The organism is Blautia sp. CGZ-1-C1 (assembly GCF_056504575.1).
On record NZ_JBWLUT010000119.1, the window covers coordinates 1 to 57,286 of the forward strand.

Annotated in this window: 50 protein-coding genes, 2 pseudogenes and 1 riboswitch; of the genes and pseudogenes, 6 read left to right on the forward strand and 46 right to left on the reverse strand. The window is 41.2% G+C overall.

Going from position 1 to position 57,286, the window contains the following annotated elements; genetic code table 11:
* Positions 1–404: 404 nt before the first annotated feature.
* The 11 genes from AC058W_RS11300 to AC058W_RS11350 form a co-directional block, all read right to left on the reverse strand.
* The gene (locus AC058W_RS11300; protein ID WP_118516540.1) at positions 405–1,019 is read right to left on the reverse strand and encodes a hypothetical protein; all 615 of its coding nucleotides are present in this window, start codon (positions 1,017–1,019) and stop codon (positions 405–407) included.
* Between the two features lie 356 nt (positions 1,020–1,375).
* On the reverse strand, positions 1,376–2,623 hold the full coding sequence (locus tag AC058W_RS11305; RefSeq protein ID WP_117674462.1) for a DNA polymerase Y family protein: 1,248 nt from the start codon (positions 2,621–2,623) through the stop codon (positions 1,376–1,378).
* A gap of 284 nt (positions 2,624–2,907) precedes the next feature.
* A complete protein-coding gene (rhaB, locus tag AC058W_RS11310; protein WP_117674461.1) occupies positions 2,908–4,311 on the reverse strand; it encodes a rhamnulokinase in 1,404 nt (467 codons plus the stop codon).
* A gap of 306 nt (positions 4,312–4,617) precedes the next feature.
* Positions 4,618–5,733 carry a substrate-binding domain-containing protein gene (locus tag AC058W_RS11315; RefSeq protein ID WP_117674460.1) on the reverse strand — a complete coding sequence of 372 codons (1,116 nt, stop codon included), beginning with the start codon at positions 5,731–5,733 and terminating at the stop codon, positions 4,618–4,620.
* A gap of 186 nt (positions 5,734–5,919) precedes the next feature.
* Positions 5,920–6,900, reverse strand: a complete 981-nt coding sequence (locus AC058W_RS11320; protein WP_117674459.1) for an ABC transporter permease — start codon at positions 6,898–6,900, stop codon at positions 5,920–5,922.
* A gap of 11 nt (positions 6,901–6,911) precedes the next feature.
* The gene (locus AC058W_RS11325) at positions 6,912–8,423 is read right to left on the reverse strand and encodes a sugar ABC transporter ATP-binding protein (RefSeq protein WP_117674458.1); all 1,512 of its coding nucleotides are present in this window, start codon (positions 8,421–8,423) and stop codon (positions 6,912–6,914) included.
* Between the two features lie 20 nt (positions 8,424–8,443).
* Positions 8,444–9,421 (reverse strand): ABC transporter permease, encoded by a 978-nt coding sequence (locus AC058W_RS11330; RefSeq protein ID WP_117674457.1) that lies wholly within the window; start codon positions 9,419–9,421, stop codon positions 8,444–8,446.
* A 185-nt stretch (positions 9,422–9,606) separates the two neighbouring features.
* Positions 9,607–10,584 (reverse strand): substrate-binding domain-containing protein, encoded by a 978-nt coding sequence (locus tag AC058W_RS11335; protein WP_117674456.1) that lies wholly within the window; start codon positions 10,582–10,584, stop codon positions 9,607–9,609.
* Positions 10,571–11,950, reverse strand: coding sequence for a sensor histidine kinase (locus AC058W_RS11340; RefSeq protein WP_479390096.1), 1,380 nt, complete (start codon positions 11,948–11,950; stop codon positions 10,571–10,573). The genes AC058W_RS11335 and AC058W_RS11340 overlap by 14 nt, the downstream gene beginning before the upstream one ends.
* Positions 11,931–12,398: a hypothetical protein gene (locus AC058W_RS11345; protein ID WP_479390097.1), complete on the reverse strand. Its 468-nt coding sequence runs from the start codon at positions 12,396–12,398 to the stop codon at positions 11,931–11,933. Before AC058W_RS11345 ends, AC058W_RS11340 begins: the two co-directional genes overlap by 20 nt.
* A complete protein-coding gene (locus AC058W_RS11350; protein ID WP_117674454.1) occupies positions 12,395–14,014 on the reverse strand; it encodes a response regulator in 1,620 nt (539 codons plus the stop codon). Before AC058W_RS11350 ends, AC058W_RS11345 begins: the two co-directional genes overlap by 4 nt.
* Positions 14,015–14,335: 321 nt before the next feature.
* Between AC058W_RS11350 and AC058W_RS11355 the strand changes: the two genes are divergently transcribed.
* On the forward strand, positions 14,336–14,779 hold the full coding sequence (locus AC058W_RS11355; RefSeq protein WP_117674453.1) for an RbsD/FucU family protein: 444 nt from the start codon (positions 14,336–14,338) through the stop codon (positions 14,777–14,779).
* A 263-nt stretch (positions 14,780–15,042) separates the two neighbouring features.
* Here the strand turns inward: AC058W_RS11355 and AC058W_RS11360 are convergent.
* Positions 15,043–16,840, reverse strand: a pseudogene (locus AC058W_RS11360) (L-fucose isomerase).
* A 330-nt stretch (positions 16,841–17,170) separates the two neighbouring features.
* Between AC058W_RS11360 and AC058W_RS11365 the strand changes: the two are divergent.
* Positions 17,171–18,019, forward strand: a complete 849-nt coding sequence (locus AC058W_RS11365; RefSeq protein ID WP_117674451.1) for an AraC family transcriptional regulator — start codon at positions 17,171–17,173, stop codon at positions 18,017–18,019.
* Between the two features lie 107 nt (positions 18,020–18,126).
* On the opposite strand, the gene AC058W_RS11370 is transcribed toward AC058W_RS11365, so the two are convergent.
* From AC058W_RS11370 to AC058W_RS11445, 16 genes are all read right to left on the reverse strand, one after another.
* Positions 18,127–19,215: a cob(I)yrinic acid a,c-diamide adenosyltransferase gene (locus tag AC058W_RS11370; protein WP_117674450.1), complete on the reverse strand. Its 1,089-nt coding sequence runs from the start codon at positions 19,213–19,215 to the stop codon at positions 18,127–18,129.
* A gap of 96 nt (positions 19,216–19,311) precedes the next feature.
* Positions 19,312–20,463 (reverse strand): 1-propanol dehydrogenase PduQ, encoded by a 1,152-nt coding sequence (locus AC058W_RS11375; RefSeq protein ID WP_117674449.1) that lies wholly within the window; start codon positions 20,461–20,463, stop codon positions 19,312–19,314.
* 24 nt (positions 20,464–20,487) lie between these two features.
* Positions 20,488–21,252: a DeoR/GlpR family DNA-binding transcription regulator gene (locus AC058W_RS11380; protein WP_117674488.1), complete on the reverse strand. Its 765-nt coding sequence runs from the start codon at positions 21,250–21,252 to the stop codon at positions 20,488–20,490.
* Between the two features lie 82 nt (positions 21,253–21,334).
* Positions 21,335–21,883: a BMC domain-containing protein gene (locus tag AC058W_RS11385; protein ID WP_117674448.1), complete on the reverse strand. Its 549-nt coding sequence runs from the start codon at positions 21,881–21,883 to the stop codon at positions 21,335–21,337.
* A gap of 16 nt (positions 21,884–21,899) precedes the next feature.
* Complete coding sequence (locus AC058W_RS11390; protein ID WP_117674447.1) at positions 21,900–23,228, reverse strand: 4Fe-4S dicluster domain-containing protein; 1,329 nt, start codon at positions 23,226–23,228, stop codon at positions 21,900–21,902.
* Between the two features lie 4 nt (positions 23,229–23,232).
* Positions 23,233–23,499, reverse strand: a complete 267-nt coding sequence (locus AC058W_RS11395) for a EutN/CcmL family microcompartment protein (protein WP_026648404.1) — start codon at positions 23,497–23,499, stop codon at positions 23,233–23,235.
* 137 nt (positions 23,500–23,636) lie between these two features.
* Complete coding sequence (gene pduL / locus AC058W_RS11400) at positions 23,637–24,248, reverse strand: phosphate propanoyltransferase (protein WP_445291951.1); 612 nt, start codon at positions 24,246–24,248, stop codon at positions 23,637–23,639.
* 69 nt (positions 24,249–24,317) lie between these two features.
* Positions 24,318–24,596 carry a BMC domain-containing protein gene (locus tag AC058W_RS11405; RefSeq protein WP_005427721.1) on the reverse strand — a complete coding sequence of 93 codons (279 nt, stop codon included), beginning with the start codon at positions 24,594–24,596 and terminating at the stop codon, positions 24,318–24,320.
* A gap of 212 nt (positions 24,597–24,808) precedes the next feature.
* Positions 24,809–25,117, reverse strand: coding sequence for a BMC domain-containing protein (locus tag AC058W_RS11410; RefSeq protein WP_117674445.1), 309 nt, complete (start codon positions 25,115–25,117; stop codon positions 24,809–24,811).
* A 31-nt stretch (positions 25,118–25,148) separates the two neighbouring features.
* Positions 25,149–25,424 (reverse strand): BMC domain-containing protein, encoded by a 276-nt coding sequence (locus tag AC058W_RS11415; RefSeq protein ID WP_008705581.1) that lies wholly within the window; start codon positions 25,422–25,424, stop codon positions 25,149–25,151.
* A gap of 71 nt (positions 25,425–25,495) precedes the next feature.
* Positions 25,496–25,810 carry a BMC domain-containing protein gene (locus AC058W_RS11420; RefSeq protein ID WP_117674444.1) on the reverse strand — a complete coding sequence of 105 codons (315 nt, stop codon included), beginning with the start codon at positions 25,808–25,810 and terminating at the stop codon, positions 25,496–25,498.
* Positions 25,811–25,837: 27 nt separating this feature from the next.
* Positions 25,838–27,055 (reverse strand): zinc-binding dehydrogenase, encoded by a 1,218-nt coding sequence (locus AC058W_RS11425; RefSeq protein WP_117674443.1) that lies wholly within the window; start codon positions 27,053–27,055, stop codon positions 25,838–25,840.
* A 71-nt stretch (positions 27,056–27,126) separates the two neighbouring features.
* Complete coding sequence (locus tag AC058W_RS11430; protein ID WP_008705584.1) at positions 27,127–28,515, reverse strand: aldehyde dehydrogenase family protein; 1,389 nt, start codon at positions 28,513–28,515, stop codon at positions 27,127–27,129.
* 29 nt (positions 28,516–28,544) lie between these two features.
* Positions 28,545–29,408 carry a class II aldolase/adducin family protein gene (locus AC058W_RS11435; RefSeq protein WP_117674442.1) on the reverse strand — a complete coding sequence of 288 codons (864 nt, stop codon included), beginning with the start codon at positions 29,406–29,408 and terminating at the stop codon, positions 28,545–28,547.
* Between the two features lie 191 nt (positions 29,409–29,599).
* Entirely contained in the window at positions 29,600–30,391 is a 792-nt protein-coding gene (locus AC058W_RS11440; RefSeq protein ID WP_118136409.1) for a glycyl-radical enzyme activating protein, read from the reverse strand.
* Between the two features lie 43 nt (positions 30,392–30,434).
* A complete protein-coding gene (locus tag AC058W_RS11445) occupies positions 30,435–32,960 on the reverse strand; it encodes a glycyl radical protein (RefSeq protein ID WP_117844602.1) in 2,526 nt (841 codons plus the stop codon).
* Between the two features lie 335 nt (positions 32,961–33,295).
* Here AC058W_RS11445 and AC058W_RS11450 point away from each other — a divergent pair, with 335 nt between their 5' ends.
* From AC058W_RS11450 to AC058W_RS11465, 4 genes are all read left to right on the forward strand, one after another.
* Positions 33,296–34,009 carry a phosphatase gene (locus AC058W_RS11450; RefSeq protein WP_118136411.1) on the forward strand — a complete coding sequence of 238 codons (714 nt, stop codon included), beginning with the start codon at positions 33,296–33,298 and terminating at the stop codon, positions 34,007–34,009.
* Between the two features lie 230 nt (positions 34,010–34,239).
* A complete protein-coding gene (locus tag AC058W_RS11455; protein ID WP_118136413.1) occupies positions 34,240–35,232 on the forward strand; it encodes a dihydroxyacetone kinase subunit DhaK in 993 nt (330 codons plus the stop codon).
* Between the two features lie 22 nt (positions 35,233–35,254).
* Entirely contained in the window at positions 35,255–35,899 is a 645-nt protein-coding gene (locus tag AC058W_RS11460; RefSeq protein WP_118136415.1) for a dihydroxyacetone kinase family protein, read from the forward strand.
* 112 nt (positions 35,900–36,011) lie between these two features.
* Positions 36,012–36,764: a DeoR/GlpR family DNA-binding transcription regulator gene (locus AC058W_RS11465; protein WP_118136416.1), complete on the forward strand. Its 753-nt coding sequence runs from the start codon at positions 36,012–36,014 to the stop codon at positions 36,762–36,764.
* 128 nt (positions 36,765–36,892) lie between these two features.
* On the opposite strand, the gene mtnA is transcribed toward AC058W_RS11465, so the two are convergent.
* The 18 genes and pseudogenes from mtnA to AC058W_RS11555 all read right to left on the reverse strand — a co-directional run.
* The gene (mtnA, locus tag AC058W_RS11470; protein WP_118136418.1) at positions 36,893–38,014 is read right to left on the reverse strand and encodes an S-methyl-5-thioribose-1-phosphate isomerase; all 1,122 of its coding nucleotides are present in this window, start codon (positions 38,012–38,014) and stop codon (positions 36,893–36,895) included.
* Between the two features lie 22 nt (positions 38,015–38,036).
* Complete coding sequence (gene mtnK, locus AC058W_RS11475; protein WP_118136420.1) at positions 38,037–39,251, reverse strand: S-methyl-5-thioribose kinase; 1,215 nt, start codon at positions 39,249–39,251, stop codon at positions 38,037–38,039.
* Between the two features lie 78 nt (positions 39,252–39,329).
* The gene (locus tag AC058W_RS11480) at positions 39,330–40,340 is read right to left on the reverse strand and encodes an ABC transporter permease (protein ID WP_118136422.1); all 1,011 of its coding nucleotides are present in this window, start codon (positions 40,338–40,340) and stop codon (positions 39,330–39,332) included.
* A 47-nt stretch (positions 40,341–40,387) separates the two neighbouring features.
* Positions 40,388–41,914 (reverse strand): sugar ABC transporter ATP-binding protein, encoded by a 1,527-nt coding sequence (locus AC058W_RS11485; RefSeq protein WP_118136424.1) that lies wholly within the window; start codon positions 41,912–41,914, stop codon positions 40,388–40,390.
* Between the two features lie 133 nt (positions 41,915–42,047).
* Positions 42,048–43,205: a substrate-binding domain-containing protein gene (locus AC058W_RS11490; protein ID WP_118136426.1), complete on the reverse strand. Its 1,158-nt coding sequence runs from the start codon at positions 43,203–43,205 to the stop codon at positions 42,048–42,050.
* 432 nt (positions 43,206–43,637) lie between these two features.
* A complete protein-coding gene (locus AC058W_RS11495; RefSeq protein WP_118136428.1) occupies positions 43,638–43,823 on the reverse strand; it encodes a hypothetical protein in 186 nt (61 codons plus the stop codon).
* 98 nt (positions 43,824–43,921) lie between these two features.
* On the reverse strand, positions 43,922–44,305 hold the full coding sequence (locus AC058W_RS11500) for a hypothetical protein (protein WP_118136430.1): 384 nt from the start codon (positions 44,303–44,305) through the stop codon (positions 43,922–43,924).
* A 302-nt stretch (positions 44,306–44,607) separates the two neighbouring features.
* Positions 44,608–45,654, reverse strand: coding sequence for a hypothetical protein (locus tag AC058W_RS11505; RefSeq protein WP_117674436.1), 1,047 nt, complete (start codon positions 45,652–45,654; stop codon positions 44,608–44,610).
* Positions 45,655–45,676: 22 nt separating this feature from the next.
* Positions 45,677–47,974 carry a C1 family peptidase gene (locus tag AC058W_RS11510; RefSeq protein WP_479390098.1) on the reverse strand — a complete coding sequence of 766 codons (2,298 nt, stop codon included), beginning with the start codon at positions 47,972–47,974 and terminating at the stop codon, positions 45,677–45,679.
* 626 nt (positions 47,975–48,600) lie between these two features.
* The gene (locus AC058W_RS11515; RefSeq protein ID WP_118246993.1) at positions 48,601–48,924 is read right to left on the reverse strand and encodes a cysteine-rich small domain-containing protein; all 324 of its coding nucleotides are present in this window, start codon (positions 48,922–48,924) and stop codon (positions 48,601–48,603) included.
* Positions 48,925–49,254: 330 nt separating this feature from the next.
* A riboswitch (cobalamin riboswitch) is annotated at positions 49,255–49,448 on the reverse strand.
* A 139-nt stretch (positions 49,449–49,587) separates the two neighbouring features.
* The gene (locus AC058W_RS11520; protein ID WP_117674434.1) at positions 49,588–50,094 is read right to left on the reverse strand and encodes a EutP/PduV family microcompartment system protein; all 507 of its coding nucleotides are present in this window, start codon (positions 50,092–50,094) and stop codon (positions 49,588–49,590) included.
* Between the two features lie 42 nt (positions 50,095–50,136).
* Complete coding sequence (locus tag AC058W_RS11525) at positions 50,137–50,565, reverse strand: BMC domain-containing protein (RefSeq protein WP_117674433.1); 429 nt, start codon at positions 50,563–50,565, stop codon at positions 50,137–50,139.
* 11 nt (positions 50,566–50,576) lie between these two features.
* The gene (locus tag AC058W_RS11530) at positions 50,577–50,942 is read right to left on the reverse strand and encodes a BMC domain-containing protein (protein ID WP_117844608.1); all 366 of its coding nucleotides are present in this window, start codon (positions 50,940–50,942) and stop codon (positions 50,577–50,579) included.
* Between the two features lie 408 nt (positions 50,943–51,350).
* Complete coding sequence (locus tag AC058W_RS11535) at positions 51,351–52,778, reverse strand: C40 family peptidase (protein WP_479390099.1); 1,428 nt, start codon at positions 52,776–52,778, stop codon at positions 51,351–51,353.
* 455 nt (positions 52,779–53,233) lie between these two features.
* Complete coding sequence (locus AC058W_RS11540; protein WP_118590462.1) at positions 53,234–54,706, reverse strand: N-acetylmuramoyl-L-alanine amidase family protein; 1,473 nt, start codon at positions 54,704–54,706, stop codon at positions 53,234–53,236.
* Between the two features lie 411 nt (positions 54,707–55,117).
* Positions 55,118–56,104 carry a diaminopimelate dehydrogenase gene (locus AC058W_RS11545; RefSeq protein ID WP_117844614.1) on the reverse strand — a complete coding sequence of 329 codons (987 nt, stop codon included), beginning with the start codon at positions 56,102–56,104 and terminating at the stop codon, positions 55,118–55,120.
* A gap of 162 nt (positions 56,105–56,266) precedes the next feature.
* Positions 56,267–56,915: pseudogene (locus AC058W_RS11550) on the reverse strand (J domain-containing protein).
* The coding region (locus AC058W_RS11555; RefSeq protein WP_479390100.1) for a DUF5685 family protein at positions 56,908–57,286 on the reverse strand (379 nt) is incomplete at its 5' end. The gene AC058W_RS11555 and the pseudogene AC058W_RS11550, both read right to left, overlap by 8 nt.

The following is a 57,286-nucleotide window of genomic DNA, read 5'->3' on the forward strand; positions in this document are numbered from 1 at the left end:
TTTCACTCCTGAAAATTCTTTAAAAGTTATATGTGAATGTTTGTTTTTTCTTTGATTACAGGTCAGAGTATATCTGATATCTCCAATTAAGTATGTTGTAAAAACAACAAATTTATATTTTCTATAAAAAAAGTCTCAGAAACTTTATTTTCCTCAGGGAATTCCCCCGAAACTTCAATAAAAGTCCTGAGATTTATATTTTTAGAAGAGATCTTTCAGTTTCTGCACGAAGCTCTTATTCTCTTCCACTGTTTCTTCCTCATCATCGTCATCATCTATAGAGATTGCTTCTGTTTTCATAGCAAACTGTACAAGTCCGATATCAGTATTTTCATCAGACGCAAAGGATATCGGTGTGAAGTCTTTGCCTGCGATCTTATCTGTTGCATCATCAATTGCATCGTCTATCTATGTATTGATATCTTTTGTTTTATCTGTGAATAAAGAAGCTGTCTGTCAGATCCTACGTTTGCCTGCGTTGCCCCATCCGCCTGAATATTACTGCATTTTTTTGTATCCAGAGTTACTGTTCCCTGAATCAGATAGTTATCAAAGAATTCATCATCAGAATCCTTATTATCTTTTACAAACAGACTAATCTTAAGCTTCCCGTCTTTTCCGGCTAATTCATCCGCAGATATCTTCTGTCCATCCAGTTCATAGGTAATTTCAATATTCCATGGTATCTTTGTTCCGTTCAGATTGTCCTGATAATAGAGCTTTCCTGCTGGTGCTTCTACCTGAACTTTATCCCCTGAAAGTGTGATCGTGTCATCACTTGACAGATTTTTTACCGATGCATAATTTCCATAATCTGTGATCTCTGTTTTTTCTGTCAAATTATATTCATTTACAACATAAACGCCGGATACGCTTCCGTCCATATTCAGATTTACGTATACATTTTCATCTTTCCGGTTATCGACCGCCATAACAGATGCAGTGCCGGCATTTGCCACCATTGCTGCACAAAGAAATGCCGCGCCTGTCTTTTTAATGATTTTTTTATTCTGATTCATATAGTCAATCGGATATTCGCAATCCGCTTTCGCTACTTGCTCATAACCAAATAACTGCTTCGCAGTTTATCAGAAGGGGCTTGTACCCCTTCTGATACAAGCAAGTCCCCACCCACTGCTTATTGCTCTTCGCAATTGAAGCAGGGGACTTACTTGATTTGGTTAAATCGCTCCCTTTCTCTCAGAATTCTCTAAGTATGGTCTTTCTGCTTTCAGACAGAAATTTTGCCGCAGAAGTTATGGCTCAGGCTATCCAGAATGCCATCCATACCTCTCAGATTCCAGATGAAGAATTTCTTAAATTTGTATAGCAATCCGCTATAAAAGCGCAGAGATGATACTTTTTCTCTGCGCTTTTATTCTTCCTGTCTGTCTTCATTTTTCATCTGTGCCCTGGCTTTCCTGCCAATCCGGGCATTGCTGTTCATAATACTGGCGCGGGTAATCTTGTCGTTGCCGAATTTCATACGGATTTCATCCATAGCTACATCCAGCTTTCTGCGGCGTTCCTTACTTTCTGTATCTTCGAACAGAGACATCTGCTCATAAGAACCGTCTGTAAGACCGGTCAGTGCCACACCTATGAGACGCAGTGGCTGTCCCCTCCAGAACTCTGCGAAAAGTCTGGTAGCATTTTCATAGATTTCATCTGTGAGATCTGTGGCATTTTCCAGCTTTGTCTGATGAGAACGGTTTCTGAAATCCAGAGTACGGAAAGTAACGGAAATACATCTGCATTTTTTCCCTTTTCTGCGCATTCTGGTTGCCAGAACGTCACACTGCTCCAGCAGAATCGGTAGCACCTGCTCTGTAGAAGTAATATCATCATTAAAAGTCGTCTCCACACTGAAGCCCTTCGCCTCATCAGGTACTGCTTTTACGGTCGAATCATCAATACCTCTGGCATACTTCCAGAGCTGATGTCCCGGCTTTTCTCCAAGCCATAGCTGCACATTTGCTTCCCGTTCCTTTGCCAGATCTCCGATAGTACGGATTCCCTGATTCAGAAGCTTCTGCTCGGAAGCTTTTCCCAGAAACAGCAGGTTACGAACAGGAAGCGGCCACATTTTCTCCGGGATTTCATCCGGGAACAGCGTGTGTACTCTATCCGGCTTCTGGAAATCCGAGGCCATCTTTGCCAGCAGCTTGTTGGTAGAAATCCCCACATTTACTGTAAATCCCAGTTCTCTGTGAATTTTATCCTTCAGCTCATGAGCAGCAGCCACAGGATCAGGATAAATCAGCGAAGTACCCGTCATATCCAGAAACACTTCATCAATAGAGAACGATTCCATCACAGGTGCAAAAGAAGCACAGATTGCTTTAAATGCCCGGGAACATTTATCGTATAATTCAAAATCACTGGGAACGATCACCAGATTTGGACATTTCCGAAGAGCCATGGCTACGGGCTCGCCGGTTTGGATCCCGTATTTTTTGGCAGGAATGGATTTTGCAACCACAATACCTGTCCGTTTCTTTGGATCTCCTCCCACACAGGAGGGAATCTCCCTAAGATCCGGCAACCCCTGGCTCACCCTTCTGGCTGATTCCCAGGAAAGAAATGCGCTGTTTACATCAATATGAAAAATTAATCGTTCCATATACTTCTCACCGTTCTTATTATTTTAATCCTCTATAGCAATTCACTATGCTGAGATTATATCACAAATTTTCTTTTCTTTCATTATCCTTTAAAATATTCATAAATTTCCATACTATCATGACGTTACTGTTCACTCCGTTCACAGCAACAATGTATATCCCTTTTTCTTACTTATAGCAGTCCTCGTAAATAATATTATTTTTTTAACAAAAAAGAATCCTGAAAATCCCAGGATTCTTTTTCTACTGCAGTTCTTTTTTAATAATATATCTGAAGCAGTTTCTATTCTTTGTAGACTTTTACACCGAAGGACTCATGAATGATAGTACGAGCCTCTTCGATTGTTTTAAACTCTTCTGCTTTCAGCATCTGTGCTGTGATATTTCCGATTGCAGTAGCCTCTCCCGGGCCTGCATGGATTTCTTTCTTTGTTGCCTTTGCAGTCAGCTCATTGAGATATCCTGCGTTGGAGCCGCCGCCTACGATATGGATACGGCTGTATGTTCTGCCGGTCATCTCTTCCAGCTCTTTTGCTGTCTTTGCATAGCATTCTGCAAGACTTGTGTAGATAACTGTTGCGATCTCTCCCAGAGTTTCCGGAACCTTCTGTCCTGTTCTGCGACAGTAATCCTTAACTTCTTCTGTCATATTGTCAGGAGAAAGGAAGCACTCATCATTTGCCTCTACTCTTGACGGGAAATCCTTTGCTTCCTCTGCCATTGCACAGATCTCTGCAAAGCTGTATGCATCATTTACTTCATGACGTACAGACTGAATCATCCAGAGTCCCATGATATTCTTCAGATAACGGAAACGGCCTGCATAACCGCCTTCATTTGTGAAGTTCATCTCACAGCTCTTCTCAGAACAGTCTGCTTCTTTTCTCTCAATACCCATCAGTGACCATGTTCCGGAACTGATGTAGATAAAGTCATCATCATTTGCAGGAACTGCCAGTACAGCGGATCCTGTATCATGTGTTGCAGGTGCAACTACTTCCAGATCAAATCCCACTTCTTCTCTGATCTTATCTGAAAGATGTCCGATACTTGTGCCAGGCATGATCAGCTTCTGGAACATTTTTCTCGGGTAACCGAGCATATCGATCAATTCATAATCCCAGTCCTTGGTGATCGGGCTTACAAGCTGTCCTGTTGTAGCTTCTGTATACTCACAGGTTTTCTGTCCTGTAAGAAGGAAATGGAAGTAATCCGGCACATGAAGAAGTGTCTCTGCCTGCTCCAGATATTCCGGATGTTTCTTTTTCACTGCCATCAGCTGATAGATTGTATTATAATCAGCTTTCTGGATACCTGTTCTTGCATAGAGATCTTTCAGGGAAATAGCCTTATAAACTTCTTCGTCCATTCCCTCTGTACGGTGATCACGATATCCCACTGTATTTCCAAGAACTTTGTCATCTTTGTCAAGCAGTACGAAATCCACACCCCAGGTGTCTACACCCATGCTTACAGGAAGTTTGCCGATCTCTTTACATTTCTTCAGACCATTTACAACCTCTTTAAAAAGGCGGTCAAATTCCCAGCAGAGTTCTCCGTCTTTCTTTACCATTCCATTTTCAAAACGATAGATCTCTTCCAGAACCATTTTTCCGTTTTCCATATGTCCAAGAATATGACGTCCGCTGGATGCTCCGATATCTACTGCTAAATAATAAGCTGCCATTTTAAATCCTCCTCAATATATGAATTGCGCTCTTCATATCTGATGACTTTATTTTACCCTGACCTGTTCTCCAGGGTAAGAACCTTGTTTGTCAAAAAAAGTGTCCTTATTTGCATCATCTTGTCTGAGCTGTTATTGTGTTTACGTTTTTTATTAATTTCACTCTGCTATCAGAGTTTTGAACAACAACGCCGCACTTGCCATACGGCAGTGCGGCGTCTGTATTTCGCTACCGGTCGCATTGTTCCCGGTAACTTTTTTTACTTAATTCTAAGGATTCATTTCCTCTCGATATATACTTATCGATTAGTCATAAAGGTTAGGAGCGATCTCTTCGCTGTCCATATTTGTGGAATCATACCAGTATCCATCTGTAGGAACATCTTCAAGTTCCTGTCCGTTAGCTGCTGCTGTCAGAGCATAAACTGCATAGTATCCCATCATCAGAGGAGACTGTGTAACAGCACCAAGGAATGTTCCATCCTGTACAGCTGCTTTAATGATAGAACCAGCGTCGAAACCAACACCGATAACATCGCCTGCTGCTGCGTCAGAACCAAGAACGTTCAGGTTAGCGTTAGCTGCAAGAACACCTTCTGCTGCTGTCTGGTTAGAACCGAAGATAGCGATGCAGTTTTCCTGAGAAAGGATTGCCTGAGCCTCTGTTGAGCAAAGCTCTACAGTTGTCTGTGCCGGAACAGCTACCTGGATAACAACGTCTGCGTCTGCTTCTTCTGCATCAGCGCCTTTAGCTGCGTTTACATAGAACTCGTTACCTTTAACTGCAACTGTTTTTCCGTCAGCCTGAAGCAGTTCGATCATTTTGTCGATGAATCCGCCACCACGCTGCTGGATGTTCTGAGCTGTAGCATCCTGGTTAACTTCACCGATGATAACCTGGCCGTCTGCGTTAGCTACAACATCTTTGATCGCATTGTACATATTTTCAGCTGCAACAGAACCAGCCTGTGCGTTGTCTGTACAAACTTCACATACTACAGATCCTTCCGGAGCGTCAGCGATACCTGTATCAAATGTTACTACCGGGATTCCTTTGTCAATGCATTCCTGAAGTGCATCAAGAACAGAAGATGTATCACATGCAGCAAGACCTAAACCAGCTGGATTTGCAGCGATTGCTGTATTGATCATGTTAACCTGGTCAGCGATATCAGATTCACTGTTTGGTCCCTGTGCTTTGTATGTAACACCAAGTTCTTCAGCAGCTTTCTTCATACCTTCCTGAGCTGCATCCCAGTATGTAGACTGGAAAGATTTAACCATCATTGGGAAATCATAAGCTTCGTTAGCTTTCAGGTCTTTGAACTGTTCTGGCATATCAGCTGCCATAACGCTTGATGCTGACATTCCTGCTACCATTGCTGCACACATAACTAATGCGATCACTTTTTTTGCTTTCATTTTAAAAATTCCTCCTTTTAAATATACATTGTAATATAGTTTTTATGATGATACTCCAGGAGCTTCCCTCTCGTTCCGCCTTCCCCAAAATACACATATGACAATACTGTCGCTGAACTATTTCCGGGAAGCCCTCTGTTGTTTCATATCCCTGCTGCTTTGCATCTTATTAAACTAAGACACTTTTTATTTTGCTGCTGCTTTCTTTTCTTTCATGATATCGATCAGTACTGCGATGATAAGAACCGCACCTGTAATGATCTGCTGCCAGTTTGCCTGCAGTCCAACATATGGAAGACCTGTTTTCAGAAGCATGATAACGAAGATACCTGCTAATGTACCGATTACTGATCCATAACCACCTGTTGCTGCAACACCACCTACGAATACACCACCGATGGCATCCATTTCAAGGCCGGCACCGGTACCAGGCTGTACAGTTGGTGTAACTGCTGCATATGCAATAGCTGCAAGACCTGTGAAAAGTCCGCATACTACATATACCATAACATGATAGAATTTAACATTGATTCCAGAAAGAGCTGCTGCTTCTTTGTTGGAACCGATCGCGATCGTATAACGACCGAATTTTGTATGATTCAGAACATATTCCATTAACAGAACCAGAATGATCATCCATAAGAAACCGATAGGATAACGAGAAGCACTTCTTCCTGTTCCGACTGTAATCTTAAAGATTGAATGGAACCATCCACCATCCTGTGTAAGTCCCGGCCAAGGTGTGGCACTACATAAGGATCCTGCACCTCGGGTAATCATACATGTACAAAGTGTTGCAAGGAATGGCGGCAGATTCATAATACCGATCAGCACACCATTTGCTGCTCCTACAATGATTCCAAGTACAATACAAAGTAACATTGCAAGTGCAACCGGAAGATTATTATTTCTTACCAGAGATCCTGCGATCAATGCGTAACATACCATACCAGTTCCGATTGACAGGTCTACACCTCCTGTAATAAGAGGGAATGTAACACCGATTGCCATCAGAAGATCATAGTATGAGAAATCCAGCATACTGAGGATTGTGGTATACTGTCTGAACTCCCTACTCTTAAAGGAGAAAACTGCAAACAGTACAATAATAACCAGTAATACAATAAATCTCTGATCACTTAAAATACTTTTTTTCTTCTTAGTCATGACTTTCCTCCTTAATCGATATTCCGTGTTGCCTTGTTCATAATGTGTTCCTGAGTAGCTTCGGAAATATCAATATTTCCTGTAATCTTACCTTCGCACATAACGATAATACGGTCACTCATACGGAGAACTTCTGTCATTTCAGAAGAAATCATGATAATAGATTTGCCTTCTGCTGCCAGTCTGTTCATTAACTTGTAAATTTCATTCTTGGCACCAACGTCGATACCTCTGGTCGGCTCATCAAAGATCAGAATCTCACTGTCTCTGGTCAGCCATTTTGCGATAACGACCTTCTGCTGGTTACCACCGGAAAGATTGACTACCAGCTGCTCACAGTTTGGAGTCTTGGTTGCCAGTTCTTTGACATATCTTTCTGAAACTTCTTTTTCTTTTGACTTATTGATGAAGATACCACTGGTAAATTCTTCCATGGTTGCCAGTGTAGTATTCTCTGTTACAGATTTCTGTACAACACAGCCATATCTTCTTCTGTCCTCTGACAGATAACCGATACCATATTTAACAGCATCCTGCGGGGTATTGATAGTTACTTCATGAAGCTTTCCATCTTTTCCCATAATGGAGATCTTACCGCTCTGTTTCGGATCTGCACCAAAGAGTGCTCTTGCTGTCTCAGTACGTCCGGCACCCATCAGTCCTGAGAATCCAAGGATCTCACCTTTGCGAAGTTCAAAGCTTACATTCTGAACCATCTTACCTGCATTCAGGTTCTCTACCTTAAGAACAACCGGTGCATCCGGTGCAACCATACTGTGTTCCTTAGGATCTTCATAAATGACACGTCCAACCATCATGTTGATGATGTCTTCTTTTGTACTGTCTGCTGTGATCAGTGTTCCTACATAACCACCATCTCGCATGACTGTTACTCTGTCAGTGATCGTCTTGATCTCATCCATACGATGAGAGATATAAACGATTCCAAGACCTTTCTTACGAAGATCACGGATGATCTCGAATAAGTCTGCAATCTCTTTTTCTGTCAGCGCTGCTGACGGCTCATCAAAGATAATAACCTCTGCTTTGTGGGAAATAGCCTTAGCAATCTCACACATCTGCTGTTTTCCAACTGTAAGGTTGTTCATCTTTTCTTTTGGATTAATTTCAATGTTAAGTTCCTTGAAAAGCTTCTTGGAATCTTCGACCATCTTCTTATCATCGATAGTGAAACCTTTCTTTGGCTCACGTCCGATAAAGATATTCTGCGCAACGGTAAGGTCACCTACCATGTTCAGCTCCTGGTGTACGATTACTACACCTGCATCCTGCGCTTCTTTTGTATTATGGAATTCAGTTTCCTGTCCTTTATAAGTAATGGATCCTGAATCCTTCTGATAAATACCGGTAAGAACTTTCATCAATGTGGACTTTCCGGCACCGTTTTCTCCCATAAGAGCATGTACTTCGCCGCGTTTCACTTCGAAATTAACGTGATCCAGAGCATGAACTCCAGGAAAGGACTTATCAATGTCCTTCATAGTTAAAATAACTTCACCCATTGTTACATCCTCCCTTCTGATCAGTTCTTTCTGCGTCTTGCAGAAACGTCGACATAAACTGCTACAATAACGATAAGTCCTGTGATGATCATCTGCTGACCTTTACCAAGACCAAATGCCATGATACCCTGCTGAAGAAGAGAAATGATAAATACACCGATTACTGTACCGCCGATGGAAGCAAGTCCACCAACCATGGATGTACCACCCATTACACAGCCTGCAATTGCTTCGTTGTTGTACTGATCGCCGTATCCAGGCTGAACAGTTGTGTAAGCACCAACAAAGAAAATTGCTCCGATTCCTACAAGAATACCGCAGATCACATATGCGAGCATTCTCCATTTTTTTGTATTAACACCGCTAAGTCTTACTGCTTCGCTGTTGGAACCAAGACAAAGGATATAACGTCCCGGTTTTGTATTATAAAGAATAATTCCACAGATCACTGCTACTGCCAGGAAAATCACAAGTCCTACAGGGAATCCCTTATAGGAGACAAGATTTCTGAACCATCCGTTTACAGGGTCACTGCCCAGTGGCCAGCTGACGGACTGTGTCTTTGTGAATACAGATGCAATACCTTTTGCAATGTTCATAGATGCCATGGAAATGATGAATGGCGGAACTGACATGTAAGATACCATCCAACCATTAAACATACCAAATGCAAATCCGATCAGTACACAGATCACCATTGCTGCTGCACAAGGTACATGATAGGAAGTCATGCAGTAACCTGAGATCAGGGCACAGCAGAACATTACAGGTCCGATGGAGAAATCAATTCCTCCGGTGGCAATTACGAATGTTACTCCAAGTGACAAAAAGCCCAGGAAGTATACATAGTTCAAAGTAGATTTGATACTGTCACCTACAGGGAACTTACTTCCCAGAACTACTTTGAAGACTACGAACATGAGAACCAGAATACATGCTAACAGGATTCTGTTCAGGCCAAGCTTCTTCACGATTGGATTTTGTTTCAACTTTTCCAAGTCTTTCACCCTCCTTACGTTTCTTTGTATTTCTCTTTTCTTTCTATATCTTACCTTACCTGTCGAATAATTGTAATGAAATATCTTCCAAAAAAAGGTTAAATATTTCCAGTCCTGTGTCCGGAAATATTTAACCTTTTTGTTTCTTTTATTCTTAATATTACGCAGCCATCTCAATGCGTCAGTCAGCCAAACGGAAAGATCAGTCTCTCAATATCACTGTCATACATATTCTCAGGTGTGACCAGTTCACATCCTGAATCAATATTCTTTTCCACTGCGTCCCCATTAAGCATATGTATGGTTTCTTCCACTCCTATATAACCCATTCGAAATGCTTTCTGCACAATGATTCCCTTATAAACTCCCATTTCCATAAGATTTATCGCTTCCTGGGAACAGTCCACACCGACTACATCAATTCTATCCTTCACTCCTGCGTCGCTGACAGCTCTTCCCACGCCGACTGCAGAATATTCGTTCATTCCTGCGATCATCTCCAGATCAGGGTATTTTTCCATCAGTTTCTGTGCCAGTTCATAGGATTTCTCATAAAGCGAATTACAGTAAACAGTTTCCACTATATTTTCAGCATAGTCACCAAGACCTTCCCGAAATCCCTGTTCTCTCTCAACAGCTGTAGAAACACCCTTTACATGACTTACAATAGCAATCTTTGAGTCCTTATCAAGCAATGTCCTGGCATATTCTCCCATCATCCTTCCTGCATTCACATTATCTGTGGCAACAGTCAGATCCTGCAGATCTTCTTTTGTATAAGAATCAATATAAGTAATGCGTATCCCCTTATCCTTAGCTTCTTTCAGAAGTTCATCAGATGCATTCATACTGGACGGGGAAAAAAGAATCGCATCCGGCTTCTTCTCTATTGCTGCTCTCAGAAGCCTGTTCTGCTCCTCCACATTCTCTTCTTTATCAGGCGCCATGATCTCAAGTTCTGATTCATATTCCTCTGCTGCCATCCTGCATCCTGATATTACTGAGGTCCAGAAATCATTTGTATCATCTCTGATCTTAGGAATATAAATAAGAGAACATTTTCTAGTCTGGGTGGCCTCAGGTTTCAAAAGTCCAATAAAAATCACCACTGATGCCGCTATAAGGATAACAGCCATTATAAAAACTTTTTTATGACCTTTCATGGGATCCCTCCTGCATTCCGGGAATTACAACAGAAGCTGTGGTTCCCTTTCCTTTCTCGCTGTGATAGATAATACCGTAATCTTTTCCATAATATAAAACCAGACGCTGCTGCACATTGTAAACACCTACTCCGTTGGAACGGTAATTGACCTTATGCTTATCATAAATATGTTTCAGAGTCTCCTCATCCATGCCCACACCATCATCTATGATATCAATTACCACATTCTCACCTTTCATATATCCATGAACTTTAAGAAGTCCTTTACTGTCCTTATACTTCAGTCCATGATAGATCGCATTCTCCACGATCGGCTGCAATACAAGACGAATGATCGGAACATGGGCAATACACGGTTCCACCTCTATCTCAAACTCCAGCTTATCCTTATAACGCATTTTCTGGATGGTAAGATAACTTCTCACATATTCAACTTCCTTCCCGATCGTAACGAGCTCATCCTCATTACTGATGCTCTGCCTGAGCAGTCTTGCAAGAGAAGCTGTCATAACTACCACTTCTTCATTCTTCTTTCCCTCAGCCATCCATATAATAGAATCCAGTGTATTATACAGAAAATGTGGATTAATCTGAGACTGAAGTGCTTTCAATTCTATTTTTCGTTTCTGTTCCTGCTCCTGTATATTCTGTTCCATCAGCTCACGGATCCTGTGGGTCATCACATTAAATGACCGGGTAAGACTTCCTATTTCATTGTCTGTGAGTACTTCAATATCCTCAATATCAAAATTCCCTTTCTGAACACTTTTCATGGAATCACGAAGCTTCTGGATCGGCATTGTAATATTACGGGCGATCACACTTGAGATCAGAAGTGCTACAATGATCAGCCCCAATGCCACCAGTACATAGATACTTCTTGTCTGTCTGCTGTTTCTGAGAAGTTCAGACATATTCATACATCCTACGATCGTCCATCCTGTGATTTCAGAATGAGACAGTGCATAAATTTTTTCATCATCTCCCTTTCCCACAGTTACAATATCTGATTCTGCATTCATAACAAGAGAAATATTCTCTGTCTGCAATTCATTATAAAGCTGCTGTTGTCTGGGATGATAAACAATATTTCCATCCTGATCAAGAATAAAAACATAACCCTTATCGCCCATACTGCTCTGTGCACAAAGCTCACTGATGGCACTGTAGTTCAGATCCAGAAAAACAACTCCGTCATCTGCTGTTGTTCCTGTATAATTGCGGATTCCTCTGCTGAGTGTGATCACCCATGGTCTTTCACCCTTTATCACATTCTGCACATGAGAAGATGTGAGATTATACTGATCGTATTTTCCCACTGCGTCTGCATACCATGCCTGTGTATTAAGAATCCAAATATGCATTTCTCACAGATACTCCATTGTCAAATAAAGACGGACTGTTCTTATCCGCCCGGACAATTCCGATATTTCTGATATCATCCCTTCCTTTCAGGATGGTCTTAAACTGCTCCACCAGGCGCTGCCTGTAAGCACTGTAATTCTCGTCCTCTGTGGAACCATGTACATTCTCTCTGTACAGATATTTATAGGCATCTCCGCTTCCTGCGATCACAGATGCAATATTATCCATATAACTGATATATGAATCTATATTCTGATTCAGCTGTTTAATGATCGTTTGTGTATACATAACAGAATTCTCATAAATTGAGGAATTCGTATATCGAAGAGATACCAGTGTCACAACCAGAACTGCACTTAATACCAAGATTGAAACTGCACAGAAGATCGAGCTCTGGATACTTTTAAATTTTGAAGGAATCCTTCCGGTCATTCCACTCCCCTTCATCGACGTTTCTCCCTTGCATATTCGGTAGGCGTTTTTCCTGTCATCTTTTTAAAGGAGATCCCAAAATAATGGGGATCCGAAAATCCCACTTTCTCAGCAATCTCATAATTCTTCATTGTTGTATTTTCCAGCAGCTCCTTAGCTTTCTCCATCCTGGTCCTGGTAAGTGCCTCAATAAATGTCTCCCCTGTCATCTCCTTAAAAATAGTGCTGAAATAACTGGTACTGATATTAAGATAAGAACAGATGCTGTTCAGGCTGAGGTTTGTATCCATATAATTATTCTGGATATAATCCATTGCAAGCATTCCCTGTCTCTGTCCACTGGAACTGTTAAGATCCTGAAGGGATTCAAATACATTTCCGGCATATTGCCTTACAAGTGCAGCTGCATTATCAAAAGTTTTTGCCTGGGAAACATCTTTCAGAAGTTTCTCTCTCTGAGCAATGACTTCCTCAGGATCATCACTCAAAGACTGACAGGTATTTCCAATGGCACGAATCACCTGTTGAAGATAAATACAGGCATAACTTTTCTCTACCAGCGCACCCTTTATCTCATTCTCTATCTCCTCCAGAATTTCTGTTACCTCCTGTCTGTTTCCTGCCTTCATCTCATCCGTCAGAATTTCCAGTTCTCTTACAATATTGATACTGTTGTCAGTTTTCTTCTCTTCCATATCAAAAAGAAGACTACCGCCCAGAAGATATCGATAACGGAGAGCTTTCTCAGCAAGTTTATAGGAATAAATCATATCCTGAGGAGATCTGACCCAGCTTCCGATCCCTATAGATGTCTCGATCCCTATTACTTCTTTTACTTTCTGTTGAATTTCCTGACAGATATTATGTATTTTTGCACCAAATTCTCTTGACTTGTTGCCTGTAAATATAATACAGACACGATTGCTGCCTTCCTGATACGCAACACCAGCCTTCTCTTTTGTTAAAATTTCATTGCTTACATTAAAAAGTACAAATGCCATCAATGCACTTTCCTGTTGTTTATTCATATCAACCTGATATAATTCTGAATAAGTATCCATATCAAAAACAGCCACTCTGTAACTGGAACAGTCAAAACAAATTCCCAGCTTCTTCAGTTCCTGAAGGCTTACCTGTACGTCTCTTGTACAGTTCACAAGAGTTTCCAGTGCCTTTGACCTGATAATGTCTGCATTTTTATGATAATCCTGAGAAGTTTGTGCAAGAGATTCTATTTTCCTTTGTTCTTTCTTTCTGGAATCCAGTTTCTCTTTCATATTCCGTATCACCTTTGTCAGTTCAGATGCAGTGACAGGTTTAAGCATATATTCGCTTACATTATAGCGTATTGCTTTTTTCGCATATTCAAATTCTCCAAAACCACTGAATATCACAATAAGAATATCCGGATAGTTATCATGAAGAAACTCACTCAACTCCATACCATCCATATATGGCATACAGATATCTGTCAATACAATATCCACTTCATGCGTCTGAATAAATTCTACAGCCTGTCTGCCATTTTCGCAATCCCCCACAAGCTCGCAGTCCAGACTTTTCCAGTCAATGTTCTCCCTGATCGCATCCCTGACCAGGATTTCATCATCCACCAATAATATCTTGTACATATTAAATTTTTATCCCCCATTAGCTTTGGCATTGCCCCGCATTTCAATGCCTCATAATCCTTCAGATACTCGCTGCATCCTCTGCTATCTGATGTTAATATAATACCATATTTATAAGATTTTGTGAACCTTACATAATTGAAATGACACTGTTCTCCCCATTCTGAATAACCCTCCCCCCTATCCGGCAAAAGCATAAAAATTTACACTTTTTCTGTAAAATATTGCCTTGATTAATCTTATTTGTCCTACTAAACTATTTTATAGATGTTACATAGATTTTTATCTGTGGAAATTCTTTTTTGAAAGGAGAATATAAATATGTTAAAAGGAATTCCTGAAATTTTATCACCGGAATTACTCAAGGTTTTATGTGAAATGGGCCACAGCGACCGCCTTGTTATCGCAGACGGCAACTTCCCGGTTGAGTCTATGGGAAAAAATGCGATCACAATCCGTTGCGACGGACATGGCGTACCTGAAATCCTTGATGCAATCTTAAAGCTCTTCCCATTGGATACATATGTAGAACATCCTGTAAATCTTATGGAAGTAATGCCTGGTGACACTGTAGAAACCCCTATCTGGGATACTTACAAAGAAATCATAGCAAAACATGATGAGCGTGGCGATAAGGCTGTTGGAAATATCGAGCGTTTTGCATTCTATGACGAAGCTAAAACTGCATACTGCATTATCTCTACAGGTGAAAAAGCTCTGTATGCAAACATTATGCTTCAGAAAGGCGTTGTGATCAACGACTGATTTTAATCTTCATCTTTTCTTCGCAAATAAATAATAATTGACAATCAATTGTTAATATTTACAGTGTAAATATTAACGCCTCAAATACTATACACACATACACATAATATATATTCATAAATGCGGCATCTGTCATTCGGCAGGTGCCGCATTTATTATATATAAAACCACTCAAAAAAGATTTTAAAATAAATCCACTGTCTATCGCATTTTGCTGATAAAACAGTGGATTTATTATTATTTCATTTTATTAATTTATTCTATTATTTGTAAAGAGGTCCATAGTTCTTGCAGGCTCTGAAGTCAGCACCTTCTTTATCCATTCCGAATGCATTCCATGCTGCCGGACGATAAATATCTTTCTCAGGAACATTGTGCATGGATACCGGGATTCTCAGCATAGAGCACATTGTGATAAGGTCTGCACCGATGTGTCCGTAGGAGATTGCACCGTGGTTTGCACCCCAGTTGTTCATTACATCATAAGCTGTCTTGAACGGTCCTTCTTTGCCATCACATCTTGGAGCGAACCATGTACATGGCCATGTATAGTCTGTACGTTTCCAAAGTTTATCAGATACTTCTTCAGGAAGAGCTACTGTCCATCCTTCAGCGATCTGCAGAACCGGTCCAAGTCCTTTCACAAGGTTAAGACGGATCATTGTTGCAGGCATCTGAGCAACTGTCTCATAACGGCTGGAGTATCCGCCGCCACGGAAGTATCCGTTATCAGCCATACACCATTCTGTGTTTTCCATGATTGCTTTCTGGTCTTCTTCTGTAATATCCCACCACTGTTTCATAACCGGTGTTCCATCAGCTTCTTTAGCACGTGCATTAGCATCAAGGCATGCAGCACCAGAGTTGATCAGATGCAGGAATCCACCGTTTTCTTTAGCAACGCCTTCAAGATCATATCCTGTAGCTTTCTTAACAGCCTCCGGGCTCCAGTATGTACGAACATCAGCGAAGATCTGTGCTCTGTTTGTGAGAAGTTTCATGAACATCATTCCAAGTCCGTTAAGAACATCGTTCTCTGTAGCCAGGATGTATGGCTCACGTGCTCCGTTCCAGTCAAAGGAAGTATTCAGCATAGCTTCTGCAAAGTCACCGTTCGGATAGAAGTCTGTCCACTGTCTCTGTCCCTGGAAACCAGCTGCCAGAGCATTGTGTCCGATTGCTTCTTCAGAGAATGCAGGATCAAGGTTGTCACAGCCGTTCATCAGTTCTTTGATGATAACTGCCATCTTAACAACAAACTCGAACTGCTCTTCTTTCTTTTCAGCTGAGAACTGAAGTTCTTCAGGGTTCTTGTCCCAGCCGATCTTGCAGTTTTCTTTTGCCCATTTCAGAGCTTTCTCAAATTCTGCGTGATCATAGATACCTTCTGTCATACGACGGATGATCTCTACCTCATCAACAGACTCAACTCTCATTCCAAGATAAGATTCGATGAAATCGGAATCAATGATAAATCCGCCGATACCCATTGTTACAGAACCGATCTGCAGATAGGATTTTCCTCTCATGGATGCTGCAGCAACTGCTGCGCGGCCGAATCTTAACAGTTTTTCTTTAACGTCTTCCGGAATAGATGTGTCATCAGCTTCCTGAACATCATGTCCATAGATACCGAATGCCGGAAGTCCCTTCTGTGCATGTGTTGCAAGTACAGATGCAAGATATACAGCACCAGGTCTTTCTGTTCCATTGAATCCCCATACAGCTTTGATTGTCTGTGGGATCCATATCCATTGTCTCAGCACCGTAGCACCAGCATGGTGTAACTGTAAGAGTGATATCAACGCCTTCTCTGCGGAATTTATCTGCACATGCAGCGCTCTCACCAACACGTCCGATTGTTGTATCAGCGATTACAACCTTAACAGGTTCACCGTTGGAATATCTTAAATTCTCTTCGAATAATTTAGCAGCTGATTTTGCCATGTTCATTGTCTGATCTTCCAGAGATCCACGAACATCCAATGCTCCTCTACGACCATCGATAGTAGGTCTGATTCCGATTACCGGATAGCTGCCGATTAATCTGCTCTTTGCCATAATAAAATACCTCCTGAAATTAATTGTTATAATCTTATCACAGGAATATCCTTCCTGATATTACCCCTAAGATTACACCTCTGCTGTTCCTCAGTAAGTTACTGTTATTTCGTTCTCAACAACTGTTGCTGTTCACTCCGTTCTCAGTAACACGCTACGCGGGATATTACAAGTGAACAGTAACCAATAACTCACCTTTGTTACTGATATCTATTATATAATTGCATTCCTGAAATTACTTGTGTTATAATAGCAAAAAATAGTATAATATTCACCTTTTCTGTTTTAAGTTCAAAATTTCTGTAAATTTTAAAGAGGAGGCAATTTATTTTGCATGATTTAGACCATAACGAAGATCGTCCAAGAGGCACTTATGAGTTTCCATTTGAATTTCATCATATTGACCACACACATCCAAGATATGTCATGTCCTACCACTGGCACGTAGAATATGAAATTATTCGCATTCTGAAAGGCTCTATCACCGTCACTTTAGACGAAAAAAGTTTTACTGCATCAGAAAATGATGTTATTTTTGTACATAGCGGGATTCTTCATTCCGGAATTCCTCATGATTGTGTTTATCAGTGCATTGTTTTTGATATCAATACATTTCTGAAAAATAATCCTGTATGCGGAGAATATATTCAGAAGATCCTTCACCAGGAAATGATGCTTTTTCCATATTTCACAGCAGAACATCCTAAGATCCTTGATTGTATTTCCACCTTATTTCAGGCTGTATATGAAAAAAAGCCAGGATATGAGCTGACTGTATTTGGACAATTTTACCACTTTTTTGGTTTGATTTTTAGCAATCATTACTTTATTGAAAATCCCCAGAAAACACGCAGGGATTATAAGCGCATTTTGCAGTTAAAACAGGTTCTTGAATTTATTGAGAAAAACTATACCAATTCTATCACTCTTCAGGAACTGTCAGCCTCTGTCTCCATGTCCCCAAAATATTTCTGCAGATTTTTCTCGGAAATGACCCATCAGACTCCTATGGATTATCTTAACAGACAAAGAATTGAAGAAGCATGCTATCAGTTGACCACCACTGACGATTCAATTACTGAAATTGCTTACAGGAATGGTTTTAATGATCTCAGCTATTTCATCCGTACTTTCAAAAAATACAAAGGCATTACTCCCGGAAAATATAAACGAAGATAACACAAAAGATCAGAGCAGTGTTTCCCTCAACTGTTCTGATCTTTTTTCATTTCTTTTTTGTTTTTATTCTGTTTACTATTGATACGATTTTAACTGGATTTCTCCGCTTACATCAGTTCATTCAAAACAGCCTGTCCATACTCTGCCAGACTGTGATCTTCTTTGCCTGTACCGCCGCTGATCCCCAGACCGCCAATAATAGTGTCACCAGATTTCAGCGGAATACCTCCACCGAAAATAACAATCTTGCCCCCATCCAGTTTGTCAACTCCATAAAAAGTTTCCCCTGGCTGTGCAAGCTTTGACAGTTCCATAGTGGACATCTTAACAGCAACAGCAGTGTATGCTTTCTTCATTGCCACATCAAAGCTGACAATAAAAGCCCCATCCATAACATGGACTGCTACCGGATTTCCTTCCGGATTGCAGACAGCGATCACTGCATGCTGTCCCCTGCGCAGTGCCTCCTGCTCCAGCTTCTCTATCAGTTTCTTTGCTGTATTTAATGTAATTCTGCTCTGTATTCCCATACGTTTAAGAACCTCCTGAATAACTGCCTCATTGATGTCTGCTGCTTTTTGCACAGCATCTGCAGTATTATCAGGCTGCTCTGCTGTAGATACAGCTTCACTTCCTGTATTTTCTGCGCTTAAAGTCTGAACTCTGTCTCCTGTCTGTTCTGCATGCACAGATCCTGACTCATTCTCTGTATATCTGGCAAGAATATACAGATAGTCCGAAAGACGGTTTAGAAATTTTTTACTCTCATTATCTGCTCCGAATTTTACACTGACCTGCGCCAGACAACGCTCTGCTCTTCTGGCAACAGCACGGGTGATCTCAATCTCCGCTGCCAGGCGATTCTTTCCTGTAAGCTTCTCCGGAACCGGCTGTGCACAAAGTGCCTCCATCCTGTCTGTCTCAGTTTCCAGAAATGCTGTTTCTTTCTCACTGATCCTGCTGTTCCTGTCGTAGGGATTGCTGACTCCCGCTGCGATCAGATTCAGGTTATTCTGTATATTTTCCAATAATGAGATCACTTCTGCCTGAGAAAGCATACTTCTCACAAGATCAATATGGCTGTTCAACTCATCAATAGTACCCAGCAACCGGATACGATCATCGGACTTGGAAATATTACTGGTATGAGCCATATCTGTAATTCCTCTGTCTCCCCGTTTTGTATAAATACTCATATACACTCCACTCCTGTATCTGGTATCAGCGGCAGTCCGCATCTGCCTGTAGTCAGGAAAAAAGGTCTGGTTTATTTCAGGCCAGACCCACTTTCCTTAGAATGACCATAATTTTGTATAAATCTTTACAATATCTTCTTTTGTAGGAACTCTTGGATTGTTCACAGTACAGGCATCTGCAAGTGCTGCCTCTGCCATCTTGTCAATTGCTGCGAAATACTCTTCCGGTGCAATCGTTCCAAGTTCCTGTATTGTCAGAGGAATATTCATTTCTTTCTGCATAAACTGAATCCAGTTCACCAGGGAACGCACTGTCATTACCTTATTGTAATTACTCAGGCCAAGAATATGCGCAATATTTGCATATCTCTTTACGGCCGGAAGATATTCTTTCTGACTCTTACTGTGTTTATTAATATCAGCATTAAATTCTACGATATGCGGAAGAAGCATCGCATTTGCTCTTCCATGCGGAATATGGAACATTGCTCCCAGCTGATGTGCCATACTGTGGGTGATTCCCAGTCCGGCAGTGTTAAATGATAACCCAGCCAGACAGGAAGCTACATGCATCTTATTACGAGCATGCATATCACTGCCGTCCAGATATGCTCTCAACAAAAATACGCCGCAGATTTCTATCGCCTTCTCTGCAAGTGCTGAAGAAAATTCATTATGTGCTGTACTTACATAAGATTCCAGCGCATGTGTGAATACATCCATGCCTGTATCCGCTGTAATAGATGGCGGAACACTCTTTACAAGCTCTGCATCCAGAATTGCTTCATCTGCAGTCAGACTGTCTGAAATCAACGGATACTTCACATGTGCCGCTGTATCATTTACCACTGCAAAAGAAGTCACCTCTGATCCTGTACCACTTGTAGTCGGGATTGCGATCAGGCCTACTTTTCCATAATTGTTGATCTTTAATGCAAATTCTCTGATTGCTTTGGAGGAATCGATCGCAGAACCTCCGCCAACTGCGACAACAGCCTCCGGCTGATACTCAAGAAATTTCTTTACCCCTACTGCAATCTTATCTACAGGGGCATCCGGCACAACATCATGGAAAATGTCATACTCAATACCAGCACTGTTTAAAGGAGTAGTGATCAAATCAATCATCCCACTCTGTACAACAAATGGATCTGTAATGATCAGAACCCTTTTATACGGGATCTGTTTTAATCTTTCCAGCGCATTATCACCAAAATGTATCGCTGTTTTCATCTCGAAAGTATTCATTATTTAATACTCCTTTTTTCCGTATCAGACAGGATACTTGCACTCTACTCCTTTTTCTTCGAAGTACGCTCTCCAGCGTTCTGCAGGTTTCTTATCTGTCACCACAACGTCTATATCTTTCACACTGCCGCAGACAGAAAATGCTGTCTGATCAAATTTAGAACTGTCAATAACCAGAATTCTTTTTCGTCCGGAATTCAGCATTGCTCTCTTTGTGGAACCAAATGCTTCCTGAGATTCCATAATGCCCCACTCCCGATCCAGTGCCTTGCATGAGATAAAGACTTTGTCTACATAATAAGAGCGTATGGACTCATCTGTTTTAGATCCAAGAAAAGCAAGATACCCTTCCTGCATGACCCCTCCTGTGGAAATAATATTCCAGCCGGATACATCAGCCAATTCCAACAATATCTCCAGGGAATTGGTAATCACAGTAAGCCTTTCTCTTTCCTTCAAAGCCTTTGCAATAAACACTGCAGTAGTACTGGCATCAAGAAAAATATGGTCACCGTCCTTCACAAGGGAAGCAGCCAGTTCTGCCATTCTCTGCTTTCCTGTTACATTCTGATTCTTGCGGACATTAAAAGGCAAATCGATACTCACATCCTCATTAATCACAGCACCGCCATAGCTTTTAATTGCAAGTCCCTCTTTTTCCAGTTTATCAAGATCACGGCGTATCGTCTCTTCAGAAACCTTATACAGCTGGCTCAGTTCACTTACCACCACCCGCTTCTCTATCTGCAGTTTCTCAAGAATCTGATTTCTTCTCTCTAACGCAAGCATCTTTTTTGCCTCCTTTTTTCGAAGACTCTGTAACTGTCCGGCATCATCTGTCAGCATAAGCACCGAACAGTCTCAGGAATTTTTATAATAAGCTGTCTATCATTCTTCTGTCAGGATGTGCGATAACTGAAGAATCCAGATACATTCCCTTTGAAGCAACAAACTCTTTTGCTCTCTCTATGGATGCTTCTACTGCTGAAACTTCTCCTGTGATCATCATATAAGATTTTCCACACATACCTTTTGCAATACGAAGTTCGATCAGATCTACGATCGCAGTCTTCGCTGCCTGATCTGCTGCCTCAATAATGGAAGCCGCATCATATGTTTCAAGAATTCCCAGCGCACTGATATCTTCCACCTGTGTGGTTCCATAAATTGCAGGGAAAATTGACTCATGAGGATTACCCAGTACAAAACTGTCAATACATTTATCCTCATATGTAGTTGTTGCCGTATCAACGGCTGCTTTTACAGCACTTAAGTCACCGGTAATAATTGCAATATATTTACCAGGACATACGGTCTGTGCCTCGACGATCTCTACCTCAGATGTTTTTACCATAGCATCTGCTGCAGTAACGCCTGTAGCTGTGGTTTTAAATTCAATCATTCCGATTGCTTTACTCATTTTGTGCACGTCCTTTCTACTTTACTGCAATGATAATATAACTATCTGTGACTTCTGTGACTTTACCGCTGACAGAAGCATGGATTCCAACGCTCAGTCCCTGTGCAGGCTGTGCGATCATCTGTCCTCTGCTTACCTGATCACCAGCTTTGACAACTGCCTGCGCAGGTGCTCCGATATGCTGGCTCAGCAATACTTTTACTTTATTAACCTGTACAAGTTCTTCTTTCAGAGGTGCATCCTTATCATACTTTGTAAGTCCCAGACGTGCCATCAGACGTTCTTCCGGAACCTTACGGTATTCTCTGGATTCCTGTACCGGTTTTGGCTGTACTCCCTGAGGCGGGCGGATGCCTGCTTTTCTCAGTCCACCCTTCATATCTGCCAGAAGAGTTCTTGGTGCAAGACTCTGAGGACATGCATACATTTCACACACACCACAGGAGCTGCAGAAAGAAGCATCAATATATGGGTTCACATCTCTGAAATCATTGTTTGACGCAGCCCGCATAAATCTTGCAGGGTCGATCGGATGTCCCAGATTATGTCGCGGACATAAATCTGTACATGTATTACACTGGCAGCAGATAGATGCTGCACGTTTTAAATCTATAGCAGAAGTACGCTGTTTCTTCGCTACAATAAGATGGTCTTTTGGTAAAACCAGAATAGCATTTGTTGTCTTTGTCACAGGATCTGATCCATTTCCAATACGGCCCATCATCGGACCACCTACGAAATAAACAGGATCCTTCACTGTTGTGCTGCCTGCCTGAGCTACAACTTCCTCCAGGGTGCATCCCAGCGGAACCCGTACTGTAACAGGATCACTTACTTCTGCAACAACAGACACATATTTGTCTGTAACCGGCTGTTTTTCTTCTACAGCACGATATACATTATAAACTGTTTCGACATTAAATACAGCCACACCCTGCTCAATCGGCAGTCCTCCCGGTCTTACAACACGTCCTGTTGCCTCATAAATAAGCACAACTTCATCTCCCATAGGATAAACTTCATCCAGAAGATGGAGTCTCATTCCAGGAAATTCTTCAATATGCTGATTTAATGCCTGGATTGTCTGTACATAAGATTTCTTGATTCCAATAATTGCCTCAGAAGCACCTACAGTCTCCTGGATCATATGGAATGTTTTCATAATTTCATATGCATGTTTCTCCAATAACTGTCTGTGTAACTTCAGCAATGGTTCACACTCTGCACAGTTCATAAGAATGGTATCAGCTTTATCTGTAAGCTTCATATAAGTAGGGAATCCGGCTCCACCGGCACCCACTACACCATTCTGCTGTATAATATCTTGTAATTCTTTGATTTCCATGGCGTTACTCCAATCCTGCACCGTCATCGATGATACCAACAATTGCCGCATCCACCGGTGCTGTTTCTACGCCGCAGCCAATTCTTGCTGCGCTTCCCTGTGCCACCAATACATATTCACCAACTCCGGCTCCAATCATATCGATCGCCACCAGCTGGCTGAGGTCACCTTTCATATGATGCACAGGCTCGATAATCATAAATTTGCTTCCTATCAGTTTTTCACATTTTCGCGTGGATACCACGCTTCCCACAACTTTGCCTACGATCATATGAGCCTCCAAATTATTTCTTATAATGACTTTTGGGGGCAAAAGATTCTGCCCCCAAATTAATATTCAAGGGTTTCCGGCCAAAGCCTTATCGTGCAGGCACGAACGGCTTTCTGACCTTTGGCCCTCCGATATTGTTATTTAATAATTGTTACTGTATTGCCTGTGGCAATTTTTGCTGCATTCGCTTCATCTGTATCAATGTGCATTTCCAGTGTAAAACTGTCATCCACACGGATCTTAACCTGATTAAAAATTGTTCCTCTTTCGTTATCTGCTTTTACTGATACGATCTGACCATCTTTAACACCTGCAGCCTGTGCATCTTTCGGAGACATGTGTATATGGCGCATTGCCACGATACATCCCTCTTTCAGATAAATAGCACCTTTTGGTCCTACAATTGCTATCGGTGCACTTCCTGCAACATCTCCTGATTCACGGACCGGAACATTCATTCCAAGTTTGATGGCATCTGTAGCAGATACTTCAACCTGTGAAGCTTTACGTACAGGTCCAAGGATTCTTACATTCTCAATGGCACGAAGTTTCAGTCCCACAATGGTAACTGTCTCATTAGAAGCAAACTGACCGCCCATCAGATCTTTTTTCTTTGTAAGCTGATATCCAGGTCCGAATAATGCTTCTACATGTTCCTGTGTCAGGTGAATGTGTCTTGCAGAAACTCCGATAGGAACTACGAAACCATCGCCTTTTTTCTCATTCTTATCGATTGCCTGAAGAACCATTCTGGTAATCAGTTCAATATTATTTGTTTCCAAGAATACACCTGCTTTCTGTCAGAAATGACGGATCTATTATTTTAATACAGGCAGGATTTTCTCTACATCTGTATGTGGTCTCGGAATTACGTGTGTAGCTACTAATTCACCAAGTCTGGATGCAGCTGCGCTTCCGCTTTCTACTGCTGATTTAACAGCTCCAACGTCTCCGCGAACCATAACTGTTACAAGTCCGGATCCGATTTTCTCTGTTCCTACTAATGCTACGTTAGCTGCTTTACACATCTGGTCTGCTGCTTCGATAGCTGCTGTAAGTCCTCTGGTTTCTACCATTCCTAATGCTTCCTGTGTCATTCTTTTTTCCTCCTTATGAGATGATGTTTCTGTTATCTTTTCTGTCTGGGATTCTGTTTTATCTGTTTCCTTAGCCGCTGTATCCGGTTTCTGAACTTTTTCTTCTTTTTTCACAGAAGCTTTTGCTCTTCCTGCCGTACTCCTGGTCTTTTTGCGAGCGGCCGCTTTTCCAGGGGCTGTATCACCTATTCCCGGTTTCTTTTCTTCAGCCATCATTCATCCCCCTGCATATCCTTGTTCTTCCAACGACTTGCACTCAGTTCCACCATTTTGACTGTTTCTTCATGGGGACGGGCAATCACTGCATAACTTGCCGGTTTCTTGATTGCACCTGCCACAGCTGCATTTACTGCCTCTGTTACTGCAGATACATCGCCCTCAACTATAATAGTAACCAGTCGTCCGCCCAGCTTACGTTCCCATGACGCCAGCTCAACGTCTGCAGTTTTGCACATGATGTCCAGAGCATCGATTGCTGCAACAACACCTGTGATTTCTATAAATCCGTATGATTTACTCATGAGCGAACTCCTTTATTTCTTAATCTGCTGGTCAGATGCTTGGAAGGATTTTCTCTACGTCTGTATGAGGTCTCGGGATTACATGTGTAGCTACTAATTCACCAAGTCTGGATGCAGCTGCACTTCCGCTTTCTACTGCAGCCTTAACAGCTCCAACATCTCCGCGAACCATAACTGTTACAAGTCCGGATCCGATCTTCTCTGTTCCTACTAATGCGACTTCAGCTGCCTTTGTCATTGCATCTGCAGCTTCGATCGCTGCTGTAAGTCCTCTGGTTTCTACCATTCCTAATGCTTCCTGTGCCATTTTATCTTCCTCCTGAATCTACACTAATTGTCTGTTTCTATTCTAACTGATACCCGAAGGATATGCAACTGCTATTCCTTATCCAGGGCACTGATTTTCAGCATTTTTGCCGTTCCCTCTTCCGGGTTCGGAATTACATAGTGCTGTACCACACCAGTCATTCTGTTTGCAACTTCCATGCCTGCTTCCACAGCTGCTGTAACATCAGTTACACTTCCTCTGAATTTAATGCAGACAAGGAGCGGTACCGGCAGGCTGTCAGCATTGGCTGGTTTATTCTTATCAAAAACCTCCATGCGGACATTTGCCGCCTTACATCCGGCATCGCCTGCTACAAAGGCTGTTACCAGCCCGAATACCTCTAAAATTCCTACAGCTTCTGCCATTTTGTTTCTCCTCTATTGCCAGGTCTGTTATTTATTCACAACCGCAATCTTAAGTCCTGTCATTGCCAGATTAGTCTGAAGAGCTTCATTGATCTGCTCTAACGGGAATTTATCTGTGATCAGTTCAGACATTGGAAGGCCGATTGCTTTTGCTCTCTTAAGGAAATCAAATGTTGTTACATAATCTCTGAGTGTGTAAACCCAGGAACCAACCAGGTTGATTTCTTTGGAGCAGAGGTCAAAGTGTGGATTGATAGTAGCATCTCCACCATTGATGAAGAAGCCAAGTTCACAGAGACCACCGCCATTGCGGATAAATTTGTAGATATTTGCATGAGCTTTCGGATTTCCTGTACACTGGAATGCAAAGTCTGCAAGATGTCCACCCTGTGCTTCCTTTACAGCTTCTGTCAGTTCATCGATACCTTTGCAGTTCATGAAGTTAACGCTTGTATCAGCTCCCATTTTCTTGGCAAACTCAAGACGTTTTTCATTTCCGTCTACTGCGCAGATATTCTCAATACCCAGAGTACGAAGTACTGCGATACAGATCAGACCGATAGGTCCGCAGCCCTGAACTACAACTCTGCTGTTGAAACGCAGGATTCCTGTTGTTTTAGCTCTCTCTACTGCATGTACAAGTACTGCACATGGCTCGATAAGGATTCTTGAATCCAGATCCAGATCGCTTACATTAAAGAATGTTGTTCCGAAGTTTCCACCTCTTAAGAAGATGTAATCAGAGAACCATCCGTTAAGATGTACATCATCATCCGGAAGAAGACCATATACATCAGCTCCGCCTACATTTTTCTTGTTCAGGTCGAACATTGTGATATCAGGATCATCTTTGAAGATCATACAGGTAACGACTTTATCGCCAACCTTTACAGGTTTTCCTGCTGTATCCACTTTAACGTTTTTACCCATTGCCACGATCTCACCTGTACCTTCATGTCCAAGTGCTACAGGGATCAGGTTAAATGGATCTCTCTTGAATTCATGTGCATCTGTACCGCACACACCGCATCCTTCAACTTTAACAAGAATGTCATCATCTCCAAGTGGAGGGATTGGATATTCTTTCAGTTCAAAATGCTCTTTTTCAGTTAATACAGCTACTCTGGCTGTCTTCGGGATTCCAGTTGATGCTGCCGGTGCTGCTGTTGCTGCCGGTGCGTTTCCTGTCATGCCGGAGAGAACCTGTTTCACGATTTCTTCTATATTTACATTATTCATGTCCATGTTCTTTCTCCCTTACTTTTCTGATACCAGGGCCAAAAGAGCAAATGCTTTCTGACCCTGACATTCTGTTTTTAGCGAATGCAGAGACTGTCTGCCATTACGCAGCGTCTTCTCTTGGTAAATGTACTTGCGCATGTAAGACCTTCACCTGTGCGGCTTGCGATCGTAAATGTACAATAACCTTCACCGCCAAATCCTAATGCTGCATAAGATGGAGCATTCTTTACAAGGATTGCTGTATCGATTGCTTTCGCATATTTTGTGATATTATCAATATTCTTTGAATGAATATGTGCTGAATGACGATTGCCATGCTCTAACCATACTGCCTGCTCTACTGCATCATCGAAATCTCTCGCTCTTACAACACCAAGGATTGGCATCATAAGCTCTGTAGTGATCAGAGGATGTTCCTTTGGTCCCTCAAACACGATGCAGCGGATATTTGCAGGTGCATTTACTCCGATCATGGAAAGGAGTGTTCTTGCATCACGTCCAACACATTTACGGTTCAGTTTTCCGCCTGCCAGAACTACTTCTGTAAGTTTATCCTGTTCTTCTTTAGATGCAAGATAACAGTCATTCTCAGTTACAAGATAATGCATCAGCTCATCTACGATAGAAGAAACTGCTACGATCTCTTTCTCTGCGATACATGGAAGATTGTTATCAAATGTACATCCGTTTACAATGTCTGTTGCCGCTTTACGAATGTCAGCTGTTTCATCAACAAGTGCCGGAGGATTTCCTGCACCTGCACCAATGCCACGTTTGCCTGAAGAAAGAACTGCAGTTACAACTCCAGGTCCGCCGGTTGCTGCAATAAGCGGGATGTCTTTATGTTTCATCATTACATTGCTGGTTTCAAGAGTAGGTTTCTCTACAGTAACCGCAATATTATCCGGTCCGCCGGACTCTAATGATGCTTCATTCAGAAGATTGATCGCATAAATGGAAGTCTTGATTGCTGCCGGATGAGGATTAAATACAACTGTATTTCCTCCTGCAAGCATTCCCATTGTATTACATAAAATTGTTTCACTTGGATTAGTACATGGAGTAATAGCACCGATCACACCGAAAGGTCCCATTTCAATAAGAGTTAATCCTCTGTCTCCTGACCATGCAGTTGTTGTAATAACTTCTGTTCCTGGTGTCTTATCAGCTACGAGATGATGTTTGAGAATCTTATCTCCTACATTTCCCATACCGGTTTCTTCCACACCCATACGTGCCATTACTTCTGCATTTTCTTTTATTTTCTTACGAATGCAGGTAATAATTTTTTCTCTCTGATCCATGGACATTTTCTTTACAATAAGCTGTGATTTCTTGGCAGCTTCAATTGCATCATTCATTTCTTTAAAAATGCCATGTTTGCCAGTCGGAGCGTCTGCTATCTGCATTTTTGCCATAACTTCCTGTACAATTTCCTGTACCATATTCTCATTAATTGGCATGAGACTGTCCTCCTTGATTATCTATGCTCTTATTTCATTCCTAACTGAGCCATTACCTGTTTTGTAATCTCAGCAACTAACTGTGCATCAGATGCAGCATTATTCTCTGCCGGTTTGGAATCGCCACCAACGAAATCATACTGATATCCAGGGAATTTCTTGAATTCTCCGTCCTGACATGCTCCACCGCAGTTATGGCAGTTCTTGCCGTCTTTGTTCAGGCAGAGGTTTGCCGGATGTTTACCAGCCATACCGAATTTACGACGAATTTCATAAAGTTTCTCAATGTTCTTCTCATCAAATTCCTTAGGTCCGCCAAGAACTTTTGACTGATACAGAAGCTGTGCGTAGAACTCTACAGATTCCATTTTCATGTAAGCTGCATTTAAGTCTGTGCTCCATGTCAGTGCTCCGTGATTTTCAAGAAGAACTGCATCGAAATATGGAAGATATTTCTCAAGGTTGTCCGGGATCTCCATTGTAGATGGTGTACCATATTCAGCGATTGGAACGCATCCAAGAGAGATAACAGCTTCCGGCATGATCGGCTGTGTCAGCGGAATACCTGCAATTGCAAAAGATGTTGCATAAATCGGATGAGCATGTACAACAGAACCAACATCCGGTCTCTTCTCATAAACTCTCATGTGCATTTTGATTTCAGAAGATGGTTTGAATCCCGGATTTGCCTGGATCACATTTCCTTCTCTGTCTACTTTACAGATAAAGTCCGGTGTCATGAAACCTTTGGATACACCTGTAGGTGTGCAAAGGAATTCATTGTCATTCAGTTTTACAGAGATGTTTCCATCATTTGCAGCTACCATGTTACGGTTGTAAATTCTTCTTCCGATGTCACAGATCTGTTTTTTGATTTCGTATTCGTTTACCATGCTTTTTTTCCTCCTTAAGGCATTTGTTTGGTTGGCATTTCTATTTGAAATTATACATCATCAGTCATAAAAAGTCAATACGATTCCGTTGTTTTATGTTGTTTTTGTATTTTATTTTATGTTGTTTTTGTTTGTTTTTTTGTTTTTCGACACTTCATCTGCTATCACATATGTTTTCGGGCTGCATATCCTCAGCCACCAATCTGACAGTCCAGGCCGCTGACTGCATGCACTGCTTTTTTCAGCGTTTCCATATGTTCTTTAGACGGCGGTTCAATATCTCCCATGGGATACGCTCTCCCCAGTCCTTCATATTTATCCTGTCCAAGTCTGTGATATGGAAGCAGATGGATCTTATTTACTCCGGGAAGAGTATCCGCAAACCTTGCAATCCCCTGGATTTCTTCAACTGTGTCATTAAACGTAGGTATCACAGGCACGCGGATTACCAGATTTGTCTTTCCTGAAAGGGCCACCTTTCTGGCATTTTCCATCATCAATTCATTGGAACGTCCTGTAAATTTTTTATGTTTCTCTGTATTTGTATGTTTGATATCCATTAAATAAGTATTAAGATACGGCAGGATCATCTCGATGGTTTCCCATTTCGCACAGGCCATACTCTCAATCGCAGTAGAAATTCCTCTCTCCTTTGCAGCTCTCAGAAGAGCCGCCGCAAACTCGGGCTGACACAGACACTCTCCACCTGAAAGAGTCATTCCTCCACCTGAGCGGTAATAATATGCCCTGTCTTTCTCCACCTCTTCAATCATCTCTCTGACTGTCACGTCACGTCCGATGATCTTATCTTCTCCCAGAACCTTCATTGTCTGGATCTTATATTCCTGAGATTCCGGATTACAGCACCATTTGCACCGCAGGACACATCCCTTCAGAAATACGATTGTCCTTATGCCCGGTCCATCATGAATGGAATATCGCTGGACATCAAACACTCTGCCCTTTGTATCCAAATAGTCCATGCTTTTTCCTCTCTTCAGCTCTTATATATTCTTATCGTTCGGATCAGAATCCCTGTTCTGTACGGCGAATGATATCATCCTGGAGCGAACGGGAAAGTGTAGTGAACAGTGCACTGTAGCCAGCCACACGCACTACCAGATGTTTGTATTTCTCAGGATGTTTCTGTGCATCCAGCAAAGTCTCTCTGTCTACTACATTAAACTGCATATGCATTCCCTTCTGATCGAAATAGGAACGGATCAACGCAACAAATTTCTCCAGTCCTTCTCTTCCTGACAATGCAGATGGATGAAATTTCTGGTTAAAGAGCGTTCCGTTGGATACAATAAAATGATCCAGTCTGGATACAGAAGTTGCTGCAGCTGTAGGTCCTTTCACATCCTTGCCCGCAGACGGCGAAACACCATCTGCAACAGGTGTATGCGCATATCTTCCATCAGGTGTGGCACCTGTCTGTCCGCCCAGCGGTACATTGGCAGATACAGGGTATAAACCAGCCTGGAACATACCGCCTCTTGGATTGCTGTAATTCTGAAGCGGTTTTGTATATGTATAGGCAACCTCTCTTGCGAAATAATCAATTTCCGGAATATCATTTCCAAACTTCGGAACCTCATCGATCATATCATGGATCTCTTTAAATCTCTGAGTCTTCTGTTCTCCCGGTTTCATTCCGATAAGCGTTCTCAGAAGTGTTTCTGCTGTAGAAGCATCTACATTTTTGCCAGCCTTCTGCATTGCCTTCATAACAAGCTGGGCAATATCTCCTGCTGACTGAGCATCAAGTCCCTGATCATAATTCCATGCAAGTGCTTCTTTCAGTTCTTTCATGGACACTTTCTTATCCTCATAGACCAGTTTACGGACTGCAAAAAGCCCATCTGCCATATTGGCAATTCCAAATCCCTGAGGACCTGTAAAGTTATAAACAGCTCCGCCTTCCTGAACAGATTTGCCTTCTTTCAGACAATCATCTATCATACAGGAAAGGAATGGCAGCGGACATCTCTCAGCGTGAGCCACATCAATAGCATTGTCTGCATTTACAAGTAGTGAAATACAGTATTCCATCTGTTTCTTATATGCATCAAAAAACTCATCAAAAGTTTTCATCTCTGTGACATCACCTGTAGGGATTCCCACCATCTCACCTTTATCCATACCATTGGCAAAAACAAGTTCCAGTGGTCTGCACATGTTAAAGAATGCCGCATCATGCCATCCCTCTGTCTTACCTGCTTTCTGAGGTTCTACACAGCCAATGATATTGTACTCTCTGGCATCAGCCAGGGATAATCCTCTGTTCTGCAATGACGGAATGATCACTTCATCATTGTAGTATGCCGGAAGCCCAATTCCTGTTCTGGTAAGCTCTGCTGCCTTGATCAGGAATTCATGCGGGGAACCATTCCATACTCTCACTGAAAGTGATGGTGCCGGCAGATGAACATGCATAGATGCCTGGATACACATAATAGAAAGATCGTTTGTTACATCTTCTCCCTCTTTATTCTGACCTCCTGCGATCAGATTCTGGAAAAGGCTGTATCCTGCAAATCCCTCTGCTGAGGCTGCATCACGACATTTGTTCAGATCATTGAATTTTACCCAGATACAATCCATCAGTTCCTGTGCAAACTCACGGGTGAGCGTACCTGCTTCCATATCCTTCTTATAATATGGATACATATACTGGTCAAAACGTCCCGGTGAAATAGAATGTCCGCTGGACTCCATCTGAATCAACTGCTGTACAAACCAGAAAGACTGGCATGCTTCATAGAAGCCCCGGGCACCCTTTGCTGGTACCTTGCTGCAGTTTTCTGCAATCACAAGTAATTCCTGTCTTCTGACCGGATCACTGGTCTGTCCTGCCATTTCTCTTGCAAGCTGTGCGTATCTGTCTGCATAGTCCATCACTGCCTGACAGCTTAAGATCACTGCCTCAAGGAAATGAGATTTTCTGGCATAATCGCCATCACCCACATTACAGTTATCCAGCTCTTTCTGAGCCTTAGCCATAATTCCCTCAAATCCAATTTCCAGCACTTCCCAATATTTTACAGTAACATGTCCTACTCCATTGTAGAAATAATTACCAGGTGTAAAAATATTGTGTTCGATCGCTCTGATCGCTTCCGGTGCCATATAGGAAGTAGCAAGCTCGCTGGTTGTTTTTCCCTTCCAGTACTTATCTGCCTCCCTCAGTTCAGCCTTAGTCTCCTCTGCGATTTCAAATGGATCTGCTGTTCTTGTTGCAACAGTATCCAGTTCAGCCTCCAGCCATTCATAAGAGAATTCCGGGAATGTCTGGCATCCTCTTGGTGCGATCGTACTACTTCCTACGATCAGTTCATCATCACGGATAATAATAGGAATATTGCGAAGAATATGGGCAAAAGCTTTCGCTCTGCGGGTAATAATAGGTTCTCCTTCCGTTTCCTTATAGGATTCCGTGATCAGCTTCGCTCTGGCAGACTCGATCACTGGCATATTTGCATATAATGCATCTACCAGTTTCTGGATTCTGGGAGATTTGGGAATGTCTGATGTTTGAAATTTTTCCATGTTGCTCCTTTCTCATGAAGTAACTGTCTACGCATAAGTAAACAGTGCTATCGCTGTCATTGATCAGCAATAAGCCCCCATGTTTTCATATAGTTCCATTATACCTTATCTTTTTCCCGAAGTCAACATAATTCAACATATATCAACCGTTTATTTATGTTGTTTTTTATTTAATTTTTGTTGTATTTCAGTTGTTTTTATTTTGTTTCCTCATTGACATTTAAATCCTCATCTGTCATACTTGAATATAACGAATGTTACCATCAAACAACAGCTTTGCATCTTCCGTAAGGCTCTTATCATATATAGAAACCGCTCTGGAAAGGAGACAAACAATGTATCTTTCTGACATCCACACACATTCTATCGCCAGCGGTCACGGAACTACCTGTACCATCTCTGACATGGCAAAAACAGCCAGCAAAAAAGGACTGAAACTCCTTGGGATTTCTGACCACGGCCCGGGAACTCTGGCTTCCGGAACTTCTTCTTATTTCAGAAGCCTTCCTTTTTATCCCAGAAAAAGATTCGGCATAGATATTCTTTACGGAGTTGAACTAAACATCCTGGACAGTGCAGGACATACCGATCTGTCAGACGAACTATTGAACAACCTGGATTACGCCATCATCAGTATGCATCGGCAGAACTACCGTTCAGGTTCTGTATCTCAGAATACAGAAGCTTACATCAACGCAATGAAACATCCTGCAGTAAAAATACTCGGCCACTGCGACGATACACATTTCCCTGCAGATTATGAAACGCTGGCAAAAGCAGCTTTACAGGAAAATGTTATTTTTGAAATAAACGAAGCTTCCCTCGCACCCGGGGGATATCGGGGAGACACAAGAGCCAATGCCGCCAGAATCCTGTATCTCTGTCAGAAATATCAGCTTCCTGTTATTTTGTCCAGTGACAGCCATGGAAAAGAACATGTTGGAGATTTCACCTATGCCGAAGAATTCGTTCACCAACTCATGTTTCCGGAAACTCTTATCCTTAATAACCAGCTTCCCAGATTAAAAGTTTTTCTTCAGACACGTTAAAAGAATGTTCCTCAAAGGGACATTCTTTTATTTTATGTATTATTTTTTGCATTGTGTTATTTTGTTTATTTTCTATGATTTCTTGCCAAAAAACACAACATTTTAGTACATTTTAATTGACAAAACACACTCAACCATTTAAAATTACAGTTATAAAACCTAAGGTTTTTACCTTTTAAGACCGTTTTATTATTTATTTTTATCACACATTATTAATAAGGAGGCATCTCATGAAAAAAATTATCAATGCACCGGAAAACTATGTAGACGATATGCTTAAAGGCATCTATTCCGCTCATTCTGATCAGGTCAAATATGCTGCCGGCGATCTCCGCTGCTATTGCAGAGCAGAGAAAAAACCAGGTAAAGTAGCGATCATTACAGGCGGTGGCTCCGGACATCTCCCACTGTTTCTGGGCTATGTAGGAGATGGAATGATCGATGGTTGCGGCGTAGGCGGTGTTTTCCAGTCTCCGTCACCTGAACAGATCTACAATATTGCAAAAGAAGTGGCGTCTGACGCAGGCGTTTTATATCTGTACGGAAATTATACTGGAGATATTATGACTTTTGATATGGCTACAGACCTCTGTGATATGGATGATATCGAATGTAAAAGCATTGTCGGAGCAGATGATGTAAATTCTCACAAAGATCCTGCTACACGCCGCGGAGTTGCAGGAATCTATTTTATGTTCAAAGCAGCAGGTGCCAGAGCCGATGAAGGAGGTTCTCTTGACGATGTTCTTGCAGCTGCACAGCTGGCAAAGGACAATACCCGCACAGTAGGCTTTGCATTAACCCCTTGTATCATTCCAGAAGTGGGACATGCCAATTTTGAGTTAAAAGAAAACGAAATGGCCATGGGTATGGGTATTCACGGAGAACCGGGTGTATGGAACGGACCTCTCAAAACTTCTCACGAAATTGCAGAAGAATCTCTCAATACACTTCTTGAAGATATGCCTATAGCAGATGGTGAAGAAGTTTCCATTTTGATCAATGGTCTTGGCGCTACTTCTATCGAAGAGTTATATATCCTGTCCAACGATGTTACACACCTTCTTAATTCCAGAGGAATCAAAGTTTACAGAACAATCGTAGGAGAATACGCTACTTCCATGGAAATGGCCGGTGCTTCTATCTCTATCTGTAAAATGAATGATGAATTAAAGAAATATATGGATCACCCTGTAAACACTCCATTCATCTGTCAGAAATAAAATATCCGAGGAGGAATAAAAAATGGATAAAATCCTTTTTGAACAGGTTCCCGATTTATTTTCCAGTATCGGAAATTTATTTGTAGAAAAAAAAGAAGAATTATGCGAAATGGATGCCCGTCTGGGCGATGGCGATCTGGGACTTACCATGAGCAAAGGATATGGTTCTCTTCCCGACATCATGCGCGAAGAATCCGCCGGCGCTGCCGGAGATATCGGAAAACTTCTTATGAAATCCGGCATGAAAATGTCCTCTCTGGTCCCTTCAACAATGGGTTTTCTTATGTCAACCGGAATCATGGAAGGTGGAAAAGCCCTGAAAGGAAAAACTGAAATAGATGCCACAGCGCTGGCTGCATATCTCACAGGCTTCGCTGCAGGCGTTCAGAAAAGAGGTAAATGTGAACAGGGACAGCGTACTATTTATGATTCCATTCTTCCAGCTGCTCAGGCAGCTGATGCGGCAGCAAAAGAAGGAGCTTCTTTACAGGAAGTGATCGCAAAAGCTCTTGAAGCTGCAAAGATCGGAGTTGAAGCAACAAAAAATATGGTTCCGGTTTTTGGAAAGGCTGCTGTACACGCTGCACAATGTGAGGGAGTCGAAGATCAGGGAGCTGTGGCCGGTTATTACAAAATTCTGGGATTAAATAATTATATTTGTAAATAATTCTGCTTTTCAAAACAGCCGCAGTCCAGTAAAATAAGGACTGCGGCTGTTTACATGTCAGCCAATTTTTTCATCAGGATTTTCTTATTAATCCTAGAAAGGAGGAACTTATTTGCTTGCAATTTCACGTCAAAATCTCATAAAAGAACTTTTACAGGAAAACAAAAGCGTCACTATCGCAGATCTTGCAGTGCGCATGAACGTAACCCGCGAGACAATACGGCGTGATCTGCGCGCCATGGAAAAAGAACATGCCCTGATCCGTACTCATGGCGGAGCTTATATTCTGGACGGAGTCCAAAACGATCTGGATATTTCCACAAGACAGGTATTAAAAACAGAGGAAAAGAAAACAATCGCACTTAAATGCGACGCTTTGATCCAGACAGGCGAGATTATTTATCTGGATAACTCCACCACAGCATGGTTTATTGCCAACAAAATTTCCAACAGAAAACTGACAGTTGTCACAAATTCTCTGGAAATTGCCAATATTCTGTCCTTCTCCCAGACAATCCACTTATTTATGATCGGCGGCGAATATTCTTCACGCACAAAAAGCTTTGAAGGAAGCAGCGCTCACCGCAGCCTGAAACAGTATTTTTTTGATAAAGCTTTTATTTCTTGCAGAAGCGTAAATATGGAGTTCGGAATAACAGATACCAGCGATAACTCTGCCGTGATGCATCACCTGGCACTCTCACACGCCAAACAAAAATATCTTGTGGTAGATCATTCAAAACTAGATAACATATCTTTTACCAGCATCTCACCTTTAGAAGATCTGGACGGTATTGTCATGGATACAGAATTCTCACCTGAATGGAAAGAATTTCTGAATAAACACCATATCCGTTATTACTGATGCATCTACATTCCTGTAGCTGCCACCGGTTTTACACCGATGGCAGCTTTATTTTATAACTAAAAAAAGCTGCGCTTCTCGATTCTTCAATCTCCAAAGCAGCAGCTTCTCTTTATAAATCACGTATCTTATTTTTTATCTACAAACTTCTCCACTGGTTTGATTCCCATTTTCTCAAAGGATTCCTTAAATGGTTCATAAGCAATACCTTTTTCTGTAATAATTCCTGTAACCAGACTGTGATCCGTTACATCAAAAGCCGGATTTACAACGCCAACTCCTTCAGGAGCCATACGTTTTTCATACCACATTTCAGTAACTTCTTCACCTTTTCTCTGCTCAATATGAATCTCATCGCCAGACTCCAGGGTCATGTCAATAGTGGATGACGGAGCACATACATAGAATGGAATACCATAATGTTTGGCAATAATAGCAACTCCGCTTGTACCAATCTTATTCGCAAAATCTCCATTTGCCGCTACACGGTCGCAACCTACAAAGATAATACCGACCTTGCCTTCCTTCATAGTATAAGATGCCATATTATCACACTGTACATAAGTATCAATACCAGCCGCCTGCATCTCATATGCACTCAACCTTGCACCCTGAAGAAGAGGACGGGTTTCATCGCAGTAAACATGGAGATCATTCTTTGGATCCCAGCCATGTTCCAGAGCAATATACATAGGCGCTAATGCAGTTCCATATTTAGCTGTTGCCAGTGTTCCTGCATTGCAATGTGTCATAATACCAACACCTTTTCCAAGCTTCTCCAGAAGTTCAAATCCATATGTGCCAATATTCCTGCTGATCTGAATGTCTTCTTCTCTGATATCATCCGCCTCTTTCATCAGACGGACTTTCAGTTCCGGAATATTCATATGATCTTTCTCCGCAAGCATTACACTGTGCATACGATTCAGTGCCCAGGAAAGATTTACTGCTGTAGGTCTGGATGAATTTATGTACTCCATCATTTTTGTACATTCTTTCACAAATTTATCTTTGTCATCCGTTTCAATCTGATCCGCAAGTACATAATATGCATAAGCGCCAGTAACTCCAATTGCCGGTGCTCCTCTTACTCTCAGAGAATAAATCGCTTCCCAGATATCTCCCGCTGTGGAAATATTGAGATATTTACACTGATTTGGCAGAAGTGTCTGATCCAGTATCACTATTTCTTTTTTATTTTCCGCAAGTTTTACGGTATCCAGATTAAGTGCATTTTCCATAATGTCCATCTCCTTTTATCAATTATGTTTTTTATGCATCTATTTCAGCAATCGCATCTTTCAGAGTCCTCAGGAAGCACTTGCCACATTTCTTATCATTTCTGTTCTTGATAAAATCAATGGCTGCTGTGATACAGATTTTCTCTGCACGTGCACGTTTTGCTTCATCTGCAATTGTAGTGATATCTTTAACATTAGCCATGCCAACAATACGGCGGATCAGTTCCAGACCTGTAACTGCAGAAGTATCCTCAATAATCGTATCCATGTAATACTTCTTATATAGTGCATTCTTACACATGGTATCTGTTACATGCTCATCATAGTATTTTTCCATTTTCTCTTTTGTCATATTGACAACATCTACAAGTACGCTCTCTACCCATTTACAGAAGTCTTCTGCGCCTGCTGCATCACCATTTGCCCATGCAAAGATCATGTTTGCAATCACATTGCCTATGTCATATCCCATCGGTCCATAGAAGCAGAACTCAGGATCAAATACCTTTGTATCTTCTTCATTAATAAAGATAGAACCTGTGTGCAGATCTCCATGGATCAGAGACTGGGCTCTTGTCATAAAATCCATTTTCAGCTTGGCAACTTCACAGTGAAGTTCCTGGTCATCATAAAGCTTTTCTTTCACAAAATCCGCGATCGGAGAGAAGACATGATTGCGTTCTTTCTCATCATTGTATGGTTCTGTATAAACCAAAGCTTCAGTGATATCGCATAATTCAGGATTAATAAATTTGCGCTGAAGTTCTTTTTTCTCCTGATGATCCATCACAACATCTGTAGTTCCCATAAGAACCTGTGCCATAAATGTTGAGATCTGATCTGCAAATTTAAGATAAATCTTGTGTTCCAGCATTGCTGTACGCATAATTTCATGATCACTCAGATCTTCCATACCGCAGGCACTCATCACTGTATCATAGAAATAAATTTCCGGTACATATCCGGGAGCCAGTTTTCCTTCCAGAACAAGGATTTCTGATTCAATTCTGTTTCTGTCTGTATCCAGTTTCATATCTGCAGAGATACGTGCTTCTACACCCGCCTGTTTAACGATCACGCTGTGACCCTTGCCATCAGTTACTTTAAATACATAGTTAAGATTGCCATCACCGATTTCTCTGCACTCCATAGTATCAGCATCCCAGTCGATCTGAGGAACTTTCACTTTAGCGTATTCAATGGCATCATCTGTTTTCATAAGAAAATAAGTATCAAACTTTGACATGTTTTTTTCCTCCATATTCTTTCTGTCGTATCATCTGTCTGTTATCTTTCACAGATTATTCTTTATCATTTTCTCTTATCAGTCTTCTTTTACAGTAATGTATGCTGCAATCAGTGCCAGACAGAGAACTGCACCCTTAACTGCAGGAAGTACATAATAAACAACTCCGCACATTGTCAGACCATTTTCCAGTGTCGAAATAAGAAGAGCTCCTACAACTGTTCCAAGAGCATTCGGTCTTTCAGCTCCGCCTACAGAACGTCCGATAAATACTGCAGCCAGAGAACTCATCAGATAACTGTCGCAGCTGTTGATCTGGGCAGCTGAGTTACGGGAACAAACAACAATACCTGCAACTGCAATAAATACCGCAGCAAACATACCTGCCATAAATCTATACTTTTTAACATTGATACCAGAAAGCTTTGCTGCTGTTTTGTTGCCACCCATGGCATATAAATAACGGCCATGTTTTGTTCTTTCCAAAAGTACCCAGCAGACAACTACGCAGAGAAGCATAATAATAATGATATAAGGAGATTTTCCGATATTCATAGAACCGGTTGTCCATCCTTTACGCAGAGGTGTAATATCTCCTCCATGAAATGCACCGAACCATTTCGGAGCACTCAGACCTGCCGAAACAGCACTTCCACCTGTAAACGCAAGCCCAAGACCAGCATGCACAAACTGTAATGCACAGGTAGCCAGCATATCCGGGATCTTACATACAAGGATCAGGAACATTGTCAGCAGATACATTATCATTGTAAATGCAATAGTAAGAACAATTGCCAGCCACAGTGGTGCTCCAAACCACAGAAACAGCGCTGCAAAAACATATGCGCTGAATGTACCCAATGTTCCGGCCGACATATCAAATCCATCCGGTGCCATGGATACTGTAGCTGCAAGAGCAAAAATCGTAACTACAGACATGGAACGGAGAATATTCATCAGGTTGTTAACCGAAAAAAATGCGGTGCCTCTGATGATAGTAAAGATTATGACTGAAACTACCAGAACAATTACAGCAGCCCAGCTCAGCAATCCTTTCCCAATCGTTTTCATCTTTGAATTTTGAACCATATTATTTTCCTCCCAATACATTGATGCCTGATATCTCTCACCGGATATCAGCCTGCATATCTTTCTGTTGAACCAGTGGCATAATGCATGATCTCATCTTCAGTAGTTTTTGCTGTTTCAAGCTCTGCCATGATCCTTCCGTCAAACATAACATACATACGATCTGTTATTGATAACAATTCCGAATTCTCGCAGGTAGCATATATGACGCAGTTTCCATCTTTTGCGATCTGATTGATCAGATGGAAGATTTCCTGCTTCGCACCAACGTCTACACCTTTTGTAGGTTCATCAAATATATATACATCACAGTCTGCAGCCAGCCATTTGGCAACTGCAACTTTCTGTTGATTTCCTCCTGAAAGATATGCAACCCTCTGTTTTACCGAAGGTGTCTTAATACTAAGACTCTGTACATATTCTTTTGCTTTCTGCGCTGTCTTGCGGTCATTTACGAAAGACATGGTGCAAAAATCTCCAAGACATGCCGCAGATACATTAAATGTTACTGTTTCTGCAACAAGCACCCCCTCTTTACGTCTCTCTTCAGGCACCAGCGCAATTCTGTTTTTTACGGCATCAGACGGATTCTTGATTTTCAGTTCCTTACCGTTTAGTGTAAGCGTTCCTCCCGATTTGTGGTATGCACCGAAAATTGTTTTACAAAGTTCTGTTTTTCCCGCTCCCACCAGACCGGCAAGTCCGACGATTTCTCCTTTTCTCACATACATAGAAACATCTTTTACACGATTTTCCCGCTCATTCAGATGTTCTATTACAAATGATTTTTCTCCGATTTCACAGGTTTCTTTTGGAAAATTCTCTTCAAAAGAACGTCCAAGCATTTTATCAACGATTTCTTTGGATGTTGTCTTTGAAGTAATAGGAGTTGTATCCACGATCTGTCCGTTTCTCATAACCGTATAAGAATCACAGATCTGGAGAACTTCCTGAATACGATGTGTAATAAAAATAATAGCAATATTTTCTGTTTCTCTTAAATGCCTTACAACACGGAACAATTCCTCTGTTTCCGTATCTGATAACGGCGCTGTAGGCTCATCCAATATCAGGAAATTACATGAATTCTGAACCGCACGAGCTATCAGGACCATCTGTTTCTGCGCCAGTGTCAGTGTACCACACCATCTTTTTACATCAATGTCAATGTTTAGGCGGGCCAGAGCCTCTTTTGCCTCTCTTCTGATTTTTCCATAATTGATAAATTGTTTATGTCCCATGTTCATGACCATGTCATTAAACATTACATTTTCAGCTACTGAAAGTGTGGGGATCAGCGCCATATCAACTTCCTGATATACGATCTGGATGCCAAGCTTCTTTGCGGCAGCCGGATTTCTTAATTCCACGACGTTTCCGTTATATAAAACCTCTCCTGTGTAATCTGGATTAGAACCTGCAAGAACTTTCATCAGTGTGGATTTACCGGCTCCGTTCGCTCCCATAACAGCGTGGATCATGCCAGTCTGAATTTCAAAATCAACATCTGAAAGAGCTTTTACACCAGGAAATTCTATGGAAACTTTTCGTGTTCCAAGTGTGATTTTATCCATATATTCCCTCTTTTCCGTAATCATTTTCCGTCACAGATAATCCAGTACGGAAAAAGCGGCGTCGGAGTATTTAACTCCAACGCCTCATTTTACTTAGATATTTTCAGTATTAACTACTGTCTCCCAAAAAGGATTAGTGTCCAAGTGCTGATACCATCCAATCACATGTAGGCATCCAAGAAGTATCGGAATAGTCTTCTCCGGCAACTTCTGCCAGATTTTCAATGTTAATGCCTTCCTTAGATGTAACCATTTCCTGGGTAACAATAATTGAAGGAATTTCCATCCAAGCACCCGGATCTGCGTAATAACAGGAAGCAGCTTCGATATCCTCGTACTGATCTGCCATCTCAAGCGCTAATACACGACATGCAAATTCTCCATTAGATGTCCAGTTTGTAGTAGCACATGCTTTCCAGTTCTCACCTTCCTGCATAAACTGAATATCTTCATTACAGATATCTACAGATACCATCGGAATATCGGAATTTGCTTCACGGAGCGCCTGATATACACCCTGTGCATATGCATCATAGCAGCACCAGATTCCATCGATCTCACCCTCACCGTATTTCTGTAATGTAGCTGCTGTAACGTCACGCATAGATGAAGTAGCATTCTGATCATCGATCGGTGCGATTCTTTCAACAGTTTTGATCTTTCCATCTGTTTCAAATGGCTCGTAACCTACCTGACGACGATCAAACGGGCTGTTATATCCTGCGCCCTGCTGTACCTGAAGGATATTTACAGGCTCACCTGCCTCTGTCTTATCCGGATACATATCAAGGATACACTGAACCAGAGATTCTGCAAATCCTGCATCCTGCTGGAAGAACTGTGTAACACCATCGATCTTTGCTGTTTCACCATTTGCATCCTTAAACGGAGTATCAAATGTAACAATTTTTAAATCCGGATACTGTTCCAAAATTCCTGTCAGGAAATCATATGCATATTCCTGACCGCCATGAGAAACCATTAATCCGTCATATCCGCCCTGTGCGCACTGCTCAATTGTACTCTTCCATGTATCTGCATTATCATTGCAGAAGAAAGTGCTTGCTTCCATACCAAGCTTCTCTGCTGTTGCAGTAAATGAATCTGACCACATCTGGAAGATAGTTGCTGATGACATGTACATGATATATGCTATCTTCTTACCCGCTAACGGAGATTCTGTACTGCTCTCTGTGTTTGTTTCCTCTTCTGCTGCATCGCTTGCATATGCAGGAACTGCAGAAACCACCATAGCTGCTGAGAGTAACGCTGCGATTAATTTTTTCTTCATGATATTCCTCCTTTTTGGATATTTTGCCGAAGCTTTTTTGTTTTTGTGAGTTTATATTAACATATATAACCAATTTTGTAAACATAATAATGTGTTATTTTGTCCGTTTTTTTGCTTTTCAGTAGTTTTATCCAATTATTTATCTCATATTTTGAACAAAAATCCTAGTTTTATTTTTATTTTCCCGTCATAATCACCAAATAAAACATTTTTCTTGTTCATATATACCAATATCGGTTGGTTATTTTTACTAATAATTCAGATATTGTCAATTAATTTTCAATCTTTTTACAATAAAAAATAACAGATAGCTATACAGATATCTGTTATTTTGGACTGCATGTTGTTTTATGCCCGTTTTTGTTGTTTTTGATTGTAGACAATTTCTTTTACAAATTATTCTGAACTCATCACACCCAGGACACTACTGGGTCAGTTATGCCACGCAAGTCTTCTGCTTGCCGGATGCCATTCTCCTGTCATCCAGTCTACATCATTGGTAATCCAGTCCATGATTCCAAGTTGCCTGGTTTCCCATTCCACTGTAGCTTTTCGTTCATCATGCCGTCCTTTACCTGCATTGCAAATGCGTGTCTTTCCATTTATTACACCCTCCATACATTTATTTCTTTATAACGATCCATCTCTTAAAATTAATCGATCGTCACATTATTTTCATTTTATACCCCAATGTTTTTTCCGTTATCTTCTACTGTTCAGGCTTCTACTCTTATATTCTGTTCTCTTTCTTTTCTGGCTTTCTCTCTTTGTTTTGTCAGATCGTAATAGTCATCTGTAAGTATCCCATGTTTTCTCATTGCATCAAATACTTTCTGCTGAGCAACCGTCATTTTCATTCCTATGGAATTATTATAATCAGTCAGAACACAGCCCGTTTTCTCAATCAGCCAGAATAACGGAGAATCATTTTCAGGAATCATTTTCCATATTTCATCTTCCGTCCATGGAAGCAGCGCCATCATGCCATGAAGATGGCCCTTTGGAATTCTTATGTAATCGCCATCTGGTAAAATCAGTCCATCCGAAAAGTTTTCATCTTCAACTTTCATCTTCTCCAGCAGTTCTTCCGTTATTTTCATAGTCTTTTCTACCTCACCCTTGTATTTTCACCTGCTCCTATTATACGTGCGCCTCCGGTATTGTGCAAGCGTTACGTTACTGTTCACTCCGTTCTCAGTAACGTAACCAAAATTTCTTCAAAATTTAGTTTGATTAATCCAGCAAAAAGTTGTAAACTATACTTGCACACACAAGTTAACATTTTTTGTTAATTAAGACTATTCGAGGTTTCCTCAGAATGTCTCAATTATACACACACATTTTTCCAAAAAGAGCAGCTTCACCATCCGGTGAGCTGCTCTTTGATTTCATTAATCTTTATTTATTTTTTCTTCTTAAGGAAATAGATCAGTAATATTACAATCAGAATAATGCCAATACCACTGATCCAGATTACAGGATTCTTCATTCCTGAATCTGACTTCACATTCTTTCCAGATGTTTTCTCTGTCTGTTCTTCACTGGCTTTCTTTTCATCTGTTGAATCAGGTTTCTCTGTTTCTACAGTTTCCGGTGTCGGGGTAGCTTCTTCTGTCGGAGTTGCCTCTGGTGTTGGTGTCGCTTCTTCCGTCGGAGTTGCCTCCGGTGTCGGGGTTGCCTTTTCTGTTGGTGTTGCTTCTGGTGTAGGCGTTGCCTTCGGTGTCGGGGTTGCTTCCGGTGTCGGGGTTACTGCCTCTGTTGGCGTCGGTGTAACCTCATCAGCTGCCGCTGGAACATTTCCTGATGTACCTGTCGCATCCGGAAGATTCTCAGCTGCCGGAGCATTCTCAGTTGCGTAGTCTGTATCGCGGTCAAGATTAATCCAACCCTGATCAACACCCTGTGTATCTACTTTTCCCCAGTTTGTTCCATCTTCGCCCTGGACATACTGAGAAATATGTACGGTTGTCTCATCCGCAATACCATTTGAACCTGAAACTTCATCAAATTTCTCTCCAGGTCCGTTATAAACCGGTACGTTTACACCATTTCCCTGAATTTTCACTTCGAAATCAACATCTTTACCGCCAAAAGTATTATACTCCTTATCTATTGCTTCATCTCTGGTAGCCGGATTCAAATCTCCCATCGGAACATATCCATTCATTCCATGGTATTGGGTATACGCCCATTCATTATTATCTGTCCCGCTTTTTTCACCAAGCACATGAATCGCTGTGCCATTTGGAATCTGTTTGTCATTTAATTTCACGCTCTGTGGAGCTGCCTCATCATAAATATCCACGCCACCCTGCGCGCTCTGCACGATCATGTAATAATCTGTCACATAATCCGGATTCTGGCTTTTCCCATCATCAGCGTAAACAGATACCGCTGTCAGGATAAAACATAAAGCTGTCGCTATTATTGCCCCTAACTTTCTCTTCATAATCATTTTCCTTCATCATTTATTATTTTCTTTTTACAGCAGATGAGCTCTTATATTTGCTGTAAGTGTTTCCATAAGGTTCTTTTACATATGCTTTTACCGCATAGTAGTATGATACACCTTTTTGGGCTTTTTTGTCCAGATATGATGAGAAATTTTTATCAGAAATTTTCCTGATCAGTTGATAAGATCCACCTTTTTTCTTTCTATAAATGTAATATCCGTCACATTTCTTCTGTGTACTCCAACGAATGCGGATTCCGTTCGTTTCTGATTTCACAGAAGAAACCTTCTGTAATGCCGGTGCCGCCTTAATCACAGGGCCTGTTGTATACTTACTTAAATAATTTTTCCCATTTGCCTGATAGTATGCCCGTACAGTATATCGATACGATGCATTCGCCGTAACCTTACTGTCTTTATATTGAAGTACTGAATTCTTAACTGTTGCAATTCTTGACCATGAGCCACCTGTTGCAGGTTTTCTGTAAACATAATATCCTGACGCCTGAGGAACTTCTTTCCATGAGACAAGATTATATCCTGAATTATATGCCTTCACCTGAAATACCGGTGTATCCGGTACCCAGGATTGGCTTAAGGTTCTTGTATGTGCCTTAATTCTTGCCGACCAGTTTTTAGTCTTTCCATCTGACCATTTCGCTGTAGCCGCTGCGCCTTTGTAAAATGTCTGATTATTCTCTATCCCTGCCGTGGAAGAAAACCATTTACTACCTCCCGAAGTCTTATAGCTGGCATTTGCTTCCACTCCAAAGCTGATATAGCTGATTCCAGCATTTGTGATCACCACCGAATAACGGCTTCCCTGTTTCAAAACCACTTCCGGCACTGTAATCGTCTGCACTCCGGCGATCGGCTGTTCAAATTCATAAGGTGTCGCATATGCAGCTGTACCGCTTTCCGGATCAGAAGGGTCTGTGACATCTGTGTATATCTGAATCTTATAAGAAGCATTATCGTTCATGGTAACTACATTGACTTCGCCTAAAGCCTCTTCTTTTCCATTACCAGCCTTTGCCTCGTAAACAGCAGCCACTGATTGTCCCGGCTGTACTTTTATAGAAGAAATCGCTGAAGATCCATCATAAAAATAATTATTTTTATATTTCTGATCTGCAATCGTCACTGCCTCTGTCGTTACCAGGTTGCTGATATTCGGATCCTGATAAGAAAGATAATAGTATCCACCATCACCTTTTTGATTTCCCCAGCTGTTTTTTATAATCCAGGCTCCATCTTCTGTCACATTAGAAGCAGACAGGAAATTATTTCTGGAATAATTATCATCCCATCCCACTACTGTCACAATATGATTGATTGTTTTTCCCGAAGATCTGTTTACAGGGTAACAATACGCCGCTGTATCTGCATTGACATAATTTTCTGACATATACAGCATGATAGATACTGCATGATCATTCATCAACATTTCTTTCATGCGCTCCTCGCTATATTCAGAAAACGATGCATTTTTCAGATATGCAGCCGCATGGTACGCTTTATCTTCGGATATTGCCTCAGTCAGATCCTGTTTATGTGAGGAGTCTGTAGGAAACGGCACATCTGTCTCTGTAGTCATACCTGACCATGTGCTGAGAAAAACTGCCGCCAGGTAATCATTGCCACCTATATTATGGTAATTTCCCAATACAGAATTTATATCATTGGCAGTATTTCCTAACGGATCATTCTGCCTGTTGGAAAAGAAATATGACAGATGCTCCTCTGACAAGTCATACGTCCCCTTGTTCTGTGCCAGCAAAGAGGACTCCATGATTGCTGCCATTCCAAATGCCCAGCACGTTCCAAATGGATGCTGATCTTTTACAGAAGTAACCAGTCCCTTTTGTCTGGAATCATAATAAGATGGAAAGGCTGCGGCCCTGCTTCCATAGGCAGCATAAACAGATGTCAGATCACTTTCCACCTCTGGTCCCGGATCTAGTAATGTCAGATTTTTAAACGGTTCTAATTGCTCTTCTTTCTCCTCTTCTGTTAACGGTCGTCCTTTGATATATCGGATTCCCTCTGTATTCTCCTGCGACGTCTCCCCATCCTGGAAATCCTGTTCTGTATCGTCAGACGAAAATACTTCTGTATCTGATTCCGTATCTGATTCCGTATTTGTCTCAAAATCATTTGTCTGAGAATCCTGAAATTCTTCTATATCCTCTGCTTCCGTTTCCTGATATATACCAGTTCCAAACATCTCCTGACCTTTTACAGGTATCGAACCGCAAATCATGGCAGATGTCAAAAAAGCCGATAGCACACGTATAGCAGTAGTTCTTTTTTTCATATGTCTGATAATTCCTCCATGTTCAAAGATAATAGCATTGTATCATTTTTAATTTCATTTTTCAATATAGAATCCTGCTTTGTAAAATTTACTGTTACACCAAAACCGCCAGATAGCAACTTCATGCTTTCCGGCGGTTCTATGTAGCAAATATATCTTCCAACCTTGTATCTTTACAATCTATTTTTCTTCTGTTAATAACAGTAAAAGAACTCCTCCTCTTATCCTCTATACAAATCATGCATAAAATTCCAAAAAATTTTTCCTCGGCAATGGAACTCTTGCTTCAAGGAGGAAACATATAGAAAATAGAAATGTCCGGTTCTGCCAGTCAGAAAAAATACCGGCAGGAAAAGATGTCAAATGCCTGTGCCGCATTCTCTTTTGTTCAGGTGAAAAGTGTGCGAACGGTGCATGAGTGTATGTAAAATAATTTACACAAAAATCCGTTCAAGTTTTTGATATTTAAGAAGATATTAGCTGCCGGTTGTTCCAACAACTGTATTATTTCATTTCAGATCTTCTCTTTTGTTGTATTTATTCTAACAAACTTAATTGTATATTACAATAAAAATCGTTCCCGTTTATCTGGGCTAATCTGACACATTCCCGCTTTTCACACAAATTTATTTTATTCCTCGAGGTATTTTGGTCTCTGTCTGCTCATTTTCTCTTATTTTCTTCATCAGCGTCGACAGTTCCTGATATTTTCCCGTAATATAACCATAACTTTTTCTTTTATGTGGAAGCATACAATTTGTGCAATCCTTTATCCCATTCTCTGTATATCGAAAATTCCCTCCGCATTTATCTCCCAGCGCATATAGTGGACAATAGCAGAACAGACAGTTAAAATCATCCGGATCTGCATTCTTATGGCATGGAAAATACTCGCATTTTTTATGGCTGAAATAAGAATACTCTTTTCCCTCCCAATAAGGTTTCTCCATTTCTTTTTCCTTCTTTCTCATAATATAAAAAAATACTCTAATGAATCATCAATCACTCTTCGCATAACAAAGTATCAAAAATTCATTACAGCATTTCTTAAATTACGTAATTATAAGAGGGAGCGATGCTACCCCGGGGTAGAAAAAAATCCGTTCATGAGTGCGCGGAGGGAACGAATAAATCCGAAGTAGTATCGCCTGCCATTTAATCATGTATAATTCATAAAGAACAGGCGCATTCCATAAAAAATGTCTGCCTTCAAATAAAAGCAGACAACACTCCGAAGCTGCGGATTCAACGGAGTTGGTTGTTACACTTTACACGGAAGTTTAACCTCGCCATACCAAGCAGGTTTCCTGGCTCCAGGCTCATCGCTCCTCTCTCCTTCTCATGCTATGGCACAATGGACATTCTGAGATTTGCTCCTCTGTTACAGTGACCGGATCGCTCAGGTTTCTCACCTGATTCCCTCTTTCTGTACTGTTTCTTAAACAGTATCAGCACTTAATATGTTCTGTATGGAATTATACTGACTGTATAGTAACATTTTGTAATGAGAATGTCAACTATTTATCAATATAATTTTATATTTCTTCGTTTATCCTTATTCTAATGACGAATTACTTCCATCCTACTCTGGCAACTTATGAAGTAAATAATATTTAATTCTCTGGCAAGGGTTCCCATTCATTTAAACCCAGGCTCTGTCTGTATTTCGCTTCTTCCAGACTAATCTGCGGAAGGTCTTCCTCCAGATATTCCTTCAGCTCATCGATTCCTTCTCCGGTAACATTATTTACCAGAAAAATACGTTCACATCCTGCATTAATCATCCACTGTCGTACCATCGGTACATTTGCATATGGAGAATCTATCTTTGTTATAATCCCAATCAGTGGTCTGAGAATAAACGAATTACTTCCATATCCAAAAAGGCTGAAAGGCTCATCTGCCGACTGCACCATAGCGATCACATCTGCCTCAAATGAAAAGCATGCAAGCCCGACACTGAAATGTTTAGATTCCGCATACTCACCTGGAGAATCAATCGTATCATCGTTCGTATTTGTATACTGTGTTTTTATGTAATGAAGTTTTTCTCCTTTCAAAGCCTGCGTAAGCGAAGTTTTCCCAGCCTCGCTTCTGCCCATCAAAAATATCTTCTTCATATTTTGTATTCTTTCCTTTCAGCTCTCCCAATATAGGCTGTGCTAGCTTCTGTGAATCGCACAGGTTTTAAACTTTAATACCTCTTTAAAAAATCTCACGACTTCTTCTACTGCCGTCTGAACCTCTGTCAGCCCTCCGGTAAGAATCAGTGAACCACTGAAACGATCCATAAAGCCAATCTCTACATTGGCACTTTTTACTGCTACATCAGCCGCTACAACTACTGCTTCCCAGGGTGTAAAGCGAATCATTCCTATCGCCTCCCCTGTATGGTCCTCTCCTTCATGGACTCCTATATGAAGTCCCAGATTCTGATAGATACAACTCTGAGATGGATTGATCACATGTGCCAGACATACTTCCTTGCCAGGAACTCTCACTCTGGTCATGCGAAGTTTCTTTCCTTTCAGCTTCTCATAGTCCTCATGATAAAGCTTCTCCAATAATTCTTTTGTCGTCATCCCTGCCATCAAAGCACTTCCTATCTCTTGGTAATGTCACAGACTACATAGCCTAATGTATCTCTGAAATAATCCACAACCTCTGTCATTGCTGACATTACATCAGAAATCTCTCCTGTAATAATCAGCGTACCTGTAAAACGGTCTGCAAATCCCAGATAAACATTTCCACTCTTGACTGCAATATCTGATGCGATCACAGCAGATTCCGGCGGTGTCATATTCATGATTCCAATCGCAGAGGAACGGTAATCTACCTGCGGATTCAATCCCAACTTCTGATATATGATCGGAGCAGGACCACCCATTACATGTGCAAAGGTAATTTCCTTACCGGCAACCGTTTCCTGTACAATTCTTATATGTTCTACATGGTCATTTGCCATCTGTCTTTCCTCGCTTTCACTCTCTTCTATCTATTGAGATATCTGGCATTACTGTTCACACACTCCTATCCCACAATTAAACGCACAGTAACCTTCAATCAGATATTCTCATTTTATTTTGCTGCACTTTGCTATATCAGCCATTTTCCATGCCCGTCAGACATCCCACAGCTTATCTGGGTTTATCTGAAATCTAGCTGAATTTATCTAACAGTTACTTAAACTGTACTATCCAAATAATTTTATGTCAAGGTAAAATCCATTTAATAATTGGTAAAATCTTACGCAGAAAACGAAAAGGAGCACTGACCCCTTTTATCAGTACTCCCTTTCACCCCTATTTGTATTTAATTATTTATACTTATTTAATTACCCCGATGTATTATCAGATCAATATACTCTCTGTCATTACACCAGTCTTCTTACAGAAACAATTGTTCTGTATGCTGCATTATCACTGATCTTGATACCATCTACGGAGTTGGATGCATGAACGATACGTCCATTACCCATGTAAATTGCAACATGTCCACCGTAGCAGATCAGATCTCCCGGCTGTGCATCTGCATAAGAAACTTCTGTACCTGCGTTCTGCTGTTCATAAGAAGTTCTCGGAAGGCTTACACCAAAGTTTGCATATACACTCTGAACAAATCCTGAACAGTCAGCTCCACCTGTAAGGCTTGTGCCGCCCCATACATATGGATTACCAACAAACTGTGTAGCATAATCTACAACAGAAGATCCTGATCCGGAATAGGAAGAAGAACTGTCTGAGCCAGATGACTGTTCACTCTCGTAATCATCTGCGGATACTGTATTATCAGAATCAATTACATTGCCATACTCATCGTACTCTACATCATCAGAAGATGTACCACTGTCAACAACATCCCCGTTCTCGTCGTACTCTACATCTTCTTCTGAATCGGACTCTTCACTCTCATCATCTGAGTTCTCTATTACATTTCCGTCTTCGTCATATTCCACATTATCTTCTGATTCAGATTCCTGCTCCTGTTCAGCGGCTTCTGCAGCAGCTGCTTCCTCTGCGGCCTGTCTTGCAGCTTCTTCCTCAGCCTGACGTCTTGCCTCTTCTTCTGCTGCAATTCTCTCAGCTTCCAGTCTCTGGATTTCAGCTGTCTGTTCTGCTAACAGGTTTGCATATTCTGTAGCCTGCTGCTGTGCATAGGCAATTTCATTTTCATAATCTGCTGATTCAGCTTTCTTCGCATCGATCTGACACTGGAGATTATAAGACTGTTCTTCATAAGAAGCCTTCATCTCCTCCAGCTCTGCCTTATCAGATTCATACTGTGTCTTAAGATTATTTACTTCATTGATCGTATTTACATATTTCTCAAGGTTCTTTCTGTCCTGTTCATACATCTGCTGTGTGTTCTCAGCACGTGTAAGAAGCTCGCTGAGATCATCTGAATTAAGCATCATCTGGAACCATGCTGTATCTCCGCCCTGTTCATATAAGCACTGGATACGTTTCTTCATACTCTCATACTGTTTATCTCTTGCCTTCTGAGCTTTCGCCAGATCCTGTTTTGTTCTGATAATATCTACTTCTTTATTATCGATATCTCCTTTAAGAGTATCGATAGAAACCATAACACTTACAAGATTGGAATCCAGTTCGGAAATCTCATTCTCAAGCTGTGATTTCGCATATGCCAGCTCATCCATTCTGGAATAAGTTGCATCAAGCTGCTGGCTTGTAATCGCCTGCTCTTCTCTTAATTCATCCTCTCTTGAAGCGCTTACACTGACTACCTGTGTTGCTGTCATAAGCAGTGCTAATGTAAGACATATAATTCTTTTCTTCATGAATTCTCACCCTCGTAACATTTTCTTTCTATCTCGTAATCCTTTTGTAATATCTAAGTTAATTCTTATACATATTAACATATCACATTTAGAAACGCAAGGGTTATTTACAACAAATTTTATATTTCTGTAACATTTGGTAATCTTTTTGTGATTCTTATTAGTTTTTCACACAATTCAAACATATTTCATTGTGCTTCTGTAATATGTCAATCGGATATTCGCAATCCGCTTTCCGCTACTTGCTCATAACCAAATAACTGCTTCGCAGTTTATCAGAAGGGGCTTGTACCCCTTCTGATACAAGCAAGTCCCCACCCACTGCTTATTGCTCTTCGCAATTGAAGCAGGGGACTTACTTGATTTGGTTAAAAGCAAGTGACCAATCCTAATTTCATATTTGCAGCAAATAAAAAAGCAGCCTTCCTCATGAAAGCTGCTTTTTTATTTCATTTTTAGCTAAACAGATCTGCGAGAATCTGATCTGCTGTCATATTCAGATAACCATCCGGATCTGAAAGTGTACTTCTGTTCCATCTCAGATAATTACCCCTTCTGATGTAGTTGCCTGATGAAGTATGATAAGCATATTTCGTAAATCCAGGATATCTTGACATATATTTCTGTGCCAATGTAATTGCCTGGCTTGAATAATCACCTGACGGTGTTGGTGTACCTGCGATCTGAACACCTGCATTCGGTGTAGAGTGTACGATCACCGCACTCTTATCCTTACACTGTCCGAGAATGATCCATGTATGACCACTGTCATATCCAACATCACCAGGATATACCGTCCAGTCATCACTTGCCAGATTTGCCTGAGTGAGAACACTTCCCCAACCCATAGATTTATAATAAGAACCAACCTCGCCGGAAACAACTGTGTATCCGCTTCCGACACCGGATTTACTCTGCATTACCTGATATGCTGCCCAGCCTACAAATCCTGAACAGTCAAATCCTTTCGCGCGGTTCGCAGTGCTAAGGTCTCGATAGTTATTATAATCATAACTGCTGCTCTGGCTGTTATAGAAATCAGTCATTGTCTGGCTTGTTCCTTTTCTTGTGGAATCATTCCAGCCACCACCCCATACATACAGAGCCTGTCCAACCGGCTGTAATGCACCGGCAAGATAATTCTTGATTGTCTTTGATCCTGTAGGAGTTGTTGTATTATTTAATACACCGTCAGAAGTAAAGTGATATTTTGTACCATCAATAGTCACATCACCTGTGGCCATTACACCGGTTTCTTTATCAAAATAATATTTGTTTCCGCTGATAGTCGTCCAACCTACAGCCATCTTACCGCTGCCTGTACTAAAATAATATTTCTTTCCGTCAAGTGTCTGGAATCCTTTTGCCATAATTCCATCTTCTGTTTCGAAATATCTGTACTCATTATTTGAATTCTTAGTCCATCCGGTAAGCATATAACATGCACTGGTAAAATATCTCGTGTTATTTTTACTGTCTGTAAGGAATGTTTTGCAGGCAGCTACACCACTGTTGCTATAAAAATAATATTTCCTGCCATTCAGCGTCAGCCATTTTGTCTGCATGAATCCTGTAGATGGATCAAAATATCTCTTCTGATCCTTTGAATCAGTAAGCCAGCCAGTCAACATAACTCCGGCATTCTTGCTGAAATACCTCTTTCTCCCTTTACTGTCAGTTGCCCAGCCTTTTACCTGAACGCCTGTCGTTGCATTAAAGTAATACTTCTTACCATTGAGTTCAAGCCAGCCTTTCTGCTTAGATCCGTCTTCGTTTATGTAGTATGATTTCCCGTTAATAGTTACAAAACCGGTTTTCGTTTCAGCATGTACATTCGCCGCAGTAAAATACATTGAAATTCCTGTGACAAAAAACAGCAGAAACAGAAGTCCCCCCCAGATTTTAAGTTTCCTGTTTACGTTTTGCATACATACCTTCCTTTTCTTCTTTTCATTATCAGAGCGTGTCTGAAAAGTACAGTCTGCAGTATCGCATGGATACTCTCTATATCTCTTATACCTCTCAGATACGCTCTGAATTTCAACAAAGTTTTTTACAATGTTGTTACGTTTCTATGACTATATTATATTACACTTTCAATATTCAGTCAACAGACAAGTAAAATTATGTTAAACATTCACCAATTTTTCACATTTCAATCCACAAAAAAGAGACAAAGTCCACAAAAACCCTGTCTCTTTTTTCTGTTTTTAGTAATACAGCCAATTGTACAGTATTATTATCTATCGTCCTGTATCAATCAGCGATTCTCTGATTATTCAGTTAATCTGATTGCAAATTACGTTACTGTTTCCCCTGTTCTCAGTAACGCATCCAAATTACAGTAAGTGTTTTCTTAATTCAGCTCCGTCAGCAGCACACAGATAAGCCGGCGCTACATCGAATACTGTCTTCGCACCAGTCTGTCCTTCTTTATTCATGCGATATGCAGCTCTTGCATATGCAACAAGTACAGAAGATGTAAATTCCGGATTGGAATCCAGTTTCAGGCTGTATTCGATTACATGGTTATTCTCATCATTCCAGCCTGTTTTTCCGGAACGGATCACGAATCCACCATGTGGAATGCCGCTATGGTCACGTTTCAGTTCCTCTTCACTGATAAAATGTACAGTTGTGTCATAGTCTGCGAAATAGTTCGGCATAGTCTTGATGTCATTCTCGATCTGTGCAAGGTCTGCGCCTTCTTCTGCAACTACGAAGCATTCTCTTGTATGTTTCTGTCTGGTTGTAAGATCTGGATTCTCTCCGTTTCTTACAGCTTCCAGTGCTGCTTCTACAGGGATTGTATACTGTTTTGCATCTTTTACACCTTTGATACGACGTACAGCATCTGAATGTCCCTGGCTTACACCTTTGCCCCAGAATGTATAGTCTTTACCGTTAGTAAGGATTGCATTTGCATAGAGACGGTTCAGTGAGAACATTCCCGGATCCCAGCCTACAGAGATAATTCCGACATGTCCGCTTTCTTTTGCAGCAGCATCTACCGCATCAAAATGCTCCGGAATTCTTGCATGTGTGTCAAAGCTGTCAATTACATTGAACATCTTTGCATATTCCGGTGTCTGTTTCGGAAGGTCTGTTGCACTTCCTCCACAGATGATCAGTACATCGATCTTGTCTTTCATTTTCTCAGCATCATTTACAGAATATACTGTAGCAGTCTCTGTAAGGATCTTAACTGTTTTCGGATCACGACGTGTAAATACTGCCACCAGCTCTGTATCTGGATTATGTTTAATTGCACACTCTACACCACGGCCAAGATTACCGTAGCCTAAAATACCAATACGAATACTCATTATTGATTTCCTCCTGTATTCTTTATTATGATATCAGAGTCAAAAGGTCTAAGAAAGTCGTTCGTGCCTGTACAATAAGACTTTTGAACTTCAATTCGATATCAAGTCACTTTAATATAGTAATATTTTCACTTTTAGTTGTCAATTACTAACTGAATTTTTTTAACAGCAAAACACGCCGCCACCCGGACAGCATAAGCTGCATGCCAGATATTGCCAGGCAAAGTTTCATACAATAGTCATCGCCGCCTGTCGGCATACCTCCAAAAGGATTCTGCATTTCCTGGTACCAGGTTCCACCGCCTTCCATCTGCTGTTGCAGCATCCGGTATTGTGCATTATCCGGCTCTAAACGAACTGCTTCTTTAATATCATTCAGAGCATTTACATTATTTCCAAGTCCCATATTTGCCATAGCAGAAAGATAATACCACTGTCCATTCTTCTGCTGAAGTGACTGCAGTACATTCATAGCTTCACGGTAGTGTCCACTCTGAATATAATTGGCTGCTGCCTGTCTGCGGATGCTCTCCTCATCCTGATAGCCGGAATCTGTCTGACCGGAAAAGCCTCCGAAGCCTCCATAATTATAGCCCCCGTAATTTCCGTAGCCAGTTCCCTGCTCTCTTTCTTTCATGATCTGTTCATAAGCCTGCTGAACCTGTTTGAATTTTTCCTCAGCCTGCTCTTTATTTGGATTGTCTATATTGGCATCGGGATGATATTTTCTGCTCAGCTTACGGTATGCTTTCTTTACCTCATCATCGGATGCATCCCTGGATATCCCAAGTATACTGTACGGATCAATCATTCTTTTTCTCCCCTGATTCTTTTCTCTGTTTGTGAACCGCCTCAAAGCGCACCCACACTCCAGAGTAGAGAATATTTCTCAAAATATCGGTATATTTTATAATAGGAAGTTTCTCGAACTCCCTGCAAGTCTGTGACATCATCATGATCAGAATCTGCCGTACCTGCTCTTCAAACCCTTCCATTATATATTGTTCTGAAAAAGGATTGTAATTTTTATTTTTTATATCCTCCTCCACATCATCATATGCATCCAGAAGATAGATGAATTTTCCGAGAAAAAATCCCATTCTCCGCAGCGAATTCTCCCACACATCCTGTTTCCATGCAAAAATTTCTTCCATGATCCTGCCAAAGCAGCCTGACATCTTG

Bases quoted from the DNA above. Each gene is read 5' to 3' on its own strand.
- AC058W_RS11440 (WP_118136409.1), bottom strand. From the start codon at position 30,391: ATGGACTATTTGGATACAAAGGGCAGAGTGTTTGATGTCCAGCGATAT.
- AC058W_RS11535 (WP_479390099.1), bottom strand. From the start codon at position 52,778: ATGAAGAAAAGAATTATATGTCTTACATTAGCACTGCTTATGACAGCA.
- AC058W_RS11445 (WP_117844602.1), bottom strand. From the start codon at position 32,960: ATGGAAAAATTTCAAACATCAGACATTCCCAAATCTCCCAGAATCCAG.
- AC058W_RS11435 (WP_117674442.1), bottom strand. From the start codon at position 29,408: ATGGTAAACGAATACGAAATCAAAAAACAGATCTGTGACATCGGAAGA.
- AC058W_RS11425 (WP_117674443.1), bottom strand. From the start codon at position 27,055: ATGGACATGAATAATGTAAATATAGAAGAAATCGTGAAACAGGTTCTC.
- AC058W_RS11305 (WP_117674462.1), bottom strand. From the start codon at position 2,623: ATGGAACGATTAATTTTTCATATTGATGTAAACAGCGCATTTCTTTCC.
- AC058W_RS11505 (WP_117674436.1), bottom strand. From the start codon at position 45,654: ATGAAGAGAAAGTTAGGGGCAATAATAGCGACAGCTTTATGTTTTATC.
- AC058W_RS11500 (WP_118136430.1), bottom strand. From the start codon at position 44,305: ATGAAAATAACGGAAGAACTGCTGGAGAAGATGAAAGTTGAAGATGAA.
- AC058W_RS11540 (WP_118590462.1), bottom strand. From the start codon at position 54,706: ATGCAAAACGTAAACAGGAAACTTAAAATCTGGGGGGGACTTCTGTTT.
- AC058W_RS11515 (WP_118246993.1), bottom strand. From the start codon at position 48,924: ATGGAGAAACCTTATTGGGAGGGAAAAGAGTATTCTTATTTCAGCCAT.
- AC058W_RS11385 (WP_117674448.1), bottom strand. From the start codon at position 21,883: ATGAGTAAAGCAATCGGAATGATTGAATTTAAAACCACAGCTACAGGC.
- AC058W_RS11375 (WP_117674449.1), bottom strand. From the start codon at position 20,463: ATGAATACTTTCGAGATGAAAACAGCGATACATTTTGGTGATAATGCG.
- AC058W_RS11315 (WP_117674460.1), bottom strand. From the start codon at position 5,733: ATGAAAGCAAAAAAAGTGATCGCATTAGTTATGTGTGCAGCAATGGTA.
- rhaB (WP_117674461.1), bottom strand. From the start codon at position 4,311: ATGGCAGCTTATTATTTAGCAGTAGATATCGGAGCATCCAGCGGACGT.
- AC058W_RS11325 (WP_117674458.1), bottom strand. From the start codon at position 8,423: ATGGGTGAAGTTATTTTAACTATGAAGGACATTGATAAGTCCTTTCCT.
- AC058W_RS11490 (WP_118136426.1), bottom strand. From the start codon at position 43,205: ATGAAGAAAAAATTAATCGCAGCGTTACTCTCAGCAGCTATGGTGGTT.
- AC058W_RS11350 (WP_117674454.1), bottom strand. From the start codon at position 14,014: ATGTACAAGATATTATTGGTGGATGATGAAATCCTGGTCAGGGATGCG.
- AC058W_RS11380 (WP_117674488.1), bottom strand. From the start codon at position 21,252: ATGCTTGCGTTAGAGAGAAGAAATCAGATTCTTGAGAAACTGCAGATA.
- AC058W_RS11485 (WP_118136424.1), bottom strand. From the start codon at position 41,914: ATGGATAAAATCACACTTGGAACACGAAAAGTTTCCATAGAATTTCCT.
- AC058W_RS11405 (WP_005427721.1), bottom strand. From the start codon at position 24,596: ATGACACAGGAAGCATTAGGAATGGTAGAAACCAGAGGACTTACAGCA.
- AC058W_RS11495 (WP_118136428.1), bottom strand. From the start codon at position 43,823: ATGGAGGGTGTAATAAATGGAAAGACACGCATTTGCAATGCAGGTAAA.
- AC058W_RS11430 (WP_008705584.1), bottom strand. From the start codon at position 28,515: ATGCCAATTAATGAGAATATGGTACAGGAAATTGTACAGGAAGTTATG.
- AC058W_RS11415 (WP_008705581.1), bottom strand. From the start codon at position 25,424: ATGGCACAGGAAGCATTAGGAATGGTAGAAACCAGAGGACTTACAGCA.
- mtnA (WP_118136418.1), bottom strand. From the start codon at position 38,014: ATGGACATTATGGAAAATGCACTTAATCTGGATACCGTAAAACTTGCG.
- pduL (WP_445291951.1), bottom strand. From the start codon at position 24,248: ATGGTTCTTCAGGCAATCGATAAGAATGAGAAAAAAGGCGATGGTTTC.
- AC058W_RS11450 (WP_118136411.1), top strand. From the start codon at position 33,296: ATGTATCTTTCTGACATCCACACACATTCTATCGCCAGCGGTCACGGA.
- AC058W_RS11300 (WP_118516540.1), bottom strand. From the start codon at position 1,019: ATGAATCAGAATAAAAAAATCATTAAAAAGACAGGCGCGGCATTTCTT.
- AC058W_RS11525 (WP_117674433.1), bottom strand. From the start codon at position 50,565: ATGGCAGGGATGACGACAAAAGAATTATTGGAGAAGCTTTATCATGAG.
- AC058W_RS11545 (WP_117844614.1), bottom strand. From the start codon at position 56,104: ATGAGTATTCGTATTGGTATTTTAGGCTACGGTAATCTTGGCCGTGGT.
- AC058W_RS11340 (WP_479390096.1), bottom strand. From the start codon at position 11,950: ATGCATATTTGGATTCTTAATACACAGGCATGGTATGCAGACGCAGTG.
- AC058W_RS11510 (WP_479390098.1), bottom strand. From the start codon at position 47,974: ATGAAAAAAAGAACTACTGCTATACGTGTGCTATCGGCTTTTTTGACA.
- AC058W_RS11530 (WP_117844608.1), bottom strand. From the start codon at position 50,942: ATGGCAAATGACCATGTAGAACATATAAGAATTGTACAGGAAACGGTT.
- AC058W_RS11520 (WP_117674434.1), bottom strand. From the start codon at position 50,094: ATGAAGAAGATATTTTTGATGGGCAGAAGCGAGGCTGGGAAAACTTCG.
- AC058W_RS11410 (WP_117674445.1), bottom strand. From the start codon at position 25,117: ATGAGTAAATCATACGGATTTATAGAAATCACAGGTGTTGTTGCAGCA.
- AC058W_RS11390 (WP_117674447.1), bottom strand. From the start codon at position 23,228: ATGGAAATCAAAGAATTACAAGATATTATACAGCAGAATGGTGTAGTG.
- AC058W_RS11345 (WP_479390097.1), bottom strand. From the start codon at position 12,398: ATGAAGGGGAGTGGAATGACCGGAAGGATTCCTTCAAAATTTAAAAGT.
- AC058W_RS11370 (WP_117674450.1), bottom strand. From the start codon at position 19,215: ATGAGTATTTATACAAAACGGGGAGACAGAGGAATTACAGATATGGCT.
- mtnK (WP_118136420.1), bottom strand. From the start codon at position 39,251: ATGTCAAAGTTTGATACTTATTTTCTTATGAAAACAGATGATGCCATT.
- AC058W_RS11455 (WP_118136413.1), top strand. From the start codon at position 34,240: ATGAAAAAAATTATCAATGCACCGGAAAACTATGTAGACGATATGCTT.
- AC058W_RS11480 (WP_118136422.1), bottom strand. From the start codon at position 40,340: ATGGTTCAAAATTCAAAGATGAAAACGATTGGGAAAGGATTGCTGAGC.
- AC058W_RS11460 (WP_118136415.1), top strand. From the start codon at position 35,255: ATGGATAAAATCCTTTTTGAACAGGTTCCCGATTTATTTTCCAGTATC.
- AC058W_RS11395 (WP_026648404.1), bottom strand. From the start codon at position 23,499: ATGATCGTAGGCAAAGTTGTGGGAAGCGTGGTATCCACGCGAAAATGT.
- AC058W_RS11420 (WP_117674444.1), bottom strand. From the start codon at position 25,810: ATGGCAGAAGCTGTAGGAATTTTAGAGGTATTCGGGCTGGTAACAGCC.
- AC058W_RS11320 (WP_117674459.1), bottom strand. From the start codon at position 6,900: ATGACTAAGAAGAAAAAAAGTATTTTAAGTGATCAGAGATTTATTGTA.
- AC058W_RS11355 (WP_117674453.1), top strand. From the start codon at position 14,336: ATGTTAAAAGGAATTCCTGAAATTTTATCACCGGAATTACTCAAGGTT.
- AC058W_RS11335 (WP_117674456.1), bottom strand. From the start codon at position 10,584: ATGAAAGGTCATAAAAAAGTTTTTATAATGGCTGTTATCCTTATAGCG.